This is a genomic window from Rhodococcus sp. UNC363MFTsu5.1 (genome assembly GCF_000686785.1).
GTDB lineage: Bacteria > Actinomycetota > Actinomycetes > Mycobacteriales > Mycobacteriaceae > Rhodococcus_G > Rhodococcus_G maanshanensis.
Map to the genome: position 1 here is coordinate 56,417 of NZ_JMLO01000014.1, position 54,697 is coordinate 111,113.

The window sequence follows — 54,697 nt, forward strand, 5'->3', positions numbered from 1 at the left end:
ACGGAATCTCCGCCGATCGGGCGTTTCAGGTCCTGACCTGGCGCTCGCAGGAATCGAACGTCAAGGTCCGCGATGTGGCACGCCAGCTACTGCGTGACATCTCGACCATGATCGACACGCCACAGGGGTTCCGGGAGGATTTCAACCACATCCTTCTCACGTCGACCAATCGTGCGGACGCGAAACGACCGGCCGCACCCGCCGACTAGCCGACGTCGAGGAACCCGCCCTCCGGGCCCGGGACCGTCATCAGCGGCCGTCCTCGCCTGGTCTCCTCCACGGCGTCGTGTACCGACCCGAAACGACGGAACCGGTCTTCGAGGCCGGTGACCGCCAGCGTTCTGTCCACCGCGCGTCGGCCGGTGACCAGGACGATCTCGACCCCGTCGTGCCCCGCCCGCCATTGGGCCTCCGCGAGCACCTCGGCGCCTCTGATGCTGAGAAACGTGACCTGTGACAGGTCGACGACGAGGACTCGAACCGCCCTGCCGATCCCGGCATTGAGGTGCATGCTGAATTCGCCGAGTGTCGCGGCATCCACCTCGCCAGACATCAGGACAACAGTCGGGGACGAGGCTCGCTCCTGAGCCGTCCGATTGCGTGGTTCCCGGTCGGATACGTCGAGATCTTTGAGCACGGGCACGGGGCCCTCCTCACCTTGGCTGAACGCTTCCGGTAAGTGCAGCGGGGTGCGTCGACGGTTCATGTGGCGATGTCACACGAGAATTCGGGAGCCGCGACGATCTGCTGGACCTACCGCCGGCTGTGGGCTCAACCTCCCTTGTTCCTACCAGAGATCGACGTGGCAGGCCATAGTCAGGGCGAAAGTCCGAGCTGGAGCGCTTGGCCGGCGGGTGAACCGCGGGCTCGTACCGCCTCCGATCCTCCCGGACGAGGCGGCGTTTGAAAGAACCCCAGCGTGGGTACTCTTCATCGAGTCAGCGAACAGCGACGTCCCGCACGGGATGAATCGAGGCCGCATGTCCCAGGCATACGCCGACGAGCCCGTCCAGGGGCGCTCGGGATCCGAGGTCGAACTCCGAGTCCCTGCTCAGGTCGATCAGCTCTTCATCGTCCGATCCGTCGCCGCCGCGATCGCAACGCAGAACAACTTCGACCTCGACACGATCGCCGACCTGCGGCTCGCCGTCGACGAGGCGACGACCCGGCTGATTCGCGCCGCGCGCCCGGAAACGATCCTGACGTGCCGATTTCGCGCCCTCGGGCGCCAGATCGAGTACTCCGGATCGGTGCCGTCATGGGCCGAGGACACGGTCGAGGTATCCGAGCACGGATTCGGCTGGCACGTGCTCAGGACGCTGACCGACGAGGTCGCGGTCCGGCGGGTGGCCGACCCCGACGACAGCGCCCGGTCGATCCTGTCCATCGAGTTCTCGCTACGGACCGGCGGAGCGTCCATGTGAGCCGGCGCCCGGACACGCGATCGGACGAGTACACGGACGTCAACGACCAATTCGTCGCGCTGGCCGCGATGGCGTCCGACGACCCGTCCGGCACCGCGATGCGCGAGGCGATCGTGGCTCGCTGCCTGCCGCTGGCCGAGCACATCGCCCGCCGGTTCGACGGACGCGGCGAGCCACATGACGACCTGGTCCAGGTGGCACGACTCGGGCTGGTCAACGCCGTGAACAGGTTCGACGTGACACGCGGGTCCGAGTTCGTGTCCTTCGCCGTTCCCACCATCATGGGCGAGGTCCGCAGGCACTTCCGGGATACCGGCTGGACAATGCAGGTTCCCCGGCGCACCAAGGAACTGCACATCGAGATCGGTAAGGCCACCAACACGCTCAGCCAACAGCTCGGACGCGCGCCGACACCGTCAGAGCTGGCGGCGGAGCTCTGCGTGGACCGCACGGAGATCAACGAGGCGTTGCTCGCGGGCCAGGCGTATCAGACGACATCGGTCGACGCCCCCGCGGCAGATCGCCCCGACGGCCACACCCTCGCGGACACCATCGGCGATCTCGACGCCGCGTTCGAGGACATAGACAATCGTGAAACCCTGCGCCCCCTCATCGCTGCCCTTCCCGAGCGCGAGCGCACGGTGCTTCTACTGCGATTCTTCGGCAACCTCACACAGACGCAGATAGCAAAGCGGGTTGGCGTGTCACAGATGCACGTATCACGCATCCTGACAAGGACACTGGCCTCGTTGCGGTCGGCGATCGACGAGTGAGACCGCGGCCGCGCGACAGCCTAGTACCAGTGTTTGCGACCGCCGACCGCGCGACCGGTGGCCCCGAGCAGGGCCAGGATCACGCCCACCACGATGAGGACGATGCCGATGGTCCACAGGATCGAGATCCCGGTCAGGAAGCCGATGAGCAGCAAGATCAAACCAAGCACAATCATGGGTCGCACCCCATCTCGGATCTGCGATCGGAGATCGCAGGACGTATTGTTCATTGAAGCACGCCACCGACCCGCAGAATAGGCGGTACTCCGCGAAATCTGTTGCAGTCCTTGATAAATACGGTCATCGTGACGCACTGAGCGCGCGAGGGCCTGTCGGCGGGGATCGGGGCGTCCGCCGTCGTCGAGTTCGTTGACCTCGCTCAGCCTGGCGGTGATCCACCGCCGATCGGAGCCGATGCTGCGCCCGGACATCGGCGGCTTCGGTGGCTCGTATCGCAGAGCGGATAGATCCGGCTGCGGCGGCACATACAGACGGCCACGACGAATCGGTCCGACGCGACCACGCTACCGTCGGGAAGCGATATCTTGACCGGCCCCCGAACCAACACGGGTCCCCCGGGAATCCGCCGGACGCAGCGAGCGTCGGACGAGTTCCACTCCGGGTAGTCAGCTGCGCTAGCAGGGGGCATCTGCACGGATCACCACCAGATCGTCCCAGTCCTGTTCGGGCCCGATCAGACCACGCGCAACGAGATAGCCCGACCGCCGTCTCATCACCGGGCCGAACGGGATCCGAGCCCGCGCCACGATGTCGGCACGAAGCCTTGCATGCCGCAGACGGGTCAGGGTGCTCTCGGCATCGGAGACAGTCGACTGCACAAGGAGCATGAATCCGCCCTCGGCGAGCAACGCGGGCGCGTGCGCGCACAGCGGGTCGAGAACTGCTCTGCCATCGGCCCCGGCATCCCAACGGTCGGAGCCCTCCGCCCCCGGCGGGCACGGCACGTACGGAGGGTTCGCGAGAACCACGTCGTACGGGCCGCCCGACACCGCCGCCGCCAACGCGCCGACGCGCGCTCGAATCGGCAAGCGACGAATCCTGGCGTTCGCCCACGTGGTGACCACCGCACGGGCGGAGACGTCAACCGCCGCCACCCGCGTGGCCCCGGTTCGGACCGCTGCCATCGCCAACGCGCCGCAACCGGCGCAGAAATCGAGGACCCTGGCGTCGTGCGGCAGGTTCACCCGCGCGAGGACCGAGGCGATCAGGTGTGTGTCCTCCTGCGGTCGGTACACGCCGGGCAGCCGCAGGATCCGCGCGGGAATCCCGTCCGCCCCCGGCACCTGGGAATCGAACGACCGGACGTCCGGCTGTGATCCGTCCAGGATGTCGAGCACCCTCGGGACGAAGGGGCCCCTCACCTCGCCCGATCCCTCGTTCGACACAAAGTCCTCCACAGCCCGTTGTGATCGTCCTCGCAATGCTGACTACCCACCGCATGCGAAGAGGAAACCTCGCCGAGGGCTGGCTACACGCCCGCCCGTGTTTGGGGGACATCGGCACGAGGTATCCGGTGGCGTGTCCCCGATACTGCCTATGCCGCGCGGACCGATCTCGCACGCGATCGTCGCCGCCATGGCCGCTGGAAGCCCGGGATCGCGGCTCTCGATGCCCGACCTCGATCGCGCGGACCCCTTCAGCGGAGACGTTCAGCTCGCGCTGCACGCCTGCTATGAGACCCACTACCGCGGCTTCGACGAAGTCGATCCGGACTGGGAGTGGGACCCCGCCCTGATCGATGCCCGCATTCAGATGGAGCGAGTGTTCCTGTCGCGGATACGTGCCGAGGTCACCGGCGGCACGGACGTCGACGGTGTGCTGGACACCGTTTCGGCAGATTCGGTGCGCGACACTGGGATCTCCCAGCACCTACGGACGTCCGGAACCTGGTGGCAGACTCAGGAGTACTTCGCCCATCGGTCGATATACCAACTCAAGGAGGCGGACCCACAGGCCTGGGTGATCCCCCGACTGGAGGGCGCCGCCAAGTGCGCCCTCGTTGCCGTCGAGTTCGACGAATTCGGTGGCGGGGACGCCGAACGGATGCACTCCCGGTTGTTCGAGGACCTACTCGACGCGGCCGGATTGGATTCGACCTATCTGGCCTACGTCGACCTGGTGCCTGCGGAAACCCTGGCAACCGTGAACTTCATGTCGCTGTGCGGCCTGCGCCGCAGCATGCGCGGCGCGCTGGTCGGTGGTTTCGCCGCCGCGGAGATCTCCACGTCCCCCAGCGCACGACGCATGATCGACGCGCTCGAGCGCCTTCAGGCACCGCCCGAGTGCGTGCACTTCTACGCCGAGCACGTAGAGGCGGACGCGGTCCACGAGCAAGTACTGCGGCGCGATGTCGTCGACGACCTCATCGCGCGCGAACCCGGCCTCGCCGCGGACGTGGTACTCGGGGTCCAAGCCACCGAACTCCTGGAGGAACGCCTGTCCGGATGCCTGCTGGGCTCCTGGGCGCGCGGGAACAGTTCCCTCCTCGCAGTAGGCGCACATGGCGATGTCTCCGCGCGCCAGGCAACCTAGTCCTTGAACGCGTCCTCGACCGTCTCGCCGGCCTGCACCCGTCGCGCAGGCGCGTCACTCGCGTGACGGCGCAGGAGAAGTCCGACGGGCTCCGGTCATCGATCGGTTGGACCCTCGCGGTGACCGGCTCGCGACGCATCCGGCGATTCCCCGGTCTGGGTGTCCGGGTCGATCGCGTCGGCACGCTGCAGGTCGTCGTTGACCTCACTGCGGGACGCCGCTGCATCGCTCCCGCGCGCTTGCGCCCGGCTCTCCAATCGTGCCGCCTCCGCGGCCTTGGCTTCGGCCTCGGCCGCAGCGACCTTGGCCTTGGCCGCGGTCTCCTCGGCTAGCGCTTCCTGTTCACCGACCTTCAGAGTCCGGTCCGCCGCATCGGTGCGGATCTGCTCGGCCTCCGTACGACGGCGCTCTGTCCTTTTGTTCATCGCCACCCAGACAATCGCAGCCACTGCGATCAGGACGACGAGCACCACGATGATCCACATGACGGTGGTGTTGTCCATCTTCGGCTCCTCGACAAAAATTCCACCCCTTCGACCCTATCGCCGCCCGTGCCTGCGCAATAGAGCCAATACATGCCGTCCGGTGGCGGCACATCTCACCGATCAGGCGGCGAGCGTCCCAGTCAGCTTGTGCAGCCCCGACGCGCGACGCCGCCGAGGACGCTCGCGGGGCGCGAACATGCTGTCGATACGTGCCTTGATCTCCTCGGTGGTCATCGAGCCACCCGCCCCGGCCGCTCCAGCTGCGGTCGACGCCGGTGTGTTCATTACGTTCATGCCGAACTCTCTGTGGTCGTATCGGGTGGATCCGAATCCGAATCCGGATCCGCTGTTCTTCAATGCTGGGCCGCACCACACCGATGTCGCCATCACCCCAGGGCGAGGAAAGGCCCACCCTCGGGTGAAAGACGGCCCTCTGACCGGGACAGGCCGCTTGACAATAAGGTAAGGCGTACCTAATACTCGCGCCGGGCACAGTGCCCGACACGTGAGGAGTCAGCGTCATGATCGACGGTCTCATCGAAGAGGCATACGCGCGCGGCACGGTCCGCGCGGTGACGCCGACCCCAGAGGGCCACGACCAGTACCTGCTCGACCGGGTGGGCGACCCGACCCGACGGGAGGCGCCCGTCGCGGTGCGGGTACGCGCGGACGGGCGGTTCTCCCTGGCGACCGCCGACGGCGGCGCGATCAGCATCGGGCAGGTGGCGGCGCTGTGCGGGCTGACCGGCCGCATCGCAGACCGGACTCAGCCGTTCCCGTTCAGGCAGGCCCGATAGCCGCCCGCCTCGAAGTCCGCGCGCGCGCAGTAGGTCGCCCGCGGGTAGTACTCCCCCATGGTCACCGCCGGATCGGAGTTCGCAGCCTGGGACGCCTGTACCGACTGCGGATAGAAGGCCGGACCGGGCAGCATGTGCCGCAGGAACAGCACCTTCTTCGGGACGTCGGTCGACCCCCATGGCAGCACCGTCACCGTGGGGTCTGACGCGGCGGAGGACGGCACGTCCCCCGCAGCCGCCACCACGTAGGTGTAGTAGCCGCTCGAGTCGATGTTGGTCTGGAAATCGGCCGCGCAGGCCACCACCGGGTAGGGCGACACCTGATCGTTCTGGCACATCGACCAGTACCGCACCTGCTCTCCCGGTTCGGTCACCGGCACGCCTGCCCTGGTGTCCGGGAAGGTCGGCGCCCGCCCCCGCACGACCACGATCCGGCCCGGCTGGTAGGTCAGTCCGGCGCCGATGTACTTGTTGTCGCCGTTGGGGAACAGGCCGGAAGTGCTGGCCGGGTTCACGAACGTCGCCTCGGGCACGTTCCCGGGGAACGCCCCCGACGCCGCGCCCGCGATCAGCCGATCGAATGCCGCCTCCATCGCCTGCCCCAACGGTCCGCTGGTGGCGACCGCCGGGTCGAATGCCGTCGGGCAGGTCGAGATCGGGATCGTGGTGGCGCCATTGTTCAGCACCAGCGCGACCGCAGGGAGCGGCACGCCTCCCGGCAGCGAGGCGGCGTCGTCCGGGACGTACACCCGGATGATCAGGAAGCCCATCGGCACCGTCTGGGTCGCGGCTCCGGTCGGCAGCGCCCGGATCTGGTTGAGCGCATGATCCGCCTCCCCCGGCAACACGGTGGCGTGCCAACGGCGCGCCGAATCCGGCGACCCGGCCGACGAGGGATCAAGGAAGGGGTTCACGCTGTCCTGGTCCGGGGCGATCTGGTCGTCGCGCAGGGTATCGACGGTGTTCAGGTCGGTGCCGTAGGTGTTGAGCGAGAAGTACCGCGCGGCGGGATAGTCCCCGCTGAGCTCGATCCGGTCGTCCCCGCCCAATGCGTACGGCAGCACCCAGTAGGTCGCGTTGGCGTCCGGGAATGCAACGTTGAGAACGGTCTCGTTCGACATGAACCGCCACGCGCACGCGGGCGACTCCGGGGCGGCCTGTGCGGCGGGAGTGGCCGGCGCGGGCGCGCCGATGGCCGCGGCCAGCACCGTGGCGACCAGCACGAACAGGACACGCACCGCGAGTGTCGGGTGTCTCGCCGAATCGGACATACCGGCTCCGTTTCGTTCCGTTCGCTCACGCTACCGCCCGACCCGAGACTCGGTGGTGTGTTCCGGCGCAGGTCAGAACATCACAGGCGTGTGTACTGCTCGGTGTCCAGGTCGAACTCGGCCAGCAACTCGGCGCTGAGGGTCGGCCGGGTGTCGGCGATGGCCGCAAGATAGTCGTCCGTGTTCGCCGGCTCGCCGCGGCGGTGGAGAATCTCCCGCTCGAAAGCCGTCTGTGCGCCCTTCCGCGCCGCGAACTCGATGTCCGCGGGGGTGAACAGCTCGCTGGAATCCACGATCACGTTCATGTCGACCGCAGATGCGGCGCCGAGGTAGCGCTCCCACACCGCACGGCGGGCGGGCGCATCCGGCGGGCCGACCGGGATCACATAGTCGAATCGCCCGGGGCGCAGGAACGCGGAGTCCAACGAGTGCACCGAGTTCGTCGCACACACCATCAGTCGCCTGTCGCGTTCCCGAAACGACGGGATCAGCTTGAGCAGTTCGTTGGTGACCCCGTGCGCGGCATTGGCCGCAGACCCGGTGCGGGCGGCTGCGATCTCCTCGACCTCGTCGATGAACAGCACCACCTCGTCGAGCTCGGCCAGTTCGGCAAAGACGTCCCGCAATGAGGCGGCCAATCCGCCGTCCACCGCCGCGGCCAGCCGGGAGGGGAACAGTTCGACGAACGGCCAGCCCAGTCTCGACGCCACGGCCTTGGCAAAGCTGGTCTTGCCGGTACCGGGCGGGCCGAACAGGATCACCGCTTTCGGGGGCTGAACGCCGTACCGTTCGGCCACGTCCGGCTCCGCCAGCGGCAAGACGACCCGGCGCTCGATGGCCTCCTTCACCCGCTCCATGCCCGCCATGGCCTGCCACAACCCCGCGGGCAGCATGCGACCACCCAGCTCGGCGAGCAACGCCCGATCAGGGCCGAGCGGCTCGAGCATCTCGTAGTAGACGAGCCCGTCCCGACGGGCGTAACCGGAGTTCTCGAACGCCGCCGAACCGGTGGCGCCCTCGGTCTGCACCGCACAGATCCGCTGTACCCCGGCGGAACGCAGGCGTTGTTCCAGGTTCGCCAGCAGCGCGCTGCCGATTCCGCGTCCTCGCCACCTCGATCCCAGTGCGACGAGGAGCACCCACGCCCGCTCGCCCTGTGTCTGTGCCACCGCCATCCCGACCAGTTCGTCCCCGACCGCGGCCACCACCGCGGGCTGACCCGCCCTGGCCGCCGCCATCACCTCGGCGACCGCGAACACCGGCTCCTCCGACCCCGGCGCACGGCTCTGATCCAGGATCTGGATGGCCTGATCGAGATCCCCGTCGTGAAAGTCACGCAGCCGCCACACCGGCATGCTCACGCACCGCCGCCGGCCGAGCCGGCCCCAAGGCTCATGCAATCAAGTACACACCCGGGTACCGCTCCGCGTCAGCACCTGAGTCCTTCGAATGCGGCTGACGCTGCGGCGACGCCCCTTGCGGGTCAGGAGCGCGAGGAGAAAGATCCGATGAAGGCCGGTCGTCACCCAGCACCCCGGACCCGGGGTGAACCGTACTGCGATGTGGAGTCGGGTATGACAACCCACTTACAGCCAGCACACCGGGGGGAAGGCCGTATCGAACGGCGCCGGATCATCGTCCGCGGAATCGTCCAGGGAGTGGGGTTCCGTCCCTTCGTCGCCAGGCTGGCGGCGGACCTGGCGATCAGCGGCCACTGCGGCAACGACGATGCCAGCGTGTTCATCGAGGCGGAGGGCACCGCCGCGGCACTGGCGGAGTTCGAGCGCCGGATCCGGGCCGATGCCCCGCCGATCGCCGTCATCGTCGACATCGCAGCCGAAACCCTTGCCCCGCAGGGCGACACGTCCTTCCTCATCGCGGCGAGCAGGCACGTCCCCGGCGCGCGGACGCTGATCTCCCCGGACGTGGCGACCTGCGCGGACTGCCTGCGGGAGTTGCGGGACCCCGCCGACCGCCGCTACCGGCATCCGTTCATCAACTGCACCAACTGCGGGCCGCGCCTGACCGTGATCACCGACCTGCCCTACGACCGGCCTGCGACCACACTGGCCCCGTTCGAGATGTGTCCGCGCTGCCGCCGCGAGTACGGGACCCAGGAGGACCGGCGCTACCACGCCCAGCCGATCTGCTGCCACGACTGCGGTCCGCGGATCTTCCTGGAGCACGACGGTATCCGGACGGTCGGGGACGACGAGGTGCTCCGTCGCGTCCACCGGGCGCTCGGCGACGGCCTGATCGTGGCGATCAAGGGGCTCGGCGGCTTCCATCTGGTGTGCGATGCGGCCCAGCCGTCCGCGGTGCGGCGGTTACGGATCCGAAAGCGCCGTCCCGCCAAGCCGTTCGCGGTGATGGCCGCGGACACTTCGACCGTCGAGCGGATCGTCGAGATGTCCGGCGCCGAGGAGCGCCTGCTCCGCCACCCGGCGCGACCGATCGTGTTGCTGCGCACGCGCGGATCCGGCCCGGTCGCGGACGAGGTGGCGCCCGGCCTGGACGAACTCGGGGTGATGCTGCCGTACACCCCGCTGCACCACCTGCTCTTCTCCGCTGTCCCCGGACGCCCACACCGCGAGCAACCCCGCGTCCTCGTGATGACCTCAGGGAACACCAGCGGCGAACCGCTCTGCTTCGACAACGACGACGCCCGCGCGCGGCTCTCCGGGATCGCCGACATGTTCCTGATGCACGATCGCGACATCGCCGTGCCGTGCGAGGACTCGGTGCTGGCGGTGTCCGAGGACCGGGAGGTCCCGATCCGCCGGTCGCGAGGGTATGCGCCGCTGCCGATCCCGCTGCCCTCGCCGGGGCCGGTGGTGCTGGCGGTGGGGGCCGAGGTGAAGAACACCTTCTGCCTGACCCGCGAGGATCTCGCGTTCTGCTCGGCGCATCTCGGCGACATGGGCACCCTGGAGAGCAGGCGCGCGTTCGAGACCTCGGTGCGGCAGCTGACGACCATGCACAGGGCCGCACCCGCGCTGATCGTCGCGGACGATCACCCGGGCTACTCGACCAGGCAGTGGGCGACGCGGCACAGCGAGGCGAACGGGATCGAGCTGCGCACGGTGCAGCACCACCACGCGCACGTCGCCTCCCTCCTCGCCGAGCACGCCCGCATCGGCTCGAGAGTCCTCGGCGTCGCGTTCGACGGCACCGGGTACGGGTGCGACGCCACCGTGTGGGGCGGCGAGCTCCTGCTGGTCGGCCCGGACATCCTGACCACCGAGCGGTCGGGCCACCTGCAGTCGTTCTGGCTGCCCGGCGGCGACGCCGCGGTCCGCAACCCCGCCCGCGTCGCGTTGTCGCTGCTGCACGAGGCCGGCATCCGCGAGATCGACGACCTGCCCTGCACCCTTGCGCTCGCGGCCGCGGAACGCCTGCTCGTCGCCTCGCAACTCTCCTCGGGGGCCGGTGCCGTCCGCACGACCAGCGTCGGTCGCCTGTTCGACGGCGTCTCCTCGCTGCTGGGCGTGTGCCACCGGGTCAGCTACGAGGCGCAGGCGGCCATCGAACTGGAGGCGCTCGCGCGGCAGGCAGGCAAGCCCGCGCCGCTGAGCATGGCCATCGAGGGCGAGCAACTGCGCCTCGAGGCGCTGCTCACCGATCTCGTGGCCGGCCTGCGCCGGGGTGAATCCGCTGCCTCGCTTGCCCTCGGATTCCACCACGCGCTCGCGACCGCGACCGCGACGCTGGCCCTTCGGATCGCGAGCCGGACCGGTACGGGGACCGTCGGGCTGACAGGAGGCGTCTTCCAGAACCGGCTCCTGCTGAGCCTGCTGCGAACGCGATTGCAGGACAACGGCGTCGACGTCCTCACCCACCAGCGGGTACCCGCGAACGACGGCGGACTCTCGCTCGGCCAGGCGGTGCTCGGCATCGCGTTGCTCGAGCGCGCAGCCGACCGGCGCGGCACCCGGGCCGACGAACCGGAGATCGGAGCACGCCGATGACCACCACAGCGCACCCGGACGCGCCCCTGATCGGCGACGATCTCTCCGCGGATCTCGCGTCCGCGGCACTGTCCCTCGCCCGACGATTCAACGCGGGCGCCACGCTCTGGGTCATCTCGCCGCAGTGGGAGCCGCACGCCCATCACGTCGCGGTCGAGTTCGTGCACCCGGTGATCATGGGCAAGCGGGCGCTGCCGTCCGTCGCGCTCGTCGAACCCGACCCCGTGGCACAGTGCCGCGTCGCCACCCGGCCCGGCGATGTGATCATCGCGGTGGCCTCCGCCGACCAGCCCCAGGTGCGCGATGCGATGCGGCGAGCGCCCGCGTGGGGCGCGGACACGATCTGGATCGGCTCCGGACCCCGCCCGCCCGCGGGCAGCGCCGATCACACGCTGTGGGTGGCCTCCGACGACCCGATGGTCCCGGCGACCGGCAGGTTCGTGCTGATGTACCACCTGCTGTGGGAGCTGACCCACGTCTGCTTCGAACATCCCGGCCTGCTGACCCCGGACGACGACGAATGCACCGGCGACGGGTGCGTCACCTGCAGCGACGAGGGCAGACTCGCCGAGGTGGTACTGCCCCCGGCGACCGCACTGGACACTGCGCTCGTCCGTACCGGCACCGGCGAGGAGTCCGTCGACGTCACCGTGCTCGGCGAGGTCGCGGTGAACGAGCTGATCCTCGTGCACGGGGGCGCGGCGATCACCCGCATCGACGACGCGGAGGTGTCCCGATGAGCGAGCGGGAGGACACCAACTTCCTCTACCCCTTCATCGATGCGGAGGAGAACGACGCAGGCGCGTTGCTGACCGACCTGGCCGCGTCGGCGCGCAGCAAGGCCGTCGAGAGCGCACGGCTGCAGCGGGCCTCGCTCGACGAATGGGGCGATCCGATCACCGCGGCGGGCGCCCAGATGGCCGAGCGCTTCCGCGCGGGCGCGCGGCTGTACACGTTCGGCAACGGCGGCAGTTCCACCGACGCGGCCACCCTTGCCTCGCTGTTCAGTCGGCCCGCCCGCGGTCGTCCGGTCGCGGCCTGGTCGCTGGCGGCCGATCAGGCGGTGGTCACGGCGCTGGGGAACGACGTGGGTTTCGAGCTGATCTTCTCCCGCCAGATCATCGCCCACGCCAAGCCCGTCGACATCGCGATCGCGCTGTCCACCTCCGGCAACTCCGACGATCTGATGACGGCGCTGGCCGAGGCCCGCAAGCGCGGGCTCCTGACCGTCGGGTTCGCCGGCCACGACGGTGGCCGGATGGCGACCAGCGACGACCTGGACTTCTGCTTCACGATCCGGTCCCAGAGCATCCATCGCATCCAGGAGAGCCACGCGCTGGTCGGATACCAGCTCTGGTCTGCGGTGCAGGACAACCTCGCGAAACCCGCACCGGGGCCGCGAGGAGAGACGACAGGCGGTCCCAGATGAGCAGCTCACAGGTCGGTGACCGACCCTCGACAGCGGCCGAACGTGAGGGCCGGGTGCTCGACCGAATCGACGAGTTCCGCAAGCGCCGTCCGCGCCTGCTCGAATCGGTGGTGACCCTCGCCCACGGTGCGGGCGGAAAATCCTCGGCGGCCCTGGTCGATTCCGTGTTCGTCGAGGCGTTCCGCAACCCGGAGCTCGAGCAGCTCGGCGACGCCGCGGTGCTGCCGCTCCCGTCCGGTGAGCGGCTCGCGTTCTCCACCGACTCGTATGTGGTGCAGCCGCTGCGGTTCCCCGGCGGGTCCATCGGGAACCTGGCCGTGCACGGCACCGTGAACGACCTGGCGGTCTCGGGCGCCCGCCCGCAATGGCTCTCGGCTGCCTTCGTCATCGAGGAGGGCTTCGAGATCTCCGCGCTGCGTGAGATCGTCGCCGACATGCGCGATTCCGGCCAGGCGGCAGGCATCGAGATCGTCACCGGGGACACCAAGGTGGTCGGCAAGGGCGCGGCGGACGGGATGTACATCTGCACGGCTGGCGTCGGCGTCATCCCCGCGGGCCGGGCGCTGTCCGCGGACCGGGTGCAGCCAGGTGACCACGTCCTGGTGTCGGGCACCATCGGCGAGCACGGCATGGCGGTGATGCTCGCCCGCGGCGAGCTCGCCATCGAGGCCGACATCGCCTCGGACACGGCTCCCGTGAACTCGCTCGTCGAGGCGCTGCTCGAGGCCGCACCGTCGACCCGGTGGATGCGCGATGCCACGCGCGGCGGGGTCGGCACCGTCTGCAACGAGCTCGCCCAGATCTCCGGCCTCGCGGTCATCCTCGACGAGCAGTCGCTCCCCGTCCAGCCGCAGGTGCTCGGCGCCTGCGACATGCTGGGTATCGACCCGCTCTACGTGGCCAACGAGGGCAAGTTCATCGCGATCGTGCCGAGCGCCGAGTCCGACGCCGCGATCGACGCGCTGCGCGCGCAGCCCGGCGGCGCGCAGGCGGCCGTCATCGGCGAGGTGATGGCCGAGCCGCAGGGCATCGTGGCGCTGCGGACCGCGTTCGGGGGCAGCCGGATCGTCGACATGCTCGTCGGCGACCCGTTGCCGCGAATCTGTTGAGCAGCAGGAACTCCTGAAAGGAGGACGGCTATGTGCTTGGGCATACCGGGGCAGGTGGTCGACATCGTCGACGCCCAGCAGCATCTGGCCAAGGTCGACGTCAACGGGATCCGCCGGGTCATCAGCGTTCGGCTGCTGGCCGATGAGGGCCTTGTGGTCGGCGACTGGGTCCTGGTGCACGTCGGGTTCGCGATGTCGAAGATCGACGAGGCCGAGGCACAGGTGACCCTGGACCAGGTCCAGAAGATGGGCGCCGACTACACCAACGAGATCGACGCGTACAACTCGTCCGAAATCGCCTGAACTCGGGCGTCATCCGTCAGCGAGGAACGCACGATGAAATTCGTAGACGAATTCCGTGACCCGGCCGCAGCCCGCGCGCTCGTGAGGTCCATCACCGACCTGGCGGGCACCGACGAGTTCAAGTTCATGGAGGTGTGCGGCGGCCACACCCACACGATCTACCGCCACGGCATCGAACACCTGCTGCCGCCGACCGTGGAACTCGTGCACGGCCCCGGCTGTCCGGTGTGCGTCATCCCGATGGGCCGGGTCGACGACGCGATGTCGCTCGCGGAACAGCCGGGGGTCATCTTCACGACCTTCGGCGACATGATGCGGGTGCCCGGTTCGCGGGGCAACCTGATCGAGGCGAAGGCAAGGGGCGCCGACGTCCGATTCGTGTACTCGCCGCTCGACGCCCTCAAGATCGCCGTGGACAACCCCGATCGGGAGGTGGTGTTCTTCGCGGTGGGCTTCGAGACCACCGCACCGTCCACCGCGGTGACGCTGGTGCGCGCCCGGCAGCTCGGGGTCTCGAACTTCACCGTGTTCTGCAACCACGTCACGATCGTCCCGCCGATCAAGGCGATCCTCGAATCCCCCGACCTGCGGCTCGACGGCTTCCTCGGCCCCGGCCACGTGTCGACCGTCGTCGGCACCAGGCCGTACCGCTTCGTGCCGGAGGTGTACGGCAAACCGATGGTGGTGGCCGGGTTCGAGCCGCTGGACATCCTCGCCTCCGTGCACATGCTGCTGCAACAGCACCGCGAGGGCCGGTGCGAGGTGGAGAACCAGTACACCCGCGTGGTCAGGACGGAGGGCAACACCCAGGCGCTGAAGCTGATGGCCGAGACCTTCGAGTTGCGACCGCATTTCGAATGGCGCGGACTCGGTTTCATCTCGCAGAGCGCACTGAAGGTGCACCGCGACTACGCCGAGTTCGACGCCGAGGAGAAGTTCTCGATGCCGGGCGTTCGGGTTGCCGATCCCAAGGCGTGCCAGTGCGGCGAGGTGCTCAAGGGCGTCATCAAGCCATGGGAGTGCAAGGTGTTCGGGACCGCGTGCACCCCGGAGACCCCGATCGGGACCTGCATGGTCTCGCCAGAGGGCGCCTGCGCGGCGTACTACAACTTCGGCCGGCTGCACCGCGAGACGGCAATGCTGGTCGGCAAGAACACGGAGCGTTGAGTGCCGAGCCCGGCCGGACACCGGCTGTTCGCGCGGTATGCGTACGCCCCCAACGCGCTCGGCTACTGCGGCCCGGCGGATGCGCGCGCCCTGGAGGCCGTCGCGTGCGGCGACGGGACGGGTGCCGATGTGCCCGCGCTGGCCGCCAAGTTCAGCGGGGCCTGGCCGTACCAGCAGCTCATCGCCGAGATGTCCGGGCGCACCGACCCGTTGGACGCGGCGGTGGTGCGGGCCTACTGGACCGGCAACGAGCTGACCGAGGAGATCGACCGCGAGCGCTTCGGGCGGGAGTTGCTGGCCCGGCTGGCACCACAGGCCGGGCACTACTGGAAACACCTCACCGAAGACCTCCTCGCCGAGGCGGCCCCCACCCACGGCTTCCACGTGTTCGGCGTCTATCCGTGGTCGCGGCTGCTCGCCTCCGGCGTGCCGCAGCCCCTGCAGGTGCTCGACTCCTGCCGGATCACCTGCGGGACGGTGATCGAGGTGCGGGCCGACGACGTGGTGGTGCGTACGCGACCGCTCACCTACGACGGCGCGCTCGCGCTCGGCGACGAGCAGGATCGGCCGGTCCGCCATCGGGTGGCGGGTGGTGCGTTCGTCCCCGATCTGCGCCGGGGCGACACGGCCGCGGTGCACTGGGACTTCGTGTGCGACAGGCTGAGCCCGTCAGACGCCGACCGCCTGCAGTACTGGACCGGGTGGCAGCTCGCACACACCAATCGCCGCCTCGAACGGACCGCGGCCGCCGGCTGAGCGATCAGCGCAGCGTGGCGTTGTAGACCGCGAGGTGCGAGCGCACCAGCTCCAGACCCGAAGCGTCGTCGAGCGGAATCGGGTCCCGCACCACGGACATCAGGTCGGCCAACGCGACGGGCGGGTTCGCGTCCGCGCGAATGGTCATCACCACCGAGAACCGGTCCTCGTCGTTGCGGGCCCGGTACTTGATGCCACGCACCTCGGAGCCGTTCACCACCGCGGCCGCCCACTGCTGGGTCCGCGGGTAGTCGATCGGGTCGCACTTCGTCAGCCATGTGTCCTGGCCGATGGCAGCCAGGTGGCGGCCGTGCAGCAGCGCGACCGGGAACTCGGTGGTCACCTGCACCTGTGACAGCACCCGGCCCTCGAGCTTGCGCCTGCGCAGGATCCTGGGCACGTTGTCGTCGAGTGGGAGGGAGCGACAGTAGGTCTCGGCGATACACACCGAGATGTCGTCGCCGAAGTAGCTGTAGTGGAACGAGCCGTCCGGGGAGTCGAACCTGCCGCCGTGGACGGGATGGGCCGGGGTCTGGTTCAGGGACAGGACATGCCGGTCCGGGGCGCCGGAATGGATGCGCCACAGCTTCGTTCCGGCAGGGATCGACGCCACCTCTGCGGTCACCGCGGGTGGGGGTACCCGGTTAGGCAATGTCGTCCTCGACCTCGGCCCGGACCAGGGCGGCGACCTGCTCGAGGTCGCCGGCTTCGAGCAGGTCCACCGGAGAGGTGCGGCCCGCGGCGGCCGGGTTGGGTGAGAGCCACCAGGACGCCACGCCCCACGGGTCGTCCTCGGCGCCGAGCGCCACATTGCTCCGGCGTACCAGTTCGGTCGCGTCCTCTGGCAGCGAGAACTGGAACTCCGGGTAGCGGTATCGCCTGCCCTGCTTGAGGCCGATGATCTGTCCGGCCCGCTTGCGCAGCGCATCGCTCGGGTTGGCCCAGCTCTTGCGGTACTTGACGGCGACCTCGCCCGCGGAGAGGTGCGGGAACGACAGGATGTACTCGACGGCGTCACGCATCACCGTCTTCTCGTCGAGGACGTTGCCGGGATCGATGAGGTCGAGGATCGGATCATCACCGTCGACCTGGCCGGCCAGCAGCAGGTGGGAGACCCGACCCGCGACCAGGCTCAGGGTGGGACGGCTGGCCAGTTCGGACCGGATGAGCTCGATGAGGTCGTGGTCGCTGACCGAGCCGCCGACGGCGGTCAGGCGGCGCGTGTGGTCGCGATGACGCTCCGGGAGGCCGCCTGCGCGTGCTGCACTGTTCGACATGTCTGCCTCCCGGGACGCTGGCCGATCTATCTAGATAACTAGTATAGATCCTCCCGGATCCGCCCGCGACCCTCACCTCGCCGGATCGTTCGGCTCGCGGGGCCGCCCCATCAACTCGAGCCCGGCCAGGGCGCCCCGTGCGCCCACCGCGTCGGTCTTCTCGACGGCGAAACCCATGTGGATGATGATCCAGTCCCCCGGCTCGAACACGTCGTCGGGCAGCATCCCCACGTTGACCTTGCGGTGCTCACCCGCGACGTCGACCAGCGCCAACTGATCGCCGTAGCCGTCGAGCATGCGCACGACCTGCCCCGGAATCCCCAAGCACATCCGCTCAGCCCTCCTCCCCCGGATCCGCGGCGGCCGCGGCCGCCCGCCTCGGCGGATCCTCGACCAACGCGAGCACGGCCGCGACCGCGTCGTCCACGACCGAGGCGACCTCCTGCGACAGTCCGATGCCGTCCGCGACCGACCGCACCTCGCAACCCACCACGACCGTCCTCGGCGCGGTGCCGCCGAGCGCGGCCAGACTCGCGAAGACCGACGCCGGGTCCATGCTGTGGGCATCGAGCCCGCCGCCGCCACCGTGCTCCGGATCGACCTCGAAGACCCGGATGGCGCCCGGCTCGCCGCGATCCGGCAGTGCGTCCACCAGGACGAGGGCTTCCCAGCCGTCCAGCAGGTCATAGGCCAGGTGAACGCCCCGAATGCCATAGTCCACCAGCCGGACTCCCTCCGGGATCGACTGCGTGCCGCTCGCGCGCCCGCGCTCGGCCAGCCGTCTCAGCACCTCGGGGCCGAACCCGTCGTCGCCGAGAAAGATGTTCCCGACACCGGCAACCAGCACCCGCCGTTGTTCGCTCACCGATCTCTCCGCGCGCTGCCGTCGCCGTCACATGTGACGCATGCGCAGGTAGCGCCTGATGTCGGGAACCGAACGCACGCCGACGATCACGCCCGCGGCGACCAGCGCCACCACGATCACCGTCGCGATCTGCCCCATTGTCTCCATCGCTAGCTCTCCTCTCTGCCCGGCTCATCGCCGCCGAGCGGTTCCAGCTCGTCCGGCGCGAAGTAGAGGTACCGCCCGTACCAGTCGTGCAGGTCCGCGGCGGGATCGTCATCGACGACCACGCCGACGTGGGTGTTGCCGTCGACGTCGGCGTGCACCGACGCGACCGTGGCCGTCCTGCCGTCGAAGAACAGGTCCTGCGCGTCGGCACGGCGGGACGGGTGCAACCGCACCGCGCTGCCCCTGGCCACCCGGACACCGTTCACCGACACCGCGTCCACATCGGGCCGCACACTCGCGTCGGCCGCGGGATCCCACCACGGAACCCCCTCGGGCAGTTCGGGTATCAGTCCCGCGTCGAGCGGCGGATCGCGGAAGGTTCCGTGCAGCCGCTGCATCGCCTCCGGCGTCATCGCGTCACAGCGGTCGACGATCTGCGCGGCGAGCGGATCGGTGGCGCGGGCCTGCGACTTCTCCTCGTCGGTCATCGTCATCACGCGCAAGGTGAGGATCTCGTCGATCTCGGTGGAGTCGAAGAGCGCGCCGTCACTCTGCGCGGCGACCTCCGGGTAGTCGTAGAGGATGATCGGCGAGATCAGCACCGTGTCCGTCTCTCCGCGCGCGCCAGCCAGCACCGGGAAGCACCGGTGGTGGACGGCCCTGGCCACGGGGCCCGCCGCGGCGTCCGGCGGCTCGAGCAGGGAGACGAACGACCCGCCGCGAACGGTCACGATCGCGTGCGCGCCGATCAGCGACCGCGCGATGGCGAGATCCTTGCCGACCGTCTCCGGCCCGGTGTTTCGGACCTCGACCCCCAGCCGGGTGAAGCCGTCGTCCGCCTCTGCGCCGAGAGTCACCGTGGCGGAGATCGGCAACCGGGACCGGACGATCCGTCCCGCGGTGGATCCGTCCGGCCCGGGCAGCTCCTCGACGTCGGTGCCGCCCGTCACCTCGATCGGGAAGTCCAGGGACTCCGCGAGTTCCGACACCGCCACCGCGGGGAGTTCGATCTCCCGTTCGACGGCCTCGTCCCAGCTGAGCCAGGACCGCGCGCCGACCACCAGTTCATCGACCTCGTCGTATCCGCCCGCACCGGATGCCTCCTGCACGCGGCGCGCCTGCAGCTGCAGGAAACGGACGGTCACGGCGACCCGTGGCGCGCGTTCGTCATCCGGCGCGCCACCCGCCAGCACGCACTGCGCGGACAGTGACGGCTCCTCGCCGACGCCTGCCGCCGCGGCCCCCGGTGGACCGAGGACACCGAACTGCCAGCGCGACTGGTTCTTTCGCGAGCTCGCCCGGTACGGATAGAGCAGGTAGCCCTCGTACAGCACCGCGTCGGCGACGGCGCGGACACGGGTTCCGACATCGGGGGTGGTCACCGGGCCTGCTCCCGCGCCTGTGCGAGCAGCTCCGTGACGGCCTCGTCGAGGCCGACCAGGCCCCGCTCGGATTTGTATCCGGCCAGCGCCTCGAGGGTGTCCCTGCCGAGGCGGACCCATCCGGTGTTCGGGAAGTGCATCCGGATCAGGTCCCGCCACACCGAGACAGGGAGGTCGTAGTGGTCCTCGCGGTCCCACGGGATCTGCTGGACCCCGAAACCTCCTGTCCCCTTGGTGAACACTGTGCCGCTGAACAGGAACACCAGTGGCACCGTCCCCTCGTCGAGGGCGTGCAGGTACTTCGACGCCGCCACCTCGAAGTCGTAGGTGCACGGCATCGGCAGTGTCACCTCGCCGGTCCCGGCGAAACCCGGCACCACGGCGGCGCACTGCATCCACACGAACGACCGCTGCGTCGCGGACCACCGCTCCCGACCCCCGAACAGGTCCACGAGCCCGGCGGCCTCGGCCTCGGTGTATCGCCGTCGGTGCGGCTCGATGCGCACCTGGCAGCGCAGGGCGATGGCGTGGACCGGCGCGTCGGCGCTCACCCCCACCCGCGCGGAGAGGATCGGGGACGCCGCGTACGGCTCCGGGGCGACGCCCCGGACGGCGAACGACACCTCGGTCACGACGACTCACCGCCGGCGTGTGACCGGCCGGCGCGGGCCGCGACCTCGGCGAAGAAGTCGTCGATGTACCCGCGTGCCTCCTGACCGCCGTCGAAGCCGCGCCACAGCATGCGCAGTCGACCGACGAACTCGTAGCACGCGTCGATCGGGACAAGGAAGCACTCCGCGTCGCCGTGCCCCTCCTCCGGCATCCGGATCAGCAGCGCTTCGACGTCGTCGGCTGGCGTGTCCAACTCCGGGTTCGCCGCGCGCACGGCATCCCACGCGTCGAGCGGCAGTTCCGACTCGGTGGCGCCGGCGGGGCCGGGGTAGAACGCGACCATCCGGCCGAGGACCGAGTTACGGAAGAAGAACGCCAGCCCGACCGGGATCTCGAGCTCGTCCCATCGGCCGCGGCCGAGCTCGAATCCGGGAAACGAGAGATAACGATCCGGGACGGCGCGGTACCGCAGCTCCGCGCCCTGGTCGGTGAACAGCAGGTAGCAGCCACGGCAGACGCACATCAACGCGCGCCCCTCCACGTTGACCACGTGCTGATGCGGATCGTCGATCGCCTCCGCGCACATCTCACAGCGTTCGCCCGGCTGCGGAGCCGGGCGGGTCGCCGTGATGCGCTTGAGCACCGAGAAGGGAGTGGTCACCCGCTCACCCCCAGCGGCACCGCGACCGAATGCACGCCATCCCGGATCAGGACCGGCAGCGGCTCGAGGTGCAGGTCGCCGTCGTCGAGCCCGGCGCCTGCGTGCACCACGTCGAAATGCGCGTGGCAGGTCGGACACCGCAGGACGGCGTCGCCCGCCGGATGGCCCGCGCGCCGCGCCAGGACGGCGCCGGCGAGCGAGTGCGTACACGAGGGGCAGCGATCTCGATAGGCCAGCAGGTCGTCCCCGACGCGACAGACCAGGAGCGGCAGTCCCGCGACCACGAACCCACCCACCTCACCGGGGCCGAGCTGCTCCAGTTCCGGCGCCGGGCACCACGTTCCGGCCGGGCCCGACGGGCCGTGCACGTGTGAGAACAGCGACTCCGCGGCGATCAGCCCCGGCTCCGCGTCGGGCTGCGTGGCGACCTCGATCGAGGCGATCTCCGGCGCCGCGGCGAGCACGGCGTCCTGCACCGCCAGTTCCAGGGTCACTGACGAGGACGGGCAGCTCTTGCAGCTGCCGGTCAACTGCAGGCGCACAACCCCGCCGCCGTCGGCCGGCCCCCGTTCTCCGGGGAACTCGATGCCCATCAGCTCCACGTCACCGCCGTGCGAGCCGAGATAGGGCCGCACGCTCTCGAGCGCCGCCCGCACCCGGGTCTTCACGTCGTGCGGGTGCAGGCCGTGCACCAGCAACAGGCTCGCCACCAGGTCGTCGTCGGCGAGCCACTCGGCCCCGCCCTCCACGTGCTCCGCGAGGATCCGCACGACACGCGCGAGCCCCTCGCCGTAGAGGTCGACGACCTCGCGCACCAGCTGCTCCGCACGCTCGCGCGCCGCAGTACCGCCCGCCGAGCTGGCCTCGAGAAGGGTCTCTATCCGATCACCCGCCGCGCGCCACCGCGCATCCTCGTCACCTGCCGCCGGGCCGTTCACCGTCACTCTCCGGTCGAGTACTGCGTCGGCGAGTGCAGCTTCTCCAGCGTCTTGCCGCCGCCGAGGTACATGTGCACGCCGCAGGGCAGGCAGGGGTCGAAGCTGCGGACGGTCCGCATGATGTCGATCCCCTTGAAGTGATCTCGATCGTTCTCCTCGAAGATCGGCTGCCCCTGCACCGCGTCCTCGTACGGCCCAGGTGTGCCGAGGCTGTCGCGGGGGCTGGCGTTCCACGGGGTCGGCGGATAGGGGTGGTAGTTCGCGATCTTGCCGTCCCTGATCACCATGTGGTGGGAGAGCACGCCGCGAACCGCCTCGGTGAACCCGCAGCCGATGCCCTCGTCCGGGACGTCGAACTTCTCCCAGGTCTTGGTCCGCCCTGCCCGGATCTCCTCGAGGGCCTTCTCGGCGAAGTGCAACGCGCAGGCGGCCGCGTACGCCTGGAAGTAGGTCCTGGCACGGTTGCGTTCGATCGTGTTGCTGCCGTGCTCCGGAATCTTCCACTCCAGCGAAACCGGGCCCTTGAGCGCGGTTTTCGGGAGGTTGATCTGCACGCTGCGGCCGGTCGACTTGACGTAGCCGATGTCGACGAGCCCGGCCAGCGCCGTCGACCACAGGCGGGCCAGCGGCCCGCCACCGGTGTCGAGCGCGAGGTGGTCGGTGCCGTCGAACCACCTGGGCGACATCACCCAGCTGTACTTGTCCTCGAGGTCGCGTTTCTGCGGCTGCGGGTTGGTGTGCTGGTTCCACGGGTGACGCCGGTCGACCGGATTGCCGAGCGGGTCCTGCTTGACGAAGGTCTCCTGGTCGTTCCAGTCGTCGTAGTACGACGACCCCAGCAGGATCCGGATGCCCAGGTTGATGTCGACGAGATCGGTGGTGACCAGCTTGCCGTCGACGACGACCCCTGGGGTGACGAACATCTTCCTGCCCCAGTTCGTCATGTCCTTGTACTCGAAGTTGCAGTGCTCGGGGTCCTGGAACGAGCCCCAGCAACCGAGCAACGTCCGGCGCAGACCGACCTTCTCGTATCCCGGAATCGCCTCGTAGAAGAAGTCGAACAGGTCGTCGTGCATGGGCACGACCTTCTTCATGAACTCCACGTACCGCATCAACCGGGTCATGTAGTCGGTCATCAGCTGGATGGTGGCCACCGTCCCGACCCCGCCCGGGTACAGCGTGGACGGGTGCACGTGCCGACCCTCCATGAGACAGAACATCTCTCGGGTGGCCCGGCTGACCTGGAGTGCCTCGCGATAGAACTCGCCGGTGAACGGGTTGAGCGAGCGCATGATGTCCGCGATCGTGCGATACCCGTGTTCGCCCGCCCGCGGCGCCTGGGTGTTCTCGGCCTTGGCGAGCACGCCGGGGTTCGTCTCCGACACCATCTTCTCGCAGTAGTCGACGCCGACCAGGTTCTCCTGAAAGATGTTGTGGTCGAACATGTACTCGGCGGCCTCACCGAGGTTGACGATCCATTCCCCGAGGTGCGGCGGCTTCACGCCATAGGCCATGTTCTGCGTGTAGCAGGAACACGTCGCGTGGTTGTCACCGCAGATGCCGCAGATGCGGCTCGTGATGAAGTGCGCGTCGCGGGGATCCTTGCCCTTCATGAACAACGAGTAGCCGCGGAAGATGGACGAGGTGCTGTGGCATTCCACCACCTCTCGGTTGTCGAAGTCGATCTTGGTGTAGATGCCGAGACTGCCCACGATGCGGGTGATCGGATCCCAGGCCATCTCCACGAGGCCGCCGGGGTCCGTCTGCTTGTGCGACGGCTCGGGGATGATCTCTGTCATCGAATTGCCTCTCGACAGGTCGAGCTACCAGGTACGTACTGCTCCCGTTTCGAGTTGTGAACCCGGATTTCGCCACCGCGGTTCCTTGTCCACCGTCCTCCCGGTCACGTGACGCAGGCGGCGGATGACGGAGCCGTAGAGCCCCGACGCCGTGCTCGAGACCAGGCCGCCGGGCGGCTCGTCCATGAACGGCATGAACTTGTCGGGGAAACCGGGCATGGTGCACCCGATGCAGATGCCGCCGACGTTCGGGCATCCGCCGAGTCCGTTCATCCAGCCGCGCTTGGGGACGTTGCACTTGACCACCGGACCCCAGCACCCGAGCTTCACCAGGCAGGTCGGCGATCCGTACTCGGTCGCGAACTCACCCTGCTCGTAGTAGCCACCGCGGTCGCATCCCTCGTGCACCGTGGCACCGAACAGCCACTGCGGGCGCAACGCCTCGTCGAGCGGGATCATCGGGGCCTGATCGGTCGCCATGTACAGCAGATACGTCAGCGTCTCGGACAGGTTGTCCGGCTGGATCGGGCATCCGGGCACGCAGACGATCGGGATCCCGGCCTTGGACTTCCATTCCCAGCCGAGGTAGTCGGGCACACCCATCGCACCGGTGGGATTGCCCGCCATCGCGTGGATCCCGCCGTACGTCGCGCAGGTTCCTGCCGCGACGATCGCGGTCGCCTTCGGCGCGAGACGATCGAGCCACTCGCTCGTCGTCACGGGTTGTCCGGTGGCCGGGTCACTCCCGAAGCCGCACCAGTAACCCTCGTCGTGCAGCTTCTCGTTCGGGATCGATCCCTCGACCACCAGCACGAACGGTTCGAGTTCGCCGCGATCGGCCTTCCAGAACCACTCGAGGAAGTCGTCGGCACCACCGGCCGACCCACACTCGAAATCGATAAGGGGCCAGTGGACGGCGATCTTCGGCAGGCCCGGAAGGGCACCGAGGGCGATCTCCTCGATGCTGGGCTGGGTGGCAGCAGTCAGTGCCACCGAATCGCCATCACAACTGAGACCCGCGTTGATCCACAGCACGTGGATCAACGTTTCTTCGGCTTTGACTGCCGCCTCCGTTGGCATCAGTGCCGCTCTCCGGGGCAGGGCTGTGCCCCTACGTCATCGGAGTCGACCCTCGGCCCACTTGTATGACGCTTCTCACGGTCTACACCCGCGGGAACGACGCTGTCAACGGTCGCAGATTCGTCACGGCGTTCCTACTGCGCGGCAATCCATGTGTACCAATCGATTACGCCCTCGCCCGACTTGGCCGACACCGGCACGATCTGGACGTCCGGATTCACCGACCGCGCGTGTCTCGAGCACTCCTCGAGATCGAAGTCGACGTAGGGCAACAGATCGGTCTTGTTGATGATCACCAGCCCCGCGGCCGCGAACATGTGCGGGTACTTGAGCGGCTTGTCCGACCCCTCGGTCACCGAGATCACGACCACCTTGCTGCGCTCACCGAGATCGAACAGCGCGGGGCAGACGAGGTTGCCGACGTTCTCCACGAACAGCAACGACCCGGAGGGCGGGTCCAGCGTGTCGAGCGCACGCCGCATCATCTCGGCGTCGAGGTGACAGCCGGCACCGGTGTTGACCTGCACCACCGAACATCCCGTTGCCTTGATCCGTTCGGCGTCGAGCAATGTCTCCTGGTCGCCCTCGATGACGGAGATCGGTCGCCCGCCGCCGAGTTCACGGATGGTTCGCTCGAGCAAAGTGGTCTTGCCCGCGCCCGGCGAACTCGTCACGTTGAAGGCGAGGATGTCGCGGGCGGCCAGCCACTCCCGAATCTCCTGCGCGAGCAGGTCGTTCTTCGCGAGCACCTTCTGCTCGAGCGAGATCGTCTCGGTCTGAGGCAGGTGTTCATGCGGATGATCGTCATGATGGTCGTGCGGGTGGACATGATCGTGTGAGTGCGCAGGGTCGTGTGGATGAGCATGGTCGTGATCGGCGTGGCCGTGGGGCACCGTGATCACCGCACCCGCGTGGTCGCCGCATCCGCATGTTGCACACATAGTTCAGCTCACTTCCATCGACATGATCCGCAGTTCCCTGCCCGAGAGGATCTCCACGTCCGCGCTCCCGCAACGGCACAGCACCACGAGATCGGTCAGCTCGAAATCCGCCCCGCAGCCTCGACAGTGCGCCCGGCCCGGCGGCTGATCGATCTCCAGGCTGGCGCCCTCCATCACGGTGCCCTCGGTCGCCAGCTCGAAACAGAACTGCATCGAATCGGGCACCACCGCGCAGAGCGTCCCCACCTCGATCGTGACCCGCCGCACCCGCCGGCCGGCCGCACGCTCACACACAGCGTCGACGACGCTCTGGGTGATCGACATCTCGTGCATGACGGCCTCGCTCCGGCCTCGGTGGAACTCACCCTAGGACGCGACCACCGACGGCACAACGGTTCGTCACTCGGCTGACGCCGCCGTCTCGGGCGCCGCCGCTCGCTCTGGCGGCACCGCCGCCGTTCGCTCTGGCGGCACCGCCGCCGCGAGCCCGGACTCCCAGCGCGCCTGCACGCCGCCGTACTGCCACACCAGCACCGCGGTCAGCCAGGTGCCGACGAACAGCCCGACGATGATGAACCCCATCGCCCCGAGGTCGAGTCCGCCGATCCACCCGAGCACCCCGTCGGTGATGTCGAACTTCGCGGTGAGGATCGAGATGATCTCCTGCGCGCCGATGAGCATCGCCACCACCACCGACAACCCCGTGACCACGAGGTTGTAGTAGATCTTGCGCAGCGGCCGGGCCAGCGCCCAGCCGTACGCGAAGTTCATGAACGAACCGTCGATCGAATCGAACAGCGACATGCCCGCGCAGAACAGGATCGGCAACACCAGGATCGAGTACCAGGGCAGCCCGGTCGCGGCCGCGCCACCGGCGATGACCAGCAGCCCCACCTCGGTGACCGTGTCGAAACCCATCCCGAAGAGCAGGCCGACCGGGTACATGTGCCACGGCGCGCGGACCGCGGCGACCACGGGCTTGAGCACCCTGTTGAGGGCTCCGCGGTTGTCCAGTTCTCGCTCCAGCCGCGCCTCGTCGTAGGCACCCCTCCTCATCTCGCGGAAGACCCGGTGGATCGCGATCAACGACATCAGGTTGAGCAGGCCGATGAGCAGCAGAAAGGTTCCCGAGACCAGGGTGCCGAACAGCCCCGTCCACCGCTCGAGGTCGGAGTTGTCGTCGGACAGGCTGGCGGCCAGCTCCTGCACCCCGAACGCCAGCAGGGCCACGAGGACGAAGACGATCGTGGAATGCCCGAGGGAGAACCAGAATCCGACCGACATCGGCTTCTTGTTCTCCGCGACGAGCTTCCTCGTGGTGTTGTCGATGGCCGCGATGTGATCGGCGTCGAAGGCGTGCCGCATCCCGAGCGTGTACGCGGTGACACCGAGCCCGACGCCGAACGCGGAGCCGTGCACCGTGTAATGCCCGGGAACGACGAAGGCGAACAGCACACCCCAGCCGATGATGTTGAGGGCGAGCACCGTGACCGCCATGCCGACGAGGCTGTGTCGCTCACCGCGGTCGAGGTCTCGCCATGCGCCCGCCAGTCCGGTGCGTGCAAAGCGGGATGTCACGGTCATGACGTTCCTCGATGGGCGCGAGAACCGAGCCGATGCCGTCACTCAGCGTACGCCTGCTCAGTTGTTCATTTGAAGCCCCGGACCGGCGGTTTCGGACGCACGCCCGTTCACGTCAGCACACCCCCATTGCACGCGCAAAGGGGGTGTGCTGACGGCAGAAGGTGTGTGGGGACGTCCCGCTAGGCGGACGGCACCTTGTCGAGGAAGCCGAGCACGTGGATCAGCCGGCCGTCCGCATCGCGCTCGATCACGTCAAACCCCTCGATCAGGTCCTCCGCGCCCGCGGGCCCGAGCTGCCAGCCGAACCTCGCCTGGTCGTGGTGACCGTCGACCGGCCCGTTGAGCCGGAAGCTCATCCCGGCGAACTGCTGCTGGACGGCGCCGATGGTGGCGTCGATCTCGGCCCGGCCGGAGGCCGCGGCCATCGGGTCCACATACCGGCCGTCGGGCGCCCACAACGCGTCGATCGCGGCGCGGCGCCGGTCCGCGTCCGTCTCGTTCCACACCGCGATGTACTGGGCCGCAAGGTTTTCGAAGGTCATGTCGTCACTCCTGTCGGATGTCGCGGTGGCCGCCTCGGCCGCCGTCGGAACACAACTCTGACCGTCGCGGTGCGCCGCGTCGATTACCTCCGAGGTAATGGCGACGCTTCCCGGGCCGCCCTAGTGTTGCCTCATGACCACCCTCATCGAGGCCGATCAGCCGGTCGGCGCCCTGCTCCGACGTTGGCGCGAGCGACGCAGGCTGAGTCAGCTGGACCTCGCGTCGAGGGCCGAGGTCTCGGCCCGTCACGTGAGCTTCCTCGAGACCGGCAGGTCCCGGCCGACCAGGGCGATGCTGCTCAAGCTCAGCGAACAGCTCGAGATCCCGCTGCGGGAGCGGAACTCACTGTTGCTGGCGGGCGGCTATGCCCCCGCCTACCCCGAGCACCAGCTCTCCGACGTGCCGATGGCCGCGGTGGCCGACGCGATCGCCGCGATACTCGGTGCGCACCTGCCTGCCCCCGCGGTCGTCGTCGACCGCCACTGGAACATGATCGACGGCAACTCCGCGGTCGCGACCTTCACCGAGGGATGCGCGCTCCACCTGCTCGAACCGCCCGTCAACGTGCTGCGATTGAGCCTGCACCCGGAGGGCATGGCGCCGCGGATCGTCAATCTCGGCCAGTGGCGCAGCCACCTCCTGCACCGGCTCGACCACCAGATCGCCACCACCGGGGACCCGTTCCTCGCCGCGTTGGCCGACGAACTGTCGACCTACCCGGGTGCCGACGCGCCGACCGACCACGACCGGGACGCCCTGGTGGTGCCGCTCCGATTCGCCACGCCGGGAGGCGAACTGGCATTTCTCAGCACCACCACGGTGTTCGGCACGCCGATGGACGTCACGGTCGCCGAACTGGCGATCGAGACCTTCTACCCCGCCGACGCGCCGACCGCCACGGCGCTCGCCGAGGGCGTCAGATGACGCCCATCGCGAGCATCGCGTCCGCCACCTTGACGAAGCCGCCGATGTTCGCGCCGAGGACGTAGTCGCCCGGCTTGCCGTACTCCTCCGCGGTCGCCACGCAGCGGCCGTGGATGTCCGACATGATCTTCGAGAGCCGCTCGTCGGTGTAGTCGAAGTGCCAGGAGTCGCGAGAGGCGTTCTGCTGCATCTCCAGTGCCGAGGTCGCCACGCCGCCCGCGTTCGCGGCCTTGCCGGGGGCGAACGCGACGCCCGCGCCGCGCAGCACCTTGAGCGCCTCGGGGGTGGTCGGCATGTTCGCGCCCTCGGCGACGACCTTGACGCCGTTCTCCACCAGGGTCAGCGCGGCCTTCTCGTCGAGCTCGTTCTGGGTCGCGGACGGAATTGCGACCTCACAGGGCACGTCCCAGATCGATCCGCCCGCAACATATGTGGCCGAGGGGACCGTGTCGACATAGTCGCAGATCCGGCCGCGCCGGACCTCCTTGATCTCCTTGAGCAGTTCCAGGTCGATCCCGCGCTCGTCCACGATGTAGCCGGCCGAATCCGAGCAGGCCACCACGGTGCCACCGAGCTGGTGCACCTTCTCGATCGCGTAGATCGCGACATTGCCGGAACCGGAGACCACGACCCGCTTGCCGTCCATGCTGGTGCCGGCCGTCTTGAGCATCTCGGCGACGAAGTAGGCGGCGCCGTAGCCGGTCGCCTCCTTGCGCACCTGCGAGCCGCCCCAGGTCAGGCCCTTGCCGGTGAGGACGCCGGACTCGTAGGAGTTCGTCAGCCGCTTGTACTGGCCGAACAGGTAACCGATCTCGCGGCCACCGACGCCGATGTCGCCTGCGGGCACGTCGGTGTACTCACCGATGTGCCGGTGCAGCTCGGTCATGAACGACTGGCAGAACCGCATGATCTCGGCGTCGGAGCGGCCCTTGGGGTCGAAGTCGGAGCCGCCCTTGCCGCCGCCGATCGGCAGTCCGGTCAGCGCGTTCTTGAAGATCTGCTCGAAACCGAGGAACTTCACGATGCCGAGGTTGACGCTCGGGTGGAAGCGGAGGCCACCCTTGTAGGGGCCGAGCACGCTGTTGTACTGCACCCGGAATCCGCGGTTGACGTGCACGTTGCCGTTGTCGTCGGTCCACGGCACCCGGAAGATGATCTGGCGCTCCGGCTCGCACAGCCGCTCGATCAGCGCGCCGTCGGCGTAGTTCGGGTGCCGCTCCAGGACCACCGTGAGCGATTCGAAGACCTCGGCGACGGCCTGGTGGAACTCCGGCTCACCGGCGTTGCGACGGACAACTTCCTCGAAGTACTTGTCGACGCGCTCACGGACATGCCCACTCACAGCGGCCGCCCTCCTCATTGATCTGCAGGGATGGAAAGTAAAGACAATCACAAGACTTCCTCACCGTTACATGCGGGTCTCCGTGATCCCCGTCGCCGGGGTGACCGATCCCACACCGCGCCGCGGGCGCGACACGGGTGGGCGTGGACCTGACTTGCCGGGACGGGAGGTGGGCCTGGGACTACCGTGAGATTCGTCATCGAAGATCTGCGGAGGAGCGTCAATGAGCATCCAGACGGTGGAATCGCGCCGCCATCGCGTCGTGATCATCGGTTCCGGTTTCGGCGGGCTGTTCAGTGCGCAGGCACTCAAACGCGCCGACGTCGACGTCACCCTCATCGCTCGCACCACCCACCACCTGTTCCAGCCGCTGCTCTATCAGGTGGCGACCGGCATCCTCTCGGTCGGTGACATCGCCCCCGCGACCCGCCTTGTCCTGCGCAAGCAGAAGAACACCCAGGTGCTGCTCGGCGACGTGCTCGAGATCGACCTCGAGGCCAAGACCGTGACCTCGCGGCTGCTCGAACGAGAAACGGTCACCGAGTTCGACAGCCTGATCGTCGCCGCAGGCGCCGGTCAGTCCTACTTCGGCAACGACCATTTCGCCGAGTTCGCGCCCGGCATGAAGACCATCGACGACGCCCTCGAACTGCGCGGCCGCATCCTCGGCGCCTTCGAGCAGGCCGAGCTCTCCCATGACCCGGAGGAGCGCGCCCGGCTGCTCACCTTCGTCGTGGTCGGCGCTGGTCCCACCGGCGTCGAACTGGCGGGCCAGATCGCCGAGCTTGCCCATCGCACCCTCAACGGCGCCTTCAGGAGCATCGACTCCCGCGAGTCACGGGTGATCCTGCTCGACGGCGCCCCTGCGGTGCTCCCCGTCTACGGCGGCAAGCTCAGCGAGAAGGCGGCCGCGCGGCTCGAGAAGCTGGGCATCGAGATCCAGCTCAACGCGATGGTCACCGACGTCGACGTCGACGGCCTGGTCGTCAAGGAGAAGGACGGCACCGAGCGCCGCATCGACTCCCAGTGCAAGGTGTGGTCCGCCGGCGTGCAGGCCAGCCCGCTCGGCAAGCAGCTGGCGGCGCAGTCCGGCGCCGAGATCGACCGAGCAGGCCGCGTCCACGTCAACCCCGACCTCTCGCTGCCCGGGTACCCCAACGTCTACGTCATCGGCGACATGATGTCGCTCGACAACCTGCCGGGACTGGCGCAGGTCGCGATGCAGGGCGGCAAGTACGCCGCCAAGCAGATCAAGGCCACCGTCGCGGGTGAGGCCCCCGAGACACGGCACCCCTTCAAGTACTTCGACAAGGGCTCGATGGCGACCATCTCCCGGTTCAGCGCCGTCGCGAAGGTCGGCAAGCTGGAGATCAGCGGATTCATCGGCTGGGTCGCCTGGCTGGTGATCCACCTGATGTACCTGGTCGGCTTCCGCAGCAAATTCTCCACGATCCTGTCCTGGACCGTCAGCTTCCTCGGCCGCGGACGCGCGCAGATGGCCTCGACGGAGCAGCAGGTGTTCGCGCGCAACGCCATCGACCTGTTGCAGGACTACGAGCGGGCCAAGGATGCCGGTCTGATCGGCGACCCGCTTGCCGTCTCGACCGGCGAGGAGCGGGAGAAGGCCGGCTAACCGTTGTGCGCGTGGGTGGCGCCGAGGTCGTGCAGCATCCGGTGCACGACCTCGTCGTCGAGCGAGTAGCTCATCTTCTTGCCGTCGCGGCGCACCGCGACCCAGCCCTGATTGCGCAGCAGCCGAAGTGCGTGCGAGACGGCCGTGGTGCTCATGTCGAGCGCCGCCGCCAGATCGGAAACGTAGATGCCGGGGGCGCGGTGCAGGCCGAGCAGGATCCGGAGCCGGGTCGGGTCGCCGAGCAGCTCGAACCGGCGTACCCACTCGGGTAGATCCGGCACCGCCTCGACGGCGGCGCGGGCCTGCGCGACCTGTTCCGGGTCGAATGCGGGCGGGGTACCGGTCATGGGTTCACCGTAGCCAACGCGCGGCCGAGTCGGGTCCCGAGACTGCCGCCTGCCGCCAGGGGCATCCGCACCCACGACCCACCCGCGCCCTGCCGCTCGACCACCGCGGGCCGCGCGTCCGGGAACACCAGTTCGCTCTGGACCGCCATCGGCGCGTCCAACAGGTCGTGGCCAACCGTCCCCGCGCCCAGCTCCAACCGGTGCCGCAGCAGCGGCAGCCCGTCCAGGTCCGCGTGCAGCGCGCCCGACCAGCGCCCGCCCTGCTCGCCGGTGCGCCCGATCTGTGCCCGCTCGCGCACCGTCACCCGCGACGTGGACGTCAGCTCGAGGCGGGTATGGGTCCGGTGCTCCGCGTCCGCCGCGACCACCATGGGCTCGGGGTCGAGCAGCAGCTCCGCATCGTGGTCCACCCGGACGTCCCAGCGCGCCGTCGAGACCAGCTCGTCGGCGCCGGGCAGCGCGAGCGCCGCTGCGACGGTGCGCACCGTCAGGCTCGCACCCGGTCCGACGCGCAGGACGATCTCGAGGTGGTCACCGCCGAGCGGCGTCGCCGCCGCGGAGATCAGGTGCACGGTGTCGGGCCCGGTGATCCGGGCGGCCAGTCCCCCGCTCGCCCGGATCCGCGGGGTGCGGCCCCGCTCGGCGACGATGGTCAGCGCGGTGTGCACCCGGTCAGACCGCCCCGGCCAGCTGCTCGCGCACCCAGGCCAGCACCGGGGTCGCCGCCGGGTCGGCGGTCAGCGAGATCAACGCCGTCGGCCTGCCCTCGCGAACCCGGGCCGCGTCGGTCTCCATCACGGTCAGGTCCGCTCCGACCAGCGGGGCGAGATCGGTCTTGTTGACGACCAGCAGGTCCGAGAACGTCACGCCGGGTCCACCCTTGCGCGGGACCTTGTCACCGCCCGCCACGTCCACCACGAAGATCTGCACGTCGATCAGCCCCGAGGAGAAGGTCGCGGTGAGGTTGTCGCCGCCGGATTCGACGAGGATCAGGTCCAAGGGCGGGTTCGCCTCGATCAGGTCGTCGATCGCGTCGAGATTCGCAGTGATGTCGTCGCGGATCGCGGTGTGGGGGCAGCCACCGGTCTGCACCGCGGTGATCCGCTCGTCGGGCAGCACGGCATGCCTGCGGAGGAAGTCCGCGTCCTCGGTGGTGTAGATGTCGTTGGTGAGCACCGCGAGCGACAGTTCGTCGCGCAGCTCACGACAGAGCGCGGCGACCAGCGCGGTCTTGCCGGATCCGACCGGCCCGCCGATACCGACCCGCAGCGGTTCCCCCGCCGTGCGTACCCGCTTGGGCCGGTCGTGCGTGTGGTGATGCGGTTCGCCGTCGATCAGGTGCGGGGGCATGTCGATCTCCTTCTGGTGGTGCGGTTCTCGGGTGTTGGGGCGTCGGGGAGGTCACGAGGCGAACAGTGGGCGTTCGCGGTCCAGGTGCGCCTGCGCGACGAGGTCGAGCACGGGGTCGGACAGGTCGGCGAGCCCGGTGGCGGCGAGATCCGCGGTCCGGTCGCACAGCTCGGAGAGCGCGAAGGTGCAGGCCGCGACGTCGGCCGGGTCGAGGGCGAGCAGGCGCTGCGCGGCGATCGCGGACCCCGTCATCGTCGTGTAGACGAGGACCATCGCGGCCTCGGTCTCGCTCATCCCGCATACCCGCGCGGCCCGGCCGGACGCCACCGCCAGGTGCGGGCGGGTGCCGAGAACCGACCAGTCGTGTTCGGGCCACACGTGTTTGGACAGCCGCAGCAGCCCCCGGCCCTGCGCCCGGGACGCGGCACGTCCCGCAGGGGAAGGGGTCCGTGCGTCGGTCTCCGTGTCGGCCTGTGCGGGGTCGAGCGCGCCCGCGCACACCGCGGCGGCGATGGACCCGGCGACCAGCCCGGTGCTGCGGATCCGCCTGCGCAGGTAGGCGTCGAGCGTCGCGAGGTCCCGCACCAGCCCGCAGGCGATGGCCTCCTCGACTCCCCCGGAGTGCACGTGCCCTCCGGTCGGCAGCCGGGAATCGGCCAACGCCAGCAGGTTCGCCAGTCTCGAGCTCATCTCGTGCGCACCGCCATCAGAACAGGAAGTACCGCTGGGCCATCGGCAGTTCGGTGGCGGGCTGCTCGCGCCACACCTGCCCGTCGATCCGCACGGTGAACGTGTCGGGGTCCACCTCGATGTGGGGCCGCGCGTCGTTGAGCGGCATGTCCGCCTTGCCCCGCGCGCGGACGTCGAGAACCGGCACCAGCCTGCGGTCCACGTTCAGCCGATCGGCCAGCCCGTCCTCGATCGCCTGCGGCGCAACGAAGTGCACCGAGGTCGCCGCCGCCACCTTCGGAGCGGCGCCGAACATGGGCCTCGGCAGCACCGGCTGCGGGGTCGGGATCGAGGCGTTGGCGTCGCCCATCGCGGCCCAGGCGATCGCGCCGCCCTTGATCACGGCGTGCGGACGGACCCCGAAGAACGCGGGCTCCCAGAGCACCAGGTCGGCGAGCTTGCCCACCTCCACCGACCCGATCTCGGCGTCCAGCCCGTGCGCGATCGCCGGGCAGATCGTGTACTTGGCCACGTAGCGCCTGGCCCGGTTGTTGTCCGCCGCGCCGTCGCCGGGCAGGGCCCCGATCCGGCGCTTCATCACGTGCGCCGACTGCCACGTGCGCAGCACCACCTCACCGATCCGGCCCATCGCCTGCGCATCGCTGCCGATCATCGAGATGGCGCCCATGTCGTGCAGCAGGTCCTCCGCCGCGATGGTCGACGGCCGGATCCGGCTCTCCGCGAAGGCCAGATCCTCGGGGATGGACGGGTCGAGGTGGTGGCACACCATGAGCATGTCCAGGTGCTCGTCGAGGGTGTTCACCGTGTGCGGACGGGTCGGGTTGGTCGAGCTGGGCAGCACGTGACCCTGCGCGGCGACGGTGATGATGTCCGGCGCGTGCCCGCCTCCCGCCCCCTCGGTGTGGTACGCGTGGATCCCGCGGCCCGCGATCGCCGCGAGGGTGTCCTCGACGAAGCCCGCCTCGTTGAGCGTGTCGGAGTGGAGCGCGACCTGGACACCCGCCGCATCGGCGACGGACAGGCAGGCGTCGATCGCCGCCGGGGTCGAGCCCCAGTCCTCGTGCAGCTTGAATCCGGAAGCGCCGCCCCGCAACTGCTCCCACATGGACTCCGCGCTGACGGTGTTGCCCTTGCCGAGCAGCGCGATGTTCATCGGCCACCCGTCGAGCGCCTCCAGCATCCGCGACAGGTGCCAGGCGCCGGGCGTGACGGTGGTGGCCTTCGACCCCTCGGCCGGGCCGGTGCCGCCGCCGATCAGCGTGGTGATGCCGCCGCCGAGCGCTTCCTCCATGATCTGCGGGCAGATGAAGTGCACGTGGCAGTCGATCGCGCCCGCGGTGAGGATCCGTCCGTTGCCCGCGATGATCTCGGTGGAGGGTCCGACCACCAGATCGGGATGCACACCGGTCATGGTGTCCGGATTGCCTGCCTTGCCGAGCGCGACGATCCGGCCGTCCCGGATCCCGACGTCCGCCTTGATGATTCCCCAGTGATCGAGAACAACCACCCCGGTGATGACGGTGTCGGGCGCCCCCTCGGCGCGGGTGGCACGGCCCTGCCCCATGGACTCGCGGAGAACCTTGCCGCCACCGAAGACGGCCTCCTCGCCTGCCAGCCCCGGACCGCCCGAGCGGTCCTCGGTGATCTCGATGAACAGGTCGGTGTCGGCCAACCGGATCCGGTCGCCGGTGGTGGGTCCGAACAGCGCGGCATAGCGGGGCCTGCTCAGCGAGGTCATCGGCAGTCCAGCTTTCCCGGAGCGGCCAGATCCAGGCCGTGGACCTCACGGGTGCCGCCGATCGGGACCAGGCTCACACGCTGGCCCAGCCCCGGTTCGAAGCGGACGGCGGTGCCCGCGGGGATGTCGAGACGGAGCCCGTGCGCGGTCTCCCGATCGAACTGCAGCGCCGCGTTCGCCTGGGGGAAGTGCACGTGACTGCCGACCTGGACCGGCCGGTCGCCGACGTTGAGCACCTCTAGCTCGGTCCGCGGCGCGCCGGGATTCAGCTCGATCTCGCCGTCGGCGCAGAGGATTTCACCGGGGATCATCTGCTGCTCCTATGCGATCGGATGGTGGACGGTCACGAGTTTGGTGCCGTCCGGGAAGGTGGCCTCGACCTGGACGTCGGCGAGCATCTCGGGCACACCCTCCATCACGTCCTCGCGACCGAGCACCTCGCGACCGGACGCCATCAGCTCGGCGACGGTGCGGCCGTCCCTCGCACCCTCGAGCAGGTGGTCGGTGATGATGGCGACCGCCTCGGGATGGTTGAGGAGCAGGCCCCTGCCCCTGCGACGCCTGGCGAGTTCGGCGGCGTAGCTGAGCAGCAGCCGTTCCTGCTCGTGGGGCGACAGGCGCATCCGTCCTCCTCGTCATGTGCCGGGCGGGTGCGCCCGGAGGGGCAATGGTGCCACGCGGACCGGGGGCATCCGCCGCCTCCCCGGCCGGTTGACGTGGCTGTAAGAAGACCGAAACATGCAGGCAACACGCCTCTCTCGACGCAGCGACGGCCCGCGAGAGCGGATCGCCAGTAGCATCGAGCACGTGACCGAGGCGACGGAACCCACCAGCCCGCCAGTCGTGTTGCGCGTGCTCGTGTACAGCGACAACGCGAACACCCGCGCCCAGGTCATCAGCGCGCTCGGGACGCGGCCCCATCCGGACCTACCGGAGCTGGAGTACCTCGAGGTGGCGACGGGACCCGTCGTGATCGGGCACCTGGACGCGGGCGGCATCGACCTGGCCGTCCTGGACGGGGAGGCGACCCCCGTCGGCGGAATGGGTATCGCCAAGCAGTTGAAGGACGAGATCCGCGACTGCCCGCCGATCCTGGTGCTGACCGGCAGGCCCGACGACGCCTGGCTGGCCAACTGGTCACGGGCCGAGGCCTCCGTGCCGCGGCCGATCGACCCGCTCCGCCTCGCCGAGGCCGTCGTCGCGCTCCTGCGCGGCTCCGCGTAGCTCCGCGGTTCGCCGCCGGACACGCCCGCGAACCACCCGGCGCGAACTCCCCAGACCGGTAGGGTGAGATTTAGCTCACATCGACCAGAGTCGGGATAGTGCGGCTCGTTCGGCCGGAGTGATCGCGCGGGAAGTGCTTCTGGATCTGAGGAGCGTGGCATGGGGCGAGCCTGGCAAGTCGGACCGACGAGTCGGTCCGAGATCGACTGCCGCATCGATCCCGCGCGCGTGCTGGAACGACCGTCCGGAACCGGACGGCCAGGCTCGCACAGAGGGGAGCTCACCCGGCATGAACGTCTATGTGCCGATCCTCGTACTCGGAGCGATCGCAACGGGATTCGCGATCTTCTCGGTGATCGTGGCATCGATCGTCGGCCCGAAGCGGTACAACAGGGCCAAACTCGAGGCGTACGAGTGTGGCATCGACCCGATGCAGCAGCCGGCGGGCCGGGCCCCAGGCCAGCGCATCCCCGTGAAGTACTACCTGACGGCGATGCTCTTCATCATCTTCGACATCGAGATCGTGTTCCTCTATCCCTGGGCCGTGCACTTCGACGCACTCGGCCTCTTCGGTCTCGGCGCGATGGCGCTGTTCATCTTCAACGTTGCCGTCGCCTACGTGTACGAGTGGCGCCGAGGCGGTCTGAGCTGGGATTGAGCGCCCGTTCGTGTAGTGCCGGAATCGATCTCAAGCGAAATCCGAAGCGAGAAGAGTAACGAGATGGGTCTCGAGGAGAAACTGCCGAGCGGCTTCCTGCTGAGCACGGTCGAGGGGCTGGCTGGGTTCGCCCGCAAGGGCTCCCTCTGGCCGGCGAGCTTCGGCCTCGCCTGCTGCGCGATCGAGATGATGGCCACCACGTCGGGGCGCTACGACCTCGCCCGCTTCGGGATGGAGGCGTTCCGCGCCTCGCCGCGGCAGGCGGATCTGATGATCGTCGCGGGCCGGGTCAGCCAGAAGATGGCCCCGGTCCTCCGTCAGATCTACGACCAGATGGTCGAACCCAAGTGGGTGCTGGCCATGGGGGTGTGCGCCTCCTCGGGCGGCATGTTCAACAACTACGCGATCGTGCAGGGCGTCGATCACGTCGTTCCCGTGGACATCTACCTGCCCGGGTGCCCACCGCGGCCGGAGATGCTGCTGAACGCGATCATCACGCTGCACGAGAAGATCCAGCAGATGCCGTTGGGCGCCAACCGCGAGGAGGCGGTGCGGGCCGCCGAGCAGGCCGCACTGGCGTCAACCCCGACGTTCGATCTCGGCACCCCCGGGGGTCTGCTCCGGTGACCCACGAGGAAGGCGACCGCGACGACGATGTCCGGCGGATCGACGCGGAGGCGACTGCGGGCCCGGAGGGCGCAGTGCCATCGGCGCACCCCGAGGACGAGGAGCTGATCGATGTGCGCCGCGGCATGTTCGGGGTGCGCGGCAGCGGGGACACCTCCGGCTACGGCCGGCTGGTTCGCCCGGTCACCGTGCCCGGCAGCGCGCCTCGTCCGTACGGCGGCTACTTCGACGAGGTCGCGGACGCCCTCGCGGCGGCGCTCACCGAGGCGGGCACGCCGTTCGAAGCGGCGATCGAGAAGGTCGTCGTCTTCCGGGACGAGCTGACCTTCCACGTCCGGCGATCGCACCTACCGCTGGTCGCGCGGACCCTGCGCGACGAGCCCGACCTCCGATTCGAGCTGTGCCTCGGCGTGAACGGCGTGCACTATCCGCAGGACACCGGCCGGGAACTGCACGCGGTCTACCCGCTCCGGTCGATCACCCACGGCCGCCTCATCCGGCTCGAAGTGTCGGTACCCGACGATGATCCGCACGTCCCGTCGCTGTATGCGGTGTACCCGACGAACGACTGGCACGAGCGGGAGACCTACGACTTCTTCGGCATCGTCTTCGACGGCCACCCCTCGCTGACCCGGATCGAGATGCCGGACGACTGGCGGGGCCACCCGCAGCGCAAGGACTACCCCCTCGGCGGCATCCCCGTCGAGTACAAGGGCGCGCAGGTGCCACCGCCGGACGAGCGGAGGGCGTACAGCTGATGAACGAGACCGGACAGAACCTCACCGTCACGGGACAGGACTGGGACGAGGTCGTCTCATCCACCGCCGGAACCGCCGGCGCCGAACGCATCGTCGTCAACATGGGCCCGCAGCACCCGTCCACACACGGGGTCCTCCGCCTCATCCTCGAGATCGAGGGCGAGACGGTCACCGAGGCGCGCTGCGGAATCGGCTACCTGCACACCGGGATCGAGAAGAACCTCGAGTACCGGAACTGGATGCAGGGCGTCACCTTCGTCACCCGGATGGACTACCTGTCACCGTTCTTCAACGAGACCGCGTACTGCCTCGGGGTGGAGAAGCTCCTCGACATCACCGACCAGATCCCGGAGCGGGCCAACGTCATCCGGGTGATGCTGATGGAGCTCAACCGGATCTCCTCCCACCTGGTGGCACTGGCAACCGGCGGGATGGAGCTGGGCGCGATCACCCCGATGCTCTTCGGGTTCCGCGAGCGCGAGCTGATCCTCGATGTCTTCGAGGTGATCACCGGACTGCGGATGAACCACGCATACATCCGTCCCGGCGGCCTCGTCAGGGACCTACCGCCCGGCGCGGTCGAGAAGATCCGCGAGCTGCTCGTGATCATGCCGAAACGACTGCGGGACATCGAGTTGCTGCTCAGCGACAATGCGATCTGGAAGGCCCGCACCGAGGGCATCGGCCATCTCGACCTGACCGGCTGCATGGCGCTCGGCATCACGGGTCCGGTGCTGCGGGCCACCGGCCTGCCCCACGACCTGCGCAGGAGCGCACCCTACTGCGGCTACGAGGACTACGAGTTCGACGTCGTCACCGACTCCCGCAGCGATTGCTACGGGCGCTACCGGATCCGGGTCGACGAGATGTCGGAGTCGTTGAAGATCGTCGAACAGTGTCTCGACCGACTGCGGCCGGGCCCCGTCATGGTCGCGGACGAGAAGATCGCCTGGCCCGCCGATCTCGCCCTCGGCAGCGACGGACTGGGCAACTCCCCCGAGCACATTCGCAAGATCATGGGGACCTCGATGGAATCGCTGATCCACCATTTCAAGCTCGTCACCGAGGGGCTCCGGGTACCGCCGGGGCAGGTGTACATCGCGGTCGAGTCCCCCAGGGGCGAGCTGGGCGTGCACATGGTCAGCGACGGCGGCACCCGCCCGTTCCGGGTCCACTACCGGGATCCCTCGTTCACCAATCTCCAAGCCGTGGCGGCCATGTGTGAGGGCGGGATGGTGTCCGACGTCATCGCCTCGGTCGCCAGCATCGATCCGGTCATGGGCGGAGCTGATCGCTGATGTTGCAGGGACGAGGCGACGAGCGCGCGACAAACATCTCCGTGAGCGGGCCACCCGGTGCCGCCGGTCCGGTCTTCCTCGAGCTCGGGCCGCGTCCGGACGAGAAGGGGCAGCTGGTCCGGCCGGGTGCCCGCGAGGCCTACCCGCCCGACGTCCACGCCCGGTTGGCGGCGGACGCGGCGGAGATCATCGCGCGGTACGGCGAGACGAGCGCGGCACCAGAGGCACGTTCGGCGCTGCTGCCACTGCTGCACCTGGTCCAGGCCGAGGACGGCTACCTCACCCCTGCCGGAATCGAGTTCTGCGCAACGCGACTCGGCCTCACCGGGGCCGAGGTCACCGCGGTGGCGACGTTCTACTCCATGTACCGGCGCAATCCGACCGGCGACTACCACGTCGGGGTCTGCACCAACTCGCTCTGCGCGATCATGGGCGGCGACGCGATCGCCGCCGCGCTCGAGGAGCATCTCGGCGTCGGCAACGGTGACACCACCGGCGACGGCAAGATCACGCTCGAACGCATCGAGTGCAACGCGGCGTGCGACTTCGCCCCTGTCGTGATGGTGAACTGGGAGTTCTTCGACAACCAGACCCCGGATTCGGCCAGAGCGCTCGTCGACGACCTTGCGGCGGGCGACGAGGTGACCCCGACCAGGGGCGCCCCGCTGTGCACCTTCCGGGAGACCGCACGGATCCTCGCCGGGTTCCCGGACACCCGGCCCGGCGCGCTCGAGTCGGGTGGCGGCGCGGGTGGTCCCACCGTCGTCGGTCTGCGGATCGCCCGCGAGCTGGGGATGGCGGCACCCGTCGCCGCGCCGTTGCCGGAACCCGCCGCCTCCCCCGATGAGACCGATCGGCCGCTGGTCGACGCTGTACAGGAGCCGACCACCTCCCCCACCACGTTGTCCCCGGTGCTGAGCCGGTACTGGGACGACCCGAGGTCCTGGACGCTGGACACCTATCGCCGTCACGACGGCTACCGGGCCCTGGACAAGGCCCTGCGCATGGACCCCGACCAGGTGATCGGGACGGTGAAGGACTCCGGTCTGCGCGGGCGCGGGGGTGCCGGGTTCCCCACCGGCACCAAATGGGGGTTCATCCCCCAAGGCCAGGACGCGGCCAAGCCGCACTACCTGGTCGTGAACGCCGACGAGTCCGAGCCCGGCACCTGCAAGGACATGCCGCTCATCCTGGCCACGCCGCATGCTCTGGTCGAGGGCGTGATCATCGCGGCGTACGCCATCCGCTCGAGCCGCGCCTTCATCTACCTGCGGGGCGAGGTCGTGCCGGTGCTGCGTCGACTGCAGGCCGCGGTGGCCGAGGCCTACGACGCGGGGTATCTCGGCAGGGACATCCTCGGCTCCGGCTACGACCTGGAGTTGGTGGTGCACGCGGGCGCGGGGGCCTACATCTGCGGCGAGGAGACGGCACTGCTCGATTCGCTGGAGGGCCGCCGCGGGCAACCCCGGCTGCGCCCGCCGTTCCCTGCGGTGGCCGGCCTGTACGCGAGCCCGACCGTGGTCAACAACGTCGAGTCGATCGCGAGCGTCCCACCGATCATCCTGCGTGGACCGCAGTGGTTCCGATCCATGGGCAGCATGGAATCCCCCGGCTTCACCCTCTACTCCCTCTCCGGCCATGTCGCCCGGCCCGGACAGTACGAGGCGCCGCTCGGCATCACCCTGCGCGAGTTGCTCGAGTATTCGGGCGGTGTACGGGAAGGCCATTCGCTCAAGTTCTGGACCCCGGGAGGGTCGTCGACTCCCCTCTTCACCGCCGATCACCTGGACGTCCCGCTGGACTACGAACACGTCGCGGCAGCGGGCTCGATGCTCGGCACCAAGGCACTGCAGATCTTCGACGAGACCACCTGCGTGGTCCGAGCCGTGCTGCGCTGGACCGAGTTCTACGAGCACGAGTCCTGCGGCAAGTGCACCCCCTGCCGCGAGGGCACCTACTGGCTGGTCCAGATCCTCGAACGCATGGAGGCAGGCGAGGGCACCGAGGCGGACCTGGAGAAGCTGCTCGACATCTCCGACAGCATCCTCGGGAAGTCGTTCTGCGCCCTCGGCGACGGCGCCGCCAGCCCGATCATGTCCTCCATCAAGCACTTTCGCGACGAGTACCTGGCGCACTTCGAGCTCGGCCGATGCCCCTTCGATCCGGACCGGTCCACTCTCGATCCGAGAGGACACATCTGATGACGGTGAACACGAACAGCGACGCGGCGGAGCTGCCGGTCCCCGAGGAGCTCGTGTCGGCCACCATCGACGGAGTCCCGATCGCGGTTCCCAAGGGAACACTGGTGATCCGCGCCGCGGAGATGGTCGGCATCCAGATCCCCCGGTTCTGCGACCACCCGCTGCTCGACCCGGTCGGCGCCTGCCGCCAGTGCCTTGTCGACGTGGAGGGCCAGCGCAAGCCGCTCGCCTCGTGCACCACGACCGTCACGGACGGCATGGCGATCCGCACGCAGCTCACCTCGCCCGTCGCTGACAAGGCGCAACGGGGCGTGATGGAGCTGCTGCTGATCAACCATCCGCTCGACTGCCCGGTCTGCGACAAGGGCGGCGAGTGCCCGCTGCAGAACCAGGCGATGTCCAACGGCAGGACCGAATCACGGTTCGGCGGGGTCAAACGCACCTTCCCCAAACCGATTCCGCTGTCCTCCGAGGTCCTGCTCGACCGGGAACGGTGCGTGCTGTGCGCCCGGTGCACCCGCTTCTCCCAGCAGATCGCAGGCGACCCGTTCATCGAGTTGTTGGAGCGGGGCGCACTGCAGCAGGTCGGCATCTACGCCAAGGAACCGTTCGAGTCCTACTTCTCGGGCAACACAGTGCAGATCTGCCCGGTCGGCGCGCTCACCGGCGCCGCATACCGGTTCCGCGCAAGGCCGTTCGACCTGGTGTCGAGCCCGAGCGCCTGCGAACACTGCGCCAGCGGCTGTGACCTGCGCACCGATCATCGGCGCGGCACCGTGTTGCGCCGGATGGCTGGCGACGACCCAGAGGTCAACGAGGAATGGAACTGCGACAAGGGCAGGTGGGCGTTCACCTATGCCACCGCCCCGGATCGCATCACCACACCGATGGTCCGCGCCGACGACGGCACGCTGGTGCCCGCCTCATGGCCGGAAGCCTTGGCAGCGGCGGCACGCGGTCTGAGCACCGCCAGGGGCGGTTCAGGGGTATTGGTGGGCGGCCGGTCCACCCTCGAGGACGCCTACGCCTACGCGAAGTTCGCGCGGGTGGTGCTCGGCACCAACGACATCGACTTCCGCAGCAGGCCGCACTCCGCGGAGGAGGCCGACTTCCTGGCCGCCCGCCATCGGGTGACCGTGTCCTACCGCGACCTGGAGAACGCGCCGACCGTGCTGCTCGTCGGGTTCGAGCCCGAGGAGGAGTCACCGATCGTCTACCTGCGACTGCGGAAGGCGGCACGGCGGGGCGCCCTCGTGGTCCAGTCGGTCGCGCCGTACGCCAGCCGCGGTCTGGCGAAGATGTCGGGCCGACTGCTCAGGACAGCACCTGGCGGCGAGGCCGCGGCACTCGGCTCGCTGTCGGGGTCGGAGCTCCTGCGAGCGCCCGGCGCCGTGATCATGGTCGGCGAGCGCCTGGCGGCCCTTCCCGGCGCACTGTCCGCCGCGATCCGGCTCGCAGATCGGACCGGGGCGCGGCTGGTGTGGGTACCCCGCCGGGCAGGCGACCGGGGCGCGCTCGAGGCCGGCGCCCTCCCACACCTGCTGCCCGGCGGCAGGCCGGTCGCCGATGACGTCGCACGCGGGCAGGTGGCACGGGCGTGGGGCGTCACGGATCTGCCTGCGGCGCGGGGACGTGACTCCGCCGACATTCTCGCCGCCGCGCGGGAGGGCCGGCTCGGAGCGCTGGTGGTCGGCGGGGTGGAGCCGGGCGATCTCGCCGACCCGCGGGCCGCCCTGGCCGCGATCGAGGCGGCCGGCTTCGTGGTCAGCCTGGAGCTGCGCCGCAGCGAGGTCACCGAACGCGCCGACGTGGTGTTTCCCGTCGCCCCTGTTGCGGAGAAGCCCGGCACCTTTCTCAACTGGGAGGGGCGCCCCCGCGTTTTCGGCGCCGCGCTCCCCGGCGTCGGCGCCATGCCCGACCAGCGGGTGCTGGACGCCATCGCCGACAGGATGGGCACGCCGCTCGGCCTGCCCGATGCCGCGGCCGCGCGCGCCGAACTCGCGCGGCTCGGACCGTGGGACGGTGCGCCCCCTGCCCCGCCGGACGTCGCGCCCGCGGAGCAGGCGAAACCGGGCCCGGGTGAGGCGGTGCTGGCGGGCTGGCGAATGCTGCTGGACTCCGGCCGCATGCAGGACGGGGAGCCGCACCTCGCGGGGACCGCACGCACACCCGTGCTGCGTCTGTCCGCTGCCAGCGCCGCCGAGATCGGCTCCGCCGAGGGGGATCCGGTGACCGTCAGCACCGAGCGGGGATCGATCACCTTGCCGTTGGCCATCACGGACCTGCCGGACCGGGTGGTGTGGCTGCCCATGAACTCCCCCGGGTCCGCGGTGTTCCGTGAGCTCGCCACCCTCCCAGGCGGCCTCGTCCGCATCCACTCCGCGACAACCGAAACGGAGCGGTGATGGACACGGGATACACCGACCTTTCGGCGTTCGGGCACGATCCGTGGTGGCTCGTGCTCGGCAAGGCCCTTGCGGTCTTCGTCTTCCTCGTCCTGACCCCGTTGCTGGCGATCCTCGTCGAACGCAAGGTGCTGGCCTGGATGCAGATGCGGGTGGGGCCCAACCGGGTCGGTCCGAAGGGCACCCTGCAGAGCCTGGCCGACGGCATCAAGCTGGCGCTCAAGGAGGGCATCGTCCCGAGTGGCGTGGACAGGCCGGTCTACCTGCTGGCACCGATCATCGCGGTGGTGCCTGCCTTCATGGCCTTCGCCGTGATCCCGTTCGGTCCCGAGGTGTCGATCCTCGGGCATCGGACTCCGCTGCAACTCACCGACCTACCGGTCGCGGTCCTGTACATCCTCGCGGTCACCTCGGTCGGCGTGTACGGCATCGTGCTCGCCGGGTGGGCGTCGGGCTCGACCTACCCGTTGCTGGGCGGCTTGCGCTCGACGGCGCAGGTCATCTCGTACGAGGTCGCGATGGGATTGGCCTTCGCCGCGGTCTTCCTGTGGGCGGGCACGATGGCCACCTCGGGCATCGTCGCCGCGCAGGAAGGTACCTGGTACGTCTTCCTGCTGCTGCCCTCGTTCCTCATCTACGCCACCTCGATGGTCGGCGAGACCAACCGCGCGCCGTTCGACCTCCCCGAGGCCGAGGGCGAACTGGTCGGCGGCTTCCACACCGAGTACTCCTCGCTCCGCTTCGCCATGTTCATGCTCGCCGAGTACATCAACATGGCGACCGTCTCGGCGCTGGCCACCACACTGTTCCTCGGCGGCTGGCACGCCCCGTGGCCGCTGAACATGTGGGACGGCGCGAATTCCGGATGGCTGCCCCTGCTGTGGTTCACGGCCAAGGTCTGGGGCTTCCTGTTCGTGTTCATCTGGTTGCGCGGGACGCTGCCCCGGCTGCGTTACGACCAGTTCATGAACCTGGGCTGGAAGATCCTGATCCCCGCCGCACTGGTCTGGGTCCTGGTGGTCGCCGCGATGCGGACCCTACGGAACGAGGGGTACGGCTCCCTGCAGGTCTTCCTCTTCGGCGCGGGGACGGTCGTCGCACTGGTCGCGCTCGGACTGCTGTGGCGCCGGCGCCGGTCCACGCCGAAGCCCGCACCGCCGGTGACCGCGGGCCCGACCGCGCCGCCCGCCCCGGAACCGTTCGACCCCATGGCAGGCGGTTTCCCGGTTCCGCCGCTACCGGGCCAGAGATTGCCCGCGTTCCACCGCACCCCGGTTTCCACGGGGGCCACCACCCAGGAGGGCGACGATGGTTGAGTTCCTAGGTCCCCTATCAGGATTCGGCGTGACCTTCCAGACGATGTTCAAGAAACCGAACACCGAGTTCTATCCCGAGGAGAAGTCGCCGACCGCCCCCGGCTTCCACGGCAGGCATCAGCTCAACCGCTACGAGGACGGGCTGGAGAAGTGCATCGGGTGTGAGCTCTGCGCCTGGGCCTGCCCCGCCGACGCCATCTATGTGGAGGGCGCGGACAACACCGAGTCCGAACGCTATTCGCCCGGCGAGCGATACGGCCGCGTGTACCAGATCAACTACCTGCGGTGCATCGGATGCGGTCTGTGCATCGAGGCGTGCCCGACCCGGGCGCTGACCATGACCGACGACTACGAGATGGTCGACGACAACCGCGCCGGGCTGATCTACGACAAGGATCGCCTGCTGGCGCCGCTCGAGCCCGGGATGACCCCGCCGCCACACCCGATGCAGCCGGGGAGCACCGACAAGGACTACTACCTCGGCACGCTCTCCGAAGACACCACCGAGGAAGGGGGGTCGCAGCCGTGACCGCGGTCGCAATGGCGGCGCAGTTCGCCGCCGAGCCCCTCGAGCGCACGTCCACGGGCGAGGCGGTCCAGTTCTGGATCCTCGCCGTGGTGGCGGTGATCGGCGCCCTCGGCGTGGTGTGCGCGACCAAGGCCGTCTATTCGGCGATTTTCCTCGCGCTGACCATGATCATCCTCGCGGTGTTCTACATCGCCCAGGACGCGCTCTTCCTCGGCGTCGTACAGGTCGTCGTCTACACGGGCGCGGTGATGATGCTGTTCCTGTTCGTCCTGATGCTCATCGGCGTCGACTCCTCCGACTCGCTGGTGGAAACGCTTCGCGGCCAACGGATCGCCGCGCTCGTGGCGGGGCTCGGCTTCGGGGTGCTGCTGATGGCGGCCATCGGCAACGCGTCCGTCAACTGGGCAGGCGTCGCGGCCGAGCCGGCCGGGCGGCCTGCCGGCAATGTCGAGGCCCTCGCGGAACTCATCTTCATCCGCTATGTGTGGGCCTTCGAACTCACCGGTGCGCTGCTGATCACCGCGACCATCGGCGCCATGGTGCTGGCCCACCGCGAGCGGTTGTGGCCGCGCGTGGACCAGAGGGCGCTCTCGCGTGACCGGGTTCGTCGCTGGAGCGAGGGCGCCACGGGCGGCGAGCGGGTGACCCCGTTGCCGAGTCCCGGCGTCTACGCCCGCAGCAACGCGGTCGACATGCCCGCGCTGCTCCCGGACGGGTCGTTCGCCCCGTCGTCGGTCAGTCGCATTCTCCGGCAGCGAGATATCTCGGCACCCGAATCGGAGACATCAGGAGAGGAGGGCACGCGGTGAACCCCGAGAACTACCTGTACCTGTCCGCCCTGCTGTTCACCATCGGTGCGGCGGGCGTCCTCGTGCGCCGCAACGCCATCGTCGTGTTCATGTGCATCGAACTGATGCTCAACGCGAGCAATCTGGCGTTCGTGACGTTCGCCCGGATGCAGCACGACCTCGACGGCCAGGTCTTCGCGTTCTTCACCATGGTGGTCGCCGCCGCGGAAGTCGTTGTCGGCCTGGCGATCATCATGACGATCTTCCGCACCCGACGTTCGGCCTCGGTCGACGGCGCGAACCTGCTGAGGTACTGACATGACCGGGGGGATCTGGCTGCTGCCCGCCCTGCCGCTGCTCGGCGCCGCGGTGCTGCTGCTCGGCGGCAGGCGAACCGACCGGTGGGGTCATCTGTTCGCCTGCGCGATGGCGTTGGCGTCGTTCGCGGTCGGTGTCGTGTTCTTCGCCCAGATGTTGGGCCGCGACACCGCCGATCGTGCCGTGACCGAGGATCTCTTCAGCTGGGTGCCCGCCGCCGGCCTGCAGGTGGACTTCGGACTCCTGCTGGACCAGCTGTCGATCTGCTTCGTCCTGCTGATCACCGGGGTCGGCTCGCTGATCCACATCTATTCGATCGGCTACATGAAGGACGATGTGGGCAAGCGCCGCTTCTTCGCCTATCTCAACCTGTTCCTCGCGGCGATGCTGCTCCTGGTGCTCGCCGACAACTACCTCGGGCTGTACGTCGGGTGGGAGGGCGTCGGCCTCGCCTCGTACCTGCTGATCGGCTTCTGGCAGTTCAAGCCCGCGGCGGCGACCGCGGCGAAGAAGGCCTTCGTGGTCAACCGCGTCGGCGACATGGGCCTGGTCGTCGCGATCATGCTGATGTTCGCGACGTTCGGTTCGATCGGTTTCGCCGACGTCTTCGCCGCCGCTGACGGGGCGAGCGAGTCGGTGGTGACGGCGATCGGGTTGGCTCTGCTGCTCGCGGCCTGCGGCAAGTCGGCCCAGGTGCCGCTGCAGTCCTGGCTCGGCGACGCGATGGAGGGCCCGACCCCGGTGTCCGCGTTGATCCACGCCGCCACCATGGTCACCGCGGGCGTCTACCTCATCGTCCGGTCCAACGTGATCTTCGACCTGGCGCCGGGTGCGCGGCTCGCCGTGGTGGCGGTCGGCGCGATCACCCTGCTGTTCGGCGCGATCATCGGCTGCGCCAAGGACGACATCAAGAAGGCGTTGGCGGCGTCGACGATGAGCCAGATCGGCTACATGGTGCTCGCCGCGGGCCTCGGCCCCGCCGGGTACGCGTTCGCGATCATGCACCTGCTCACCCACGGCTTCTTCAAGGCGGGACTCTTCCTCGGCGCCGGCTCGGTGATGCACGGCATGAACGACGAGACCGACATGCGCCGCTACGGCGGGTTGCGGGTGTTCATGCCGATCACCTTCGTCACGTTCGGGCTCGGCTACCTGGCCATCCTCGGCATCCCCCCGTTCTCCGGCTACTTCTCGAAGGACAAGATCATCGAGGCGGCATTCGGCGCGGGCGGTGCCGAGGGCATCGTCCTCGGCACGGCGGCCCTGCTCGGGGCCGGCATCACCGCCTTCTACATGACCCGGGTGATGCTGATGACGTTCTTCGGCACGCCCCGATGGCGGGAGGAACCAGTAGCGGCCCACCCGCACGAGTCGCCCGGCGTGATGACCTGGCCGATGATCCTCATCGCGATCGGTTCGGTCGCCTCCGGTGCGATCCTGGCTTTCGGTGGCGCGCTGCAACATTGGCTCGAGCCGGTGGTCGGTGCCCACCATCCCGATCTCGGCGTCCCCGTATGGGTGATCACCGCGACGACCCTGGCGGTGGTGCTCGCAGGAGTCGCGGTCGCCTACCGGCAGTACGCGGGCCAGGAGATCCCCGAGGTCGCGCCGGCCGCGGTCTCCCCACTCACCGTCGCGGCGCGCAGGGATCTGTACGGCGACGCAGTCAACGAGGCGGTGTTCATGCGTCCTGGCCAACATCTGACGCGGTGGCTCGGGTACTTCGACGGCCGGGGCATCGACGGCGTGGTCGGCGGGTTGGCCGCGGCCATCGGCGGCGCCTCGGCGCGAATCCGGCGGCTGCAGACGGGGTTCGTCCGGACCTACGCGCTGTACATGTTCGCGGGAGCGGCCGCGGTGGCCGCGACGATGGTGCTGGTGGGTCTGCGATGAGCCTTCCCTGGTTGACCGCGATCTGGGTGGCACCGCTCGTCGGCGCCGCCGCCGTCCTTGCCCTGCCCGCGGACAAGCACCGGCTCGCCCGGTCCTTCGCGCTCGGCACCGCACTCGTGGTGCTCGCGCTTGCCGTCTCGATGGCTGTCGGTTTCGATCCGGCGGGCGAGCAGTACCAGTACGTCGAGTCACACGCCTGGATCCCGGCTTTCGGCACCCGGTACACGCTCGGAGTGGACGGCATCGCGCTGGTGATGGTGCTGCTGACGGCCGTGCTGGTCCCACTGCTCCTGCTGGCCGGCTGGAACGACGTCCCCGAGCCTGACCCGATCGGTCGGCGCAGGATCCACTTCTACGTGGCGCTGATCCTGGTGGTCGAATCGATGGTGCTGGTGTCGTTCACCGCCCTCGACATCCTGCTGTTCTACGTGTTCTTCGAGGCGATGCTGCTCCCGATGTACTTCCTGATCGGCGGGTTCGGCGGGACCGCGACAGGCGGGGCGACCCGGCAGTACAGCCTGCGCCGGTCCCGCGCGGCGGTGAAGTTCCTGCTGTACAACCTCTTCGGCGGCCTGATCATGCTGGCCGCGGTGATCGGACTGTATGTGGTGACGGTGCGCGAGGGCAGCCCGTTGCCCGGCGGGACCTTCGACTTCCGCGAGATCGTCGCGGCCGCCTCGACGGGCGGGCTCGGGGTCGATCCCGGCGTCCTCAACGCGCTGTTCCTCGGCTTCATGTTCGCCTTCGCGGTGAAGGCGCCGCTGTGGCCCTTCCACACCTGGCTGCCGGGCGCGGCCACCGCAGCCACCCCGGCCACCGCGGTGCTCATGATGGCCGTGGTCGACAAGGTCGGCACCTTCGCGATGCTCCGCTACTGCCTGCAACTCTTCCCCGAGTCGTCCGCGTACTTCGCGCCGCTGATCGTCACGCTGGCGGTGGTCGGCATCGTCTACGGCGCGCTGCTGGCGATCGGCCAGACCGACGTGATGCGGCTGATCGCCTACACGTCGATCTCGCACTTCGGGTTCATCATTCTCGGCATCTTCGCGATGACCAGTCAGGGTCAGGCCGGCTCGACGCTCTACATGGTCAACCACGGCATCTCGACCGCCGCCCTGTTCCTGGTGGCCGGGTTCCTGGTCTCCCGCCGCGGCACAAGGGCCATCGCCGCGTACGGCGGTGTGCAGAAGGTCGCCCCTGTGATGGCGGGCACCTTCCTGGTCGCGGGCCTCGCGACCCTGTCCCTGCCCGGGCTCGCCCCGTTCGTGAGCGAGTTCCTGGTCCTGGTGGGCACTTTCACCCGCTACCCGGTCGCCGCGCTGATCGCGACCAGCGCGCTGGTTCTCGCCGCGATCTACGTGCTGTGGCTCTACCAACGCGTGATGGCCGGCCCCGTGAACGAGGACAACAGGCGCATCCGCGACCTGGTGCCCCGCGAACTCGCGGTCGTCGCTCCGCTCATCGCGCTGCTCCTCGTCCTCGGCTTCTACCCGAAGCCCGTCCTCGACATCGTCAACCCCGCGGTGAGTCAGATCATGACCACGATCGGCCAGCAGGATCCCGCGCCGACTGGCCCGCAGCTCACCGGCTACGTCGCCGATCAGGACAACCACGGAGGTGCGCCCCGATGAGGTCCCACGAAGCCCTCGCCCAGGTTGCACTGCCCGCGCCGGACATCGAATACGGCAGGCTCGCGCCGATGCTGATCGTGTTCGGGGTGGCGGTCGTGGCGGTGATCGTCGAGGCCTTCGCGCCCACCCGTGGCCGACTGGCCTGCCACCTGGTGCTCAGTCTCGGTGGCCTCGGCGCCGCGTTCGTCGCGGTCGTGCTGCTGAGGGGAGATCGCGGCACCGCCGTCATGGGCGCGGTGGTCGTCGACGGCGCCACCCTGTTCCTGCAGGGCACGATCCTGCTGGTCTCGATCCTCTCGGTGTTGTTGATCGCCGAGCGCAGCGGCCTGCGGGCCGGGGTCGCGGTCGGACACTCGCCTGGCGCATCGGTCCCGGGTCCCGCGTCCGGGGCGGGTGGCATCGACGCCTTCGCCCCGCAGGCGGCCGCGGTGCCCGGCAGCGTCGACGAACTGGAGGCGACCAGGGCGGGAGTGACGCAGACCGAGGTGTTCCCACTGACGCTCTTCGCGGTCGGCGGGATGCTGCTGTTCCCCGCGGCGGGTGACCTGCTCACCATGTTCGTCGCGCTCGAGGTGCTGTCGCTGCCCCTTTACCTGCTCTGCGGACTGGCCCGGCACCGGCGCCTGCTCTCCCAGGAGGCGGCGCTGAAGTACTTCCTGCTCGGCGCGTTCTCGTCGGCGTTCTTCCTCTACGGCGTGGCGCTGCTCTACGGCTACGCGGGCACGGTGCGGCTCGCGGGCATCGCCGACGCGATCGCCGACGGCGGCGAGCAACGGCCGGTGCTGGCGCTGCTCGGCGCCGGACTGCTGACGGTCGGCCTGCTGTTCAAGGTCGGTGCGGTGCCGTTCCATTCGTGGGTGCCCGATGTGTACCAGGGCGCCCCCACCCCGGTCACCGCGTTCATGGCGGCGGCGACCAAGGTCGCCGCGTTCGGCGCGATGCTGCGCATCTTCTACGTCGCCCTGCCGGATCTGCGGGCGGACTGGCGTCCGGTGCTGTGGGCCGTGGCCATCGCGACGATGCTGATCGGTGCCGTCCTGGCGATCACCCAGACCGACGTCAAACGAATGCTCGCGTACTCGGCGATCGCCCACACCGGGTTCATCCTCACCGGCCTGATCGCCGGTAACGACGCGGGGCTCTCGGCCACGATGTTCTATCTGCTCGCCTACGGGTTCAGCACCCTCGGCGCCTTCGCCTGTGTGACGTTGGTGCGGAGGGGATCTCGCGAGGCCACCGAGATGTCGAGCTGGGCCGGCCTCGGCAGGCGCTCGCCACTGCTCGCCGCGGTCTTCGCCCTGTTCCTGCTCTCCTTCGCCGGAATCCCGTTGACCAGTGGGTTCGTCGGAAAGTTCGCGGTGTTCCGGGCCGCCGCCGAGGGCGGGGCAACACCCCTGGTCATCGTCGGCGTGATCAGCAGCGCGATCGCCGCGTTCTTCTACGTGCGGGTCATCGTGCTGATGTACTTCTCGGAGCCACAGGAGCGGAGCCTGCGGAGCAACAAGACAGCACAGCCCGCCTCCGAGGCGACGACGGTCGTCGTGCCCAGCACCGCGACCGCGGCCGCGATCTGTCTGTGCGCCGTCGTCACGCTGATGCTCGGGATACTGCCCCAGCCCGCGCTCGAACTCGCGGACCGGGCGGCGGAGTTCCTCCGCTGACGCGCAGTGCCGGGCTCAGCCGCCGAGGCGGTCCGTGTCCGTGACGTTCGCGAGTCGCACCTGCCCCTTGGCCACCAGGCGGTCGCGCTCGTCCACCACGGCGACCTGCCACAGCTGCTGCGTGCGGCCGCGGTGCACCGGCGTCGCCTCCGCGTAGAGGACGCCATCGCGGGTGGCCCGCAGGAAGTCGGTGTTGTTGTTGACGCCGACCACGTGCCCCCGGTCACCCAGCCAGATGCTGCCCGCGATGCTGGCGAGCGTCTCGACGACGGCGCAGTGCACGCCGCCGTTCATGATGCCCGCCGGCTGGTACAGCTCGGGTCGGACCGTCCACGTGGCACGGACCCGGTCGCCGCTGAGTTCGGTGTACTCGAGCCCAAGCACCTCGCCGAATCCCTTGTTGAGGAACGGGGTCGCGGCCGCGGGATCCATCCCGGACAGATCGCTCATCGAGGACACGTTGCTCATCTTCACACTCCATGGTTGCCGCCGGTCGAGTGAATGTACCTTTCGCCCGAAATGCCGACGGGCCCCGCACCCGAAGGTGTGGGGCCCGTCGCGGGGAAGGACCGGGAGTCTCTGCAGCCCTCAGGACTCCGGCGCGGTCCGATCATTCACGTTCCGGACATGACTATAGGCAAGCCTGGCCTAACTTGCAGGCGAGGCGATTGCGCCACGCCGCGGCGCCGTCCGGTCGGCACGCGCCCGGACCGGCACCCCGGCACCCTCGAAGGCGTCGAGCAGGCCCTGACCCCGGCGCATCGCCACGGACTCCCCGACCCCGCCCAGGATCGGGACCAGCGTGGCGGCGCCGAGGATCGCTTCACCGACCATGGCCCACAGACGCGATCGATCGAGCGGAACGATCCGGTCGAGTGCATCGAAGATCGCGACCAGCGCGGCGCGGCACCGGTACGCGGTCCACACCAGCAGGGCACCCTCACACGGCAGCGTCACGGCCGCGCGCGTCCCGGCCCACCGATCGCCCGGCAGCACCCGCAGAACCGGATCACACACCCCGGCCCAGTCGATGCAGCCATCGCTGTCCATGTGCAGCCACAGGTTCTCGAGACCCGGATCCCATGCCCGCCCCTCCAGCACCACCAGCGACGCCACTCGGCCGATCACCGCATGGATGAGCGCGGTCGCCACCGAGGCGGCGGCCGCCTCCGGCTCGCCGAGATCCGCGAGCGCCCGCTCGACCATCCGCTCGAGGCGGTCGCCGCGAATCCCCTCGGCAGCGGACCACCAGCGACGCTTGCCCTGGTCGGCCATCAGCGCGACGGCGTACACCCGCGGGTAGTCCGGGTAGATGCCCCGCAGCCGGGCACAGGAGTCGTCGAGCGCGGCAGCCGGGTCGTTCCCCAGCGGTCTCATCGAAACGGCGGTCGATGACACTGCGATCGGGGGCGCTGCGATGGAAGACACTGCTCACTCCTGGGTCGGCGACATTCGGACATCTCATGGGGCGACCCCACATCGGGTCGGGCCGCGAATGTAGG

61 protein-coding genes (1 of these 61 only partly in view) are annotated in these 54,697 nt (G+C 69.1%); 28 read left to right on the forward strand and 33 right to left on the reverse strand.

What is annotated here, in order from left to right:
• Positions 1 to 209, forward strand: the 3' end of a protein-coding gene (locus BR31_RS0113575; RefSeq protein WP_331281125.1) for a PAS and ANTAR domain-containing protein. 490 nt of this gene lie to the left of the window's left edge; 209 of the gene's 699 nt are visible here — the last part of the coding sequence; the start codon falls outside the window, past its left edge; it ends in the stop codon at positions 207 to 209.
• Here the strand turns inward: BR31_RS0113575 and BR31_RS28580 are convergent.
• Positions 206 to 706 (reverse strand): STAS domain-containing protein, encoded by a 501-nt coding sequence (locus BR31_RS28580; RefSeq protein ID WP_081830460.1) that lies wholly within the window; start codon positions 704 to 706, stop codon positions 206 to 208. The genes BR31_RS0113575 and BR31_RS28580 overlap by 4 nt on opposite strands.
• A 274-nt stretch (positions 707 to 980) precedes the next feature.
• On the opposite strand from BR31_RS28580, the gene BR31_RS32230 reads away from it, so the two are divergent.
• Together BR31_RS32230 and BR31_RS0113590 are read left to right on the forward strand one after the other, a co-directional pair.
• Positions 981 to 1,424, forward strand: a complete 444-nt coding sequence (locus BR31_RS32230) for an ATP-binding protein (protein ID WP_027501446.1) — start codon at positions 981 to 983, stop codon at positions 1,422 to 1,424.
• A complete protein-coding gene (locus BR31_RS0113590) occupies positions 1,421 to 2,197 on the forward strand; it encodes a SigB/SigF/SigG family RNA polymerase sigma factor (protein WP_027501447.1) in 777 nt (258 codons plus the stop codon). Before BR31_RS32230 ends, BR31_RS0113590 begins: the two co-directional genes overlap by 4 nt.
• A 20-nt stretch (positions 2,198 to 2,217) precedes the next feature.
• On the opposite strand, the gene BR31_RS31890 is transcribed toward BR31_RS0113590, so the two are convergent.
• From BR31_RS31890 to BR31_RS0113600, 3 genes are all read right to left on the reverse strand, one after another.
• The gene (locus tag BR31_RS31890; RefSeq protein WP_197023609.1) at positions 2,218 to 2,373 is read right to left on the reverse strand and encodes a DUF6131 family protein; all 156 of its coding nucleotides are present in this window, start codon (positions 2,371 to 2,373) and stop codon (positions 2,218 to 2,220) included.
• A 203-nt stretch (positions 2,374 to 2,576) separates the two neighbouring features.
• Positions 2,577 to 2,846, reverse strand: a complete 270-nt coding sequence (locus BR31_RS31100) for a CDGSH iron-sulfur domain-containing protein (RefSeq protein WP_081830470.1) — start codon at positions 2,844 to 2,846, stop codon at positions 2,577 to 2,579.
• Positions 2,833 to 3,603: a HemK2/MTQ2 family protein methyltransferase gene (locus BR31_RS0113600; RefSeq protein WP_331281126.1), complete on the reverse strand. Its 771-nt coding sequence runs from the start codon at positions 3,601 to 3,603 to the stop codon at positions 2,833 to 2,835. The genes BR31_RS31100 and BR31_RS0113600 overlap by 14 nt, the downstream gene beginning before the upstream one ends.
• Positions 3,604 to 3,793: 190 nt before the next feature.
• Between BR31_RS0113600 and BR31_RS28585 the strand changes: the two genes are divergently transcribed.
• The gene (locus tag BR31_RS28585; protein ID WP_231496480.1) at positions 3,794 to 4,750 is read left to right on the forward strand and encodes an iron-containing redox enzyme family protein; all 957 of its coding nucleotides are present in this window, start codon (positions 3,794 to 3,796) and stop codon (positions 4,748 to 4,750) included.
• A gap of 95 nt (positions 4,751 to 4,845) precedes the next feature.
• On the opposite strand, the gene BR31_RS0113610 is transcribed toward BR31_RS28585, so the two are convergent.
• Both BR31_RS0113610 and BR31_RS31525 read right to left on the reverse strand, forming a co-directional pair.
• On the reverse strand, positions 4,846 to 5,253 hold the full coding sequence (locus BR31_RS0113610; RefSeq protein ID WP_027501449.1) for a hypothetical protein: 408 nt from the start codon (positions 5,251 to 5,253) through the stop codon (positions 4,846 to 4,848).
• 102 nt (positions 5,254 to 5,355) lie between these two features.
• Positions 5,356 to 5,529 carry a hypothetical protein gene (locus BR31_RS31525; protein WP_156042477.1) on the reverse strand — a complete coding sequence of 58 codons (174 nt, stop codon included), beginning with the start codon at positions 5,527 to 5,529 and terminating at the stop codon, positions 5,356 to 5,358.
• A 227-nt stretch (positions 5,530 to 5,756) separates the two neighbouring features.
• Here BR31_RS31525 and BR31_RS0113620 point away from each other — a divergent pair, with 227 nt between their 5' ends.
• The gene (locus BR31_RS0113620) at positions 5,757 to 6,032 is read left to right on the forward strand and encodes a hypothetical protein (protein ID WP_027501450.1); all 276 of its coding nucleotides are present in this window, start codon (positions 5,757 to 5,759) and stop codon (positions 6,030 to 6,032) included.
• On the opposite strand, the gene BR31_RS0113625 is transcribed toward BR31_RS0113620, so the two are convergent.
• Positions 6,002 to 7,303 carry a hypothetical protein gene (locus tag BR31_RS0113625; RefSeq protein ID WP_051637390.1) on the reverse strand — a complete coding sequence of 434 codons (1,302 nt, stop codon included), beginning with the start codon at positions 7,301 to 7,303 and terminating at the stop codon, positions 6,002 to 6,004. The genes BR31_RS0113620 and BR31_RS0113625 overlap by 31 nt on opposite strands.
• An 80-nt stretch (positions 7,304 to 7,383) precedes the next feature.
• Entirely contained in the window at positions 7,384 to 8,658 is a 1,275-nt protein-coding gene (locus BR31_RS0113630) for an ATP-binding protein (protein WP_027501452.1), read from the reverse strand.
• A 219-nt stretch (positions 8,659 to 8,877) separates the two neighbouring features.
• On the opposite strand from BR31_RS0113630, the gene hypF reads away from it, so the two are divergent.
• Genes hypF through BR31_RS0113665 form a run of 7 tightly spaced genes read left to right on the forward strand, consistent with a single transcriptional unit; the run spans position 8,878 to position 16,035 of the window.
• Positions 8,878 to 11,271 carry a carbamoyltransferase HypF gene (hypF, locus tag BR31_RS28590; RefSeq protein WP_051637391.1) on the forward strand — a complete coding sequence of 798 codons (2,394 nt, stop codon included), beginning with the start codon at positions 8,878 to 8,880 and terminating at the stop codon, positions 11,269 to 11,271.
• Positions 11,268 to 12,011 (forward strand): hydrogenase assembly protein HupF, encoded by a 744-nt coding sequence (locus tag BR31_RS0113640; protein ID WP_027501453.1) that lies wholly within the window; start codon positions 11,268 to 11,270, stop codon positions 12,009 to 12,011. Before hypF ends, BR31_RS0113640 begins: the two co-directional genes overlap by 4 nt.
• Positions 12,008 to 12,700 (forward strand): D-sedoheptulose-7-phosphate isomerase, encoded by a 693-nt coding sequence (locus BR31_RS0113645; RefSeq protein WP_027501454.1) that lies wholly within the window; start codon positions 12,008 to 12,010, stop codon positions 12,698 to 12,700. Before BR31_RS0113640 ends, BR31_RS0113645 begins: the two co-directional genes overlap by 4 nt.
• The gene (gene hypE, locus BR31_RS0113650; RefSeq protein WP_081830463.1) at positions 12,697 to 13,809 is read left to right on the forward strand and encodes a hydrogenase expression/formation protein HypE; all 1,113 of its coding nucleotides are present in this window, start codon (positions 12,697 to 12,699) and stop codon (positions 13,807 to 13,809) included. The genes BR31_RS0113645 and hypE overlap by 4 nt, the downstream gene beginning before the upstream one ends.
• A gap of 30 nt (positions 13,810 to 13,839) precedes the next feature.
• The gene (locus BR31_RS0113655; RefSeq protein WP_027501456.1) at positions 13,840 to 14,112 is read left to right on the forward strand and encodes a HypC/HybG/HupF family hydrogenase formation chaperone; all 273 of its coding nucleotides are present in this window, start codon (positions 13,840 to 13,842) and stop codon (positions 14,110 to 14,112) included.
• A gap of 33 nt (positions 14,113 to 14,145) precedes the next feature.
• The gene (gene hypD, locus BR31_RS0113660) at positions 14,146 to 15,279 is read left to right on the forward strand and encodes a hydrogenase formation protein HypD (protein ID WP_027501457.1); all 1,134 of its coding nucleotides are present in this window, start codon (positions 14,146 to 14,148) and stop codon (positions 15,277 to 15,279) included.
• On the forward strand, positions 15,280 to 16,035 hold the full coding sequence (locus BR31_RS0113665; protein ID WP_027501458.1) for a DUF6390 family protein: 756 nt from the start codon (positions 15,280 to 15,282) through the stop codon (positions 16,033 to 16,035).
• A gap of 4 nt (positions 16,036 to 16,039) precedes the next feature.
• Here the strand turns inward: BR31_RS0113665 and BR31_RS0113670 are convergent, their stop codons facing one another.
• From BR31_RS0113670 to BR31_RS0113740, 15 genes are all read right to left on the reverse strand, one after another.
• On the reverse strand, positions 16,040 to 16,660 hold the full coding sequence (locus BR31_RS0113670) for an RES family NAD+ phosphorylase (RefSeq protein WP_081830464.1): 621 nt from the start codon (positions 16,658 to 16,660) through the stop codon (positions 16,040 to 16,042).
• A 19-nt stretch (positions 16,661 to 16,679) separates the two neighbouring features.
• Positions 16,680 to 17,312 (reverse strand): hypothetical protein, encoded by a 633-nt coding sequence (locus BR31_RS30620; protein WP_051637392.1) that lies wholly within the window; start codon positions 17,310 to 17,312, stop codon positions 16,680 to 16,682.
• A gap of 72 nt (positions 17,313 to 17,384) precedes the next feature.
• Complete coding sequence (locus tag BR31_RS0113680) at positions 17,385 to 17,642, reverse strand: HypC/HybG/HupF family hydrogenase formation chaperone (protein ID WP_027501460.1); 258 nt, start codon at positions 17,640 to 17,642, stop codon at positions 17,385 to 17,387.
• A gap of 4 nt (positions 17,643 to 17,646) precedes the next feature.
• Positions 17,647 to 18,177 carry a hydrogenase maturation protease gene (locus BR31_RS0113685; RefSeq protein ID WP_027501461.1) on the reverse strand — a complete coding sequence of 177 codons (531 nt, stop codon included), beginning with the start codon at positions 18,175 to 18,177 and terminating at the stop codon, positions 17,647 to 17,649.
• 27 nt (positions 18,178 to 18,204) lie between these two features.
• On the reverse strand, positions 18,205 to 18,324 hold the full coding sequence (locus BR31_RS32590) for a DUF6893 family small protein (RefSeq protein ID WP_092667773.1): 120 nt from the start codon (positions 18,322 to 18,324) through the stop codon (positions 18,205 to 18,207).
• 2 nt (positions 18,325 to 18,326) lie between these two features.
• A complete protein-coding gene (locus BR31_RS0113695; protein ID WP_027501462.1) occupies positions 18,327 to 19,706 on the reverse strand; it encodes a hypothetical protein in 1,380 nt (459 codons plus the stop codon).
• Entirely contained in the window at positions 19,703 to 20,338 is a 636-nt protein-coding gene (locus tag BR31_RS0113700; protein ID WP_027501463.1) for a DUF6084 family protein, read from the reverse strand. Before BR31_RS0113700 ends, BR31_RS0113695 begins: the two co-directional genes overlap by 4 nt.
• Entirely contained in the window at positions 20,335 to 20,979 is a 645-nt protein-coding gene (locus BR31_RS0113705; RefSeq protein ID WP_027501464.1) for a DUF5947 family protein, read from the reverse strand. The genes BR31_RS0113700 and BR31_RS0113705 overlap by 4 nt, the downstream gene beginning before the upstream one ends.
• On the reverse strand, positions 20,976 to 21,860 hold the full coding sequence (locus tag BR31_RS0113710; RefSeq protein WP_231496485.1) for a NifU family protein: 885 nt from the start codon (positions 21,858 to 21,860) through the stop codon (positions 20,976 to 20,978). Before BR31_RS0113710 ends, BR31_RS0113705 begins: the two co-directional genes overlap by 4 nt.
• A gap of 59 nt (positions 21,861 to 21,919) precedes the next feature.
• Positions 21,920 to 23,716 carry a nickel-dependent hydrogenase large subunit gene (locus BR31_RS0113715; RefSeq protein ID WP_027501466.1) on the reverse strand — a complete coding sequence of 599 codons (1,797 nt, stop codon included), beginning with the start codon at positions 23,714 to 23,716 and terminating at the stop codon, positions 21,920 to 21,922.
• 24 nt (positions 23,717 to 23,740) lie between these two features.
• Complete coding sequence (locus BR31_RS0113720; protein WP_027501467.1) at positions 23,741 to 24,796, reverse strand: NADH-quinone oxidoreductase subunit B family protein; 1,056 nt, start codon at positions 24,794 to 24,796, stop codon at positions 23,741 to 23,743.
• Between the two features lie 134 nt (positions 24,797 to 24,930).
• Positions 24,931 to 25,737, reverse strand: coding sequence for a hydrogenase nickel incorporation protein HypB (hypB, locus tag BR31_RS0113725; RefSeq protein WP_027501468.1), 807 nt, complete (start codon positions 25,735 to 25,737; stop codon positions 24,931 to 24,933).
• A 3-nt stretch (positions 25,738 to 25,740) separates the two neighbouring features.
• Entirely contained in the window at positions 25,741 to 26,070 is a 330-nt protein-coding gene (locus BR31_RS0113730; RefSeq protein WP_027501469.1) for a hydrogenase maturation nickel metallochaperone HypA/HybF, read from the reverse strand.
• Positions 26,071 to 26,136: 66 nt separating this feature from the next.
• The gene (locus BR31_RS28600; protein WP_051637394.1) at positions 26,137 to 27,321 is read right to left on the reverse strand and encodes a Nickel transporter NicT; all 1,185 of its coding nucleotides are present in this window, start codon (positions 27,319 to 27,321) and stop codon (positions 26,137 to 26,139) included.
• A 179-nt stretch (positions 27,322 to 27,500) separates the two neighbouring features.
• A complete protein-coding gene (locus BR31_RS0113740) occupies positions 27,501 to 27,863 on the reverse strand; it encodes a nuclear transport factor 2 family protein (protein WP_027501470.1) in 363 nt (120 codons plus the stop codon).
• A gap of 133 nt (positions 27,864 to 27,996) precedes the next feature.
• On the opposite strand from BR31_RS0113740, the gene BR31_RS0113745 reads away from it, so the two are divergent.
• Positions 27,997 to 28,788: a helix-turn-helix domain-containing protein gene (locus BR31_RS0113745; RefSeq protein ID WP_027501471.1), complete on the forward strand. Its 792-nt coding sequence runs from the start codon at positions 27,997 to 27,999 to the stop codon at positions 28,786 to 28,788.
• Here BR31_RS0113745 and gdhA read toward each other — a convergent pair.
• Positions 28,781 to 30,130 (reverse strand): NADP-specific glutamate dehydrogenase, encoded by a 1,350-nt coding sequence (gdhA, locus tag BR31_RS0113750; protein ID WP_027501472.1) that lies wholly within the window; start codon positions 30,128 to 30,130, stop codon positions 28,781 to 28,783. The genes BR31_RS0113745 and gdhA overlap by 8 nt on opposite strands.
• A 223-nt stretch (positions 30,131 to 30,353) precedes the next feature.
• On the opposite strand from gdhA, the gene BR31_RS0113755 reads away from it, so the two are divergent.
• Positions 30,354 to 31,763: an NAD(P)/FAD-dependent oxidoreductase gene (locus BR31_RS0113755; RefSeq protein ID WP_027501473.1), complete on the forward strand. Its 1,410-nt coding sequence runs from the start codon at positions 30,354 to 30,356 to the stop codon at positions 31,761 to 31,763.
• Here the strand turns inward: BR31_RS0113755 and BR31_RS0113760 are convergent.
• From BR31_RS0113760 to BR31_RS0113790, 7 genes are read right to left on the reverse strand one after another with little or no spacing between them, the layout of a single operon-like run.
• On the reverse strand, positions 31,760 to 32,110 hold the full coding sequence (locus tag BR31_RS0113760) for an ArsR/SmtB family transcription factor (protein ID WP_027501474.1): 351 nt from the start codon (positions 32,108 to 32,110) through the stop codon (positions 31,760 to 31,762). The genes BR31_RS0113755 and BR31_RS0113760 overlap by 4 nt on opposite strands.
• Positions 32,107 to 32,778, reverse strand: coding sequence for an urease accessory protein UreD (locus BR31_RS0113765; protein WP_027501475.1), 672 nt, complete (start codon positions 32,776 to 32,778; stop codon positions 32,107 to 32,109). Before BR31_RS0113765 ends, BR31_RS0113760 begins: the two co-directional genes overlap by 4 nt.
• 4 nt (positions 32,779 to 32,782) lie before the next feature.
• The gene (gene ureG / locus BR31_RS0113770) at positions 32,783 to 33,460 is read right to left on the reverse strand and encodes an urease accessory protein UreG (RefSeq protein WP_027501476.1); all 678 of its coding nucleotides are present in this window, start codon (positions 33,458 to 33,460) and stop codon (positions 32,783 to 32,785) included.
• A gap of 51 nt (positions 33,461 to 33,511) precedes the next feature.
• Positions 33,512 to 34,150: an urease accessory protein UreF gene (locus tag BR31_RS0113775; RefSeq protein WP_027501477.1), complete on the reverse strand. Its 639-nt coding sequence runs from the start codon at positions 34,148 to 34,150 to the stop codon at positions 33,512 to 33,514.
• Positions 34,151 to 34,166: 16 nt separating this feature from the next.
• Entirely contained in the window at positions 34,167 to 35,888 is a 1,722-nt protein-coding gene (locus BR31_RS0113780; RefSeq protein ID WP_027501478.1) for an urease subunit alpha, read from the reverse strand.
• Positions 35,885 to 36,199: an urease subunit beta gene (locus BR31_RS0113785; protein WP_027501479.1), complete on the reverse strand. Its 315-nt coding sequence runs from the start codon at positions 36,197 to 36,199 to the stop codon at positions 35,885 to 35,887. The genes BR31_RS0113780 and BR31_RS0113785 overlap by 4 nt, the downstream gene beginning before the upstream one ends.
• A gap of 9 nt (positions 36,200 to 36,208) precedes the next feature.
• Positions 36,209 to 36,511, reverse strand: a complete 303-nt coding sequence (locus BR31_RS0113790) for an urease subunit gamma (RefSeq protein WP_027501480.1) — start codon at positions 36,509 to 36,511, stop codon at positions 36,209 to 36,211.
• A gap of 184 nt (positions 36,512 to 36,695) precedes the next feature.
• Here BR31_RS0113790 and BR31_RS0113795 point away from each other — a divergent pair, with 184 nt between their 5' ends.
• The 14 genes from BR31_RS0113795 (at position 36,696) to nuoN (ending at position 53,195) form a co-directional block, all read left to right on the forward strand.
• Entirely contained in the window at positions 36,696 to 37,112 is a 417-nt protein-coding gene (locus BR31_RS0113795) for an Rv3143 family two-component system response regulator (protein WP_027501481.1), read from the forward strand.
• A 289-nt stretch (positions 37,113 to 37,401) separates the two neighbouring features.
• The gene (locus tag BR31_RS0113800) at positions 37,402 to 37,770 is read left to right on the forward strand and encodes an NADH-quinone oxidoreductase subunit A (protein ID WP_027501482.1); all 369 of its coding nucleotides are present in this window, start codon (positions 37,402 to 37,404) and stop codon (positions 37,768 to 37,770) included.
• Positions 37,771 to 37,833: 63 nt separating this feature from the next.
• The gene (locus BR31_RS0113805; protein WP_027501483.1) at positions 37,834 to 38,397 is read left to right on the forward strand and encodes a NuoB/complex I 20 kDa subunit family protein; all 564 of its coding nucleotides are present in this window, start codon (positions 37,834 to 37,836) and stop codon (positions 38,395 to 38,397) included.
• Positions 38,398 to 38,435: 38 nt separating this feature from the next.
• A complete protein-coding gene (locus BR31_RS0113810; RefSeq protein ID WP_051637399.1) occupies positions 38,436 to 39,155 on the forward strand; it encodes an NADH-quinone oxidoreductase subunit C in 720 nt (239 codons plus the stop codon).
• Positions 39,155 to 40,453 (forward strand): NADH dehydrogenase (quinone) subunit D, encoded by a 1,299-nt coding sequence (gene nuoD, locus BR31_RS0113815; protein WP_027501485.1) that lies wholly within the window; start codon positions 39,155 to 39,157, stop codon positions 40,451 to 40,453. Before BR31_RS0113810 ends, nuoD begins: the two co-directional genes overlap by 1 nt.
• Positions 40,454 to 40,494: 41 nt before the next feature.
• Positions 40,495 to 42,654, forward strand: a complete 2,160-nt coding sequence (gene nuoF, locus BR31_RS31105; RefSeq protein ID WP_231496481.1) for an NADH-quinone oxidoreductase subunit NuoF — start codon at positions 40,495 to 40,497, stop codon at positions 42,652 to 42,654.
• Positions 42,654 to 45,059 carry an NADH-quinone oxidoreductase subunit G gene (locus BR31_RS0113825; protein WP_027501487.1) on the forward strand — a complete coding sequence of 802 codons (2,406 nt, stop codon included), beginning with the start codon at positions 42,654 to 42,656 and terminating at the stop codon, positions 45,057 to 45,059. The genes nuoF and BR31_RS0113825 overlap by 1 nt, the downstream gene beginning before the upstream one ends.
• Positions 45,059 to 46,375 (forward strand): NADH-quinone oxidoreductase subunit NuoH, encoded by a 1,317-nt coding sequence (nuoH, locus tag BR31_RS0113830; protein WP_027501488.1) that lies wholly within the window; start codon positions 45,059 to 45,061, stop codon positions 46,373 to 46,375. The genes BR31_RS0113825 and nuoH overlap by 1 nt, the downstream gene beginning before the upstream one ends.
• A complete protein-coding gene (nuoI, locus tag BR31_RS0113835) occupies positions 46,368 to 46,904 on the forward strand; it encodes an NADH-quinone oxidoreductase subunit NuoI (protein ID WP_027501489.1) in 537 nt (178 codons plus the stop codon). Before nuoH ends, nuoI begins: the two co-directional genes overlap by 8 nt.
• An 11-nt stretch (positions 46,905 to 46,915) precedes the next feature.
• The gene (locus BR31_RS0113840) at positions 46,916 to 47,713 is read left to right on the forward strand and encodes an NADH-quinone oxidoreductase subunit J (protein ID WP_027501490.1); all 798 of its coding nucleotides are present in this window, start codon (positions 46,916 to 46,918) and stop codon (positions 47,711 to 47,713) included.
• Positions 47,710 to 48,009 carry an NADH-quinone oxidoreductase subunit NuoK gene (gene nuoK, locus BR31_RS0113845; RefSeq protein WP_027501491.1) on the forward strand — a complete coding sequence of 100 codons (300 nt, stop codon included), beginning with the start codon at positions 47,710 to 47,712 and terminating at the stop codon, positions 48,007 to 48,009. Before BR31_RS0113840 ends, nuoK begins: the two co-directional genes overlap by 4 nt.
• Position 48,010: 1 nt before the next feature.
• Positions 48,011 to 49,903, forward strand: coding sequence for an NADH-quinone oxidoreductase subunit L (nuoL, locus tag BR31_RS0113850; RefSeq protein ID WP_027501492.1), 1,893 nt, complete (start codon positions 48,011 to 48,013; stop codon positions 49,901 to 49,903).
• A complete protein-coding gene (locus BR31_RS0113855) occupies positions 49,900 to 51,534 on the forward strand; it encodes an NADH-quinone oxidoreductase subunit M (RefSeq protein ID WP_027501493.1) in 1,635 nt (544 codons plus the stop codon). The genes nuoL and BR31_RS0113855 overlap by 4 nt, the downstream gene beginning before the upstream one ends.
• Positions 51,531 to 53,195, forward strand: a complete 1,665-nt coding sequence (gene nuoN / locus BR31_RS0113860; RefSeq protein WP_027501494.1) for an NADH-quinone oxidoreductase subunit NuoN — start codon at positions 51,531 to 51,533, stop codon at positions 53,193 to 53,195. The genes BR31_RS0113855 and nuoN overlap by 4 nt, the downstream gene beginning before the upstream one ends.
• A 15-nt stretch (positions 53,196 to 53,210) precedes the next feature.
• On the opposite strand, the gene BR31_RS0113865 is transcribed toward nuoN, so the two are convergent.
• Both BR31_RS0113865 and BR31_RS0113870 read right to left on the reverse strand, forming a co-directional pair.
• Positions 53,211 to 53,645: a PaaI family thioesterase gene (locus BR31_RS0113865; protein WP_027501495.1), complete on the reverse strand. Its 435-nt coding sequence runs from the start codon at positions 53,643 to 53,645 to the stop codon at positions 53,211 to 53,213.
• A gap of 198 nt (positions 53,646 to 53,843) precedes the next feature.
• Entirely contained in the window at positions 53,844 to 54,572 is a 729-nt protein-coding gene (locus tag BR31_RS0113870) for a hypothetical protein (RefSeq protein WP_027501496.1), read from the reverse strand.
• Between the last annotated feature and the right edge of the window lie 125 nt (positions 54,573 to 54,697).

What these genes read in the sequence shown, in the direction of transcription:
- BR31_RS28580 (WP_081830460.1), bottom strand. Translation starts at nt 706, where the DNA reads ATGAACCGTCGACGCACCCCGCTGCACTTACCGGAAGCGTTCAGCCAA.
- BR31_RS32230 (WP_027501446.1), top strand. Translation starts at nt 981, where the DNA reads ATGTCCCAGGCATACGCCGACGAGCCCGTCCAGGGGCGCTCGGGATCC.
- BR31_RS31890 (WP_197023609.1), bottom strand. Translation starts at nt 2,373, where the DNA reads ATGATTGTGCTTGGTTTGATCTTGCTGCTCATCGGCTTCCTGACCGGG.
- BR31_RS31100 (WP_081830470.1), bottom strand. Translation starts at nt 2,846, where the DNA reads ATGCCCCCTGCTAGCGCAGCTGACTACCCGGAGTGGAACTCGTCCGAC.
- BR31_RS28585 (WP_231496480.1), top strand. Translation starts at nt 3,794, where the DNA reads ATGGCCGCTGGAAGCCCGGGATCGCGGCTCTCGATGCCCGACCTCGAT.
- BR31_RS0113610 (WP_027501449.1), bottom strand. Translation starts at nt 5,253, where the DNA reads ATGGACAACACCACCGTCATGTGGATCATCGTGGTGCTCGTCGTCCTG.
- BR31_RS31525 (WP_156042477.1), bottom strand. Translation starts at nt 5,529, where the DNA reads ATGAACGTAATGAACACACCGGCGTCGACCGCAGCTGGAGCGGCCGGG.
- BR31_RS0113620 (WP_027501450.1), top strand. Translation starts at nt 5,757, where the DNA reads ATGATCGACGGTCTCATCGAAGAGGCATACGCGCGCGGCACGGTCCGC.
- BR31_RS0113625 (WP_051637390.1), bottom strand. Translation starts at nt 7,303, where the DNA reads ATGTCCGATTCGGCGAGACACCCGACACTCGCGGTGCGTGTCCTGTTC.
- BR31_RS0113630 (WP_027501452.1), bottom strand. Translation starts at nt 8,658, where the DNA reads ATGCCGGTGTGGCGGCTGCGTGACTTTCACGACGGGGATCTCGATCAG.
- hypF (WP_051637391.1), top strand. Translation starts at nt 8,878, where the DNA reads ATGACAACCCACTTACAGCCAGCACACCGGGGGGAAGGCCGTATCGAA.
- BR31_RS0113640 (WP_027501453.1), top strand. Translation starts at nt 11,268, where the DNA reads ATGACCACCACAGCGCACCCGGACGCGCCCCTGATCGGCGACGATCTC.
- BR31_RS0113645 (WP_027501454.1), top strand. Translation starts at nt 12,008, where the DNA reads ATGAGCGAGCGGGAGGACACCAACTTCCTCTACCCCTTCATCGATGCG.
- hypE (WP_081830463.1), top strand. Translation starts at nt 12,697, where the DNA reads ATGAGCAGCTCACAGGTCGGTGACCGACCCTCGACAGCGGCCGAACGT.
- BR31_RS0113655 (WP_027501456.1), top strand. Translation starts at nt 13,840, where the DNA reads ATGTGCTTGGGCATACCGGGGCAGGTGGTCGACATCGTCGACGCCCAG.
- hypD (WP_027501457.1), top strand. Translation starts at nt 14,146, where the DNA reads ATGAAATTCGTAGACGAATTCCGTGACCCGGCCGCAGCCCGCGCGCTC.
- BR31_RS30620 (WP_051637392.1), bottom strand. Translation starts at nt 17,312, where the DNA reads ATGTCGAACAGTGCAGCACGCGCAGGCGGCCTCCCGGAGCGTCATCGC.
- BR31_RS0113680 (WP_027501460.1), bottom strand. Translation starts at nt 17,642, where the DNA reads ATGTGCTTGGGGATTCCGGGGCAGGTCGTGCGCATGCTCGACGGCTAC.
- BR31_RS32590 (WP_092667773.1), bottom strand. Translation starts at nt 18,324, where the DNA reads ATGGAGACAATGGGGCAGATCGCGACGGTGATCGTGGTGGCGCTGGTC.
- BR31_RS0113715 (WP_027501466.1), bottom strand. Translation starts at nt 23,716, where the DNA reads ATGACAGAGATCATCCCCGAGCCGTCGCACAAGCAGACGGACCCCGGC.
- BR31_RS0113720 (WP_027501467.1), bottom strand. Translation starts at nt 24,796, where the DNA reads ATGCCAACGGAGGCGGCAGTCAAAGCCGAAGAAACGTTGATCCACGTG.
- hypB (WP_027501468.1), bottom strand. Translation starts at nt 25,737, where the DNA reads ATGTGTGCAACATGCGGATGCGGCGACCACGCGGGTGCGGTGATCACG.
- BR31_RS0113730 (WP_027501469.1), bottom strand. Translation starts at nt 26,070, where the DNA reads ATGCACGAGATGTCGATCACCCAGAGCGTCGTCGACGCTGTGTGTGAG.
- BR31_RS28600 (WP_051637394.1), bottom strand. Translation starts at nt 27,321, where the DNA reads ATGACCGTGACATCCCGCTTTGCACGCACCGGACTGGCGGGCGCATGG.
- BR31_RS0113740 (WP_027501470.1), bottom strand. Translation starts at nt 27,863, where the DNA reads ATGACCTTCGAAAACCTTGCGGCCCAGTACATCGCGGTGTGGAACGAG.
- BR31_RS0113745 (WP_027501471.1), top strand. Translation starts at nt 27,997, where the DNA reads ATGACCACCCTCATCGAGGCCGATCAGCCGGTCGGCGCCCTGCTCCGA.
- BR31_RS0113755 (WP_027501473.1), top strand. Translation starts at nt 30,354, where the DNA reads ATGAGCATCCAGACGGTGGAATCGCGCCGCCATCGCGTCGTGATCATC.
- BR31_RS0113760 (WP_027501474.1), bottom strand. Translation starts at nt 32,110, where the DNA reads ATGACCGGTACCCCGCCCGCATTCGACCCGGAACAGGTCGCGCAGGCC.
- ureG (WP_027501476.1), bottom strand. Translation starts at nt 33,460, where the DNA reads ATGCCCCCGCACCTGATCGACGGCGAACCGCATCACCACACGCACGAC.
- BR31_RS0113775 (WP_027501477.1), bottom strand. Translation starts at nt 34,150, where the DNA reads ATGAGCTCGAGACTGGCGAACCTGCTGGCGTTGGCCGATTCCCGGCTG.
- BR31_RS0113780 (WP_027501478.1), bottom strand. Translation starts at nt 35,888, where the DNA reads ATGACCTCGCTGAGCAGGCCCCGCTATGCCGCGCTGTTCGGACCCACC.
- BR31_RS0113785 (WP_027501479.1), bottom strand. Translation starts at nt 36,199, where the DNA reads ATGATCCCCGGTGAAATCCTCTGCGCCGACGGCGAGATCGAGCTGAAT.
- BR31_RS0113790 (WP_027501480.1), bottom strand. Translation starts at nt 36,511, where the DNA reads ATGCGCCTGTCGCCCCACGAGCAGGAACGGCTGCTGCTCAGCTACGCC.
- BR31_RS0113800 (WP_027501482.1), top strand. Translation starts at nt 37,402, where the DNA reads ATGAACGTCTATGTGCCGATCCTCGTACTCGGAGCGATCGCAACGGGA.
- BR31_RS0113805 (WP_027501483.1), top strand. Translation starts at nt 37,834, where the DNA reads ATGGGTCTCGAGGAGAAACTGCCGAGCGGCTTCCTGCTGAGCACGGTC.
- nuoD (WP_027501485.1), top strand. Translation starts at nt 39,155, where the DNA reads ATGAACGAGACCGGACAGAACCTCACCGTCACGGGACAGGACTGGGAC.
- BR31_RS0113825 (WP_027501487.1), top strand. Translation starts at nt 42,654, where the DNA reads ATGACGGTGAACACGAACAGCGACGCGGCGGAGCTGCCGGTCCCCGAG.
- nuoH (WP_027501488.1), top strand. Translation starts at nt 45,059, where the DNA reads ATGGACACGGGATACACCGACCTTTCGGCGTTCGGGCACGATCCGTGG.
- nuoI (WP_027501489.1), top strand. Translation starts at nt 46,368, where the DNA reads ATGGTTGAGTTCCTAGGTCCCCTATCAGGATTCGGCGTGACCTTCCAG.
- BR31_RS0113840 (WP_027501490.1), top strand. Translation starts at nt 46,916, where the DNA reads ATGGCGGCGCAGTTCGCCGCCGAGCCCCTCGAGCGCACGTCCACGGGC.
- nuoL (WP_027501492.1), top strand. Translation starts at nt 48,011, where the DNA reads ATGACCGGGGGGATCTGGCTGCTGCCCGCCCTGCCGCTGCTCGGCGCC.
- BR31_RS0113855 (WP_027501493.1), top strand. Translation starts at nt 49,900, where the DNA reads ATGAGCCTTCCCTGGTTGACCGCGATCTGGGTGGCACCGCTCGTCGGC.
- nuoN (WP_027501494.1), top strand. Translation starts at nt 51,531, where the DNA reads ATGAGGTCCCACGAAGCCCTCGCCCAGGTTGCACTGCCCGCGCCGGAC.
- BR31_RS0113865 (WP_027501495.1), bottom strand. Translation starts at nt 53,645, where the DNA reads ATGAGCGATCTGTCCGGGATGGATCCCGCGGCCGCGACCCCGTTCCTC.
- BR31_RS0113870 (WP_027501496.1), bottom strand. Translation starts at nt 54,572, where the DNA reads ATGAGACCGCTGGGGAACGACCCGGCTGCCGCGCTCGACGACTCCTGT.